The organism is Flexivirga oryzae (assembly GCF_014190805.1).
Taxonomy (GTDB): domain Bacteria; phylum Actinomycetota; class Actinomycetes; order Actinomycetales; family Dermatophilaceae; genus Flexivirga; species Flexivirga oryzae.
In genome coordinates this window covers 1-56080 of the sequence record NZ_JACHVQ010000004.1, presented here as the reverse complement: position 1 = coordinate 56080, position 56080 = coordinate 1, and the positions used below count along the sequence as shown (strand labels likewise).

The window sequence follows — 56080 nt, the reverse complement described above, 5'->3', positions numbered from 1 at the left end:
AACATCCTCACCGCCAACCGCAAGGGCGAATCGCTCGGCGCGGCCAAGGGTTCCAGCGGTCAGGTGCTGGTTCCCCGGGGCGGCACCGCGAAGTTCGCCTACTGTGTCGGCTCGGTCGGCAGCGACACCACGTTGTATGCCGTGCCGTTCTCGTAACCCCGGTCCACGAGAATGACGGTGTGCTGACTGCCGGATTGTTCGTGGTCGCGGTGCTGCTCACGTGGCCGGTCCCGCGTCTGCTACCTCGTGTGACGGCGTTGCAGCACGTCCCGGGCCCGGCTCTGCTGCTGTGGCAGGCGGTTTCGCTGTCCGCGATCTTCGCGGCGGTCTGCCTCGCCCCGCTGGCGATCCTGCAGGCCGTCCGCGACGGGCGGCAGATACCGGCGCCCGCCGCGAACATTCCGCTGCTGGTGCTGGGCCTGCTGATCTCCTGTCTCATCGTGGCGCGGCTGCTGCTGCAGGGGCACCGGGTGGGGCGCAACCTGCGCGCGGTCCGCCGGGAACACACCGAACTGGTCGACCTGCTCGGCGACCGCGCACCCGATCACGAAGGCCCGCACGGCCCCGTCACGGTGCTCGCGCACCCGACGCCGACCGCCTACTGCATTCCGGGCCGCCGACGCCGAGTCGTCTTGACCGACAGCACGATCCGGGCACTGCCGGCCGACGAACTGGCCGCCGTCCTGGCGCACGAGCGGGCCCATCTGCGCTTGCGGCACGACCTGGTGCTGGAGTTCTTCACCGTGTTGCACACGGCCGTGCCACGTATGGTCCGCAGCGATCGCGGCATACAGGAAGTGCGGTTGCTCATCGAGCTGCTCGCCGATCGCGCCGCCTGCCGCGCGGTCGGTGCCGTCCCCGTCGCGCGGGCGCTGCTGCAACTGTCGGGCGGCATACACCCGGACGCCACACTGGGCGCGAGCGGAGCACCCGCCGGGCGGCGGATGGAGTTGCTCGCCGACGACCGGCCGCACCGGCTGTTGTCCACCGTGGTGATCGCCGGCGCCGTTCTGGTGCTGGCCGCCACGGGCGTGATCGCGTGGGGTGCGCTGCTCGGTGTCGGGTGACCCGGCTCAGCCGCGGTGCTTGCGCTCCACCTCGGCAAGACCGGCGCGCAGCACGTCGAGGTCGGCATCGCTCGCGTTGTCGAGGAACTGCAGCAGGGCCGCCTTCCGGTCGTCGGGCGCGAGCGGTGCCAGGCTCGACTGCAGCACCTGGGCCGTCAGCTCGTCACGGCCCGACGCCGCCCGGTAACGCCAGGCACGGCCGACCCGTTCCCTGCTGACCAGGTCCTTCTTGGCGAGGCGGTCGAGCACGGTCATCACGGTCGTGTAGGCCAGGTCGCGGTCGACGAGCCGTTCGAGCACCTCACGCACCGACAGCCAACCGTCCGGCGGGAGCGCCCACAGCTGCTCCATCACCGCACTTTCCAGGTCACCGAGCCCGGATCGACGCTGCCTCACCACGACGACACCGTAACTCTCTCCCCGATCGTCGTCGGCACCTGTATGGCGACCTCGCGGTCCGGCGCCAGCTCGACGACCGCCTGGTGGGACACCGCCACGACCGTTGCGCCCGGCGTGGCGGCGCGCACATCGGCCAGCACCGCCCGCGCGGTCGGACCGTCCAGGTGCGCCACGGGCTCGTCCAGCAGCAGCACCGGGCGACCGGACAGGACCGCGCGGGCCATCGCCAGCCGGGCGCGCTCACCGCCGCTGACGCTGCGGCCGTCGCCGAGCTCGGTGTCCAGGCCGTGCGGGAGCCCGCTCAGCCACCGGCCGAGGCCCGCGTCGATCAGTGCGCGGGCAACAGCGGCATCGTCCGCGTCCGGTCGGGCGAGCAGCAGGTTGGCGCGCACCGATCCGGCGAAGACGTGCGGTTCGTCGTCGACGATCGCGATGCGGGAGCGGACCGCGTGCAGCGACTGGTCGCGCACGCTGCGGCCGGCGAAGCGGTAGGTGCCTGCGGTGGGGTCGAGATGCCGGGCCAGGACGGCCAACAGGGTGGACTTGCCGGCGCCGTTCGGGCCGGTCACGCTGATGCGCTCGCCCGGGTGCAGCTGCAGGTGGTCGACCGTCAGGTCCGTGTGGCTGCCGTCCCAGGAGGCGCGCACCGCGTCCAGGGTCATGTCCGGTTCACCGGTGCGGTCCTGCGCGGACGGTGCGGCGTCATACACGGCGGGTGGGTGGGCGGTCAGTGAGTCCAGGCGGCGCCGGGCCTGCACTCCCCGGGCCGCCGAGCCGACCGCGTCCGGCAGGTCGCCGAGTACGTCGGTCAGGGCCAGCGGACCCAGCACCAGCAGCGCCGCGATCGGCGCACCGACCTGCCCCTGCGCGAGCGCTTGGTGCGCAACCAGCGCTGTGCCGACGACGCCCAGACCGGCGATGAACGTCGTACACGCGGTGCCGACCGACCGACCAAGTGCCTGCCGACCGGCAGCGCGCACCGCTGCCGCGGCAGCGTCGTCCATCCTGCGCAGCAGCCGCTGCCCGAGCGAGATCGCCTGCACTGCAGCGACATTCGTCACGATCAGTTGGGCCTCGCGGTTGACCGCACCGCGGGCATCGAGGGTATGACGCTGCGACGTGCTCTCCAGCCGGAAGTCCCAGCACGCTGCCGCGGCTACCGCGAGCAGCACGCCCGCGAGCACGAGGCCGCTCAGGGGGTGCAGCACGGTCACGACCGCCAGCGCGATCACGGCGGCGACCGCCGCCCCGAGCAGCGGGACCAGGGTGCGCACCTGCACGTCGACCTCGTCGTCCAGGTCGGCGACCGCGCCGGTCAGCACATCGGCGCGGCGCCGCCGGCCCAGCCTGGCGGGGGTGAGCGGAATGAGCCGGGTGTAGAGCGACGCCCGTCGATCGACGAGGTCGGCGAGCGCGGCGTCGTGGGAACGCAGCCGCTCCGCGTAGCGCAGCACCGGGCGGCCGATGCCGAACGCCCGCACACACACGATCGCGACGAGCAGGGTGAGCACCGGCGGGCGGGTCGCCGCCTGCACGATCAGCCAACCGGACGTGGCCGTGAGCGCGACACCGCAGGTCGAGGCCAGGGCGCCGACGGCGGACGCGGGCAGCACGCCGCGCGCCGGCCGCCAGACCGATGTCGGACGGCTGACACGCTGGCCGAGCGAGCCCCCGACCAGCGGTGGCCGAGTAGCGCGCAGCGGTGGCCGAGTAGCGCGAGCCCCAAGGGGCGAGCGCGTATCGAGGTCCCGCGCACCCGAATCCCGCTGGCCGAGCCGGGCGAGGAACGAGCCCGTGTCGAGGTCCCGCGCGGCCGCCTCACCAACCCGGATCACCTTGTCCGCCAACGCGATCAGCGACTCGCTGTGGGAAGCCACGATCACGGTGCGCTCTGCGGCGAGCTCGCGGATCAGCGCCTCGGCCGCACGCCGCATCTGCGGGTCCAGGTGCGCGGTCGGCTCGTCGAGCAGCACAAGTCGCGCACCGGACAGGCGCGCGCGGGTCAGCGCCAGCAGCGCGCGCTGGCCCGCCGACAGGCCGAAACCGTCGTCGCCGACAGGTGTTTCGAGCCCGGCAGGAAGTCGCCGCAACGGCTCGGGCAGCCAGTCGGTGCCGGCCGGCAGTCGAGCGCCGAGGCCCAGGTTGTCCGCGAGCGTGCCCGGGATGAGGAACGGCCGCTGGGTGACGTAGTGGACATCGGGTGGCCGCTCGATGCCGCCCGCGGTCGGCCTGCGCAGACCGGCGAGCAGGTCGAGCACGGTCGTCTTGCCCGCGCCGGACTCCCCCGCCAATACGGTCAGCCCGCGCTCTCCGACGAGCCGGAAGTCCTGCAGCACCATCCGTTCGGTGCCCGGGTAGCGGTAGCTGAGTCGGTCGGCGTGCACGCTCGCCCCCGCCGCGGGTCGGTCGCCGGGCGCGGCCTGTTCACGCAGCTCCGCGATCGCCTGCGCTCCGTCGGCTGCGGCGTGGAACTCCTGGCCGACCCGTCGGATCGGCCAATACGCCTCCGGCGCGAGGAGTATGGCGATGAGGCCACCCTCCAGCGACATCTCGCCGTGCACCAGCCGGAGTCCGACCGCGACGGCGACGATCGCGACCGAGATGGTTGCCAGCAGTTCGAGTGCGACCGAGCTGAGGAAGGCCGTGCGCAGGGTGCGGACTGTCGCCCGTCGCAGCCGATCACCGACGGCTCGCACGACCTGCACCTGATGTTCGGCCCGCTGGTAGTTGGCGAGCGTCGGCAGACCACGCATCACATCGAGGAAGTGCCCGGTGAGCCGGTCGGTCTCGCGCCAGCGGGCTGCCGTTTCGTCGCGGGTGTGCTGACCGATCAGGGCGGCGAAGAGTGGCAGCAGCGGCAGCGTGAGCACGACGATGAGCGCGCTGACCCAGTCGGTCACGGCGAGCGCGATCAGGGCCAGGGTGGGCACGACCGCGGCACTGACCAGGGCCGGGAGGTAGCGGGCGACATACGGCTCGACTGCCTCGGCGCCCTGCGTGGCACGGCTGAGCATCACGGTCTCGCTGGGCCGTGTGTCGATGGTGCGCGTCAGCCAGCCGTGGACGGCACGGCGGCGCAGCACGCTGGCGATATACGAACCGGCCCACGCCGCAACGCGTTCCGCTGCACCGGAGACGACTGCCCGCAGTCCGAAGACCACCAGCACCGCGATCGACGGGCCGAGCAGGGGCCGGGCGTGCACCACCGCGATCACCAGCCCGGCGACGCTGATCGCCTGGGCGATCGCCAGGGCGCCCTGCAGCACGCCGAGGGCGCCGAGTGCGGCGAGCGGCCGCCGCACCGCGGGTTCGGAGCGGATCAGCTCGGGATCGAAGGGACGCATCAGCCGACCTTCACCTCCGCAAGTGGATCCGTTTGCGGCGCAATGTGTTCGGCGTTGACCCGTTTGCGGAAGATCCAGTAGGACCAGGCCGTGTAGAGCAGCATGACCGGGGTGAACACGACCGCGGCGCCGGTCATGATCTGCAACGTCAGATGCGAGCTGGCGGCGTTGTGCACGGTGAGGCTGTACGCGGCGTTCGTGGTGCTCGGCATGACGTCCGGGTAGGCCGCGAGGAAGTAGCAGGCCACGGTTGCGCCGATGGTCGCGAAGGTGCCGGTGAAGGCCAGGCCGTCACGGCCTGCCCGATCGGCCACCAGCGCGCCGATGAAGGCGACGAGACCGAGTCCCGCCACCAGCCAGGACCATACGGTGCCGGTGTGCACATTGACCCAGACCAGCAGTGCGATCGCGAGAAGCGCTGCGACCGGGGCGAATCGGCGCGCCACCGCCCGGGCGTCGTCCCGGACCGGTCCCGAGGTCTTCAGCGCGAGGAAGAAGGCGCCGTGCACGAGCGACACCGCCACGAGGGTGACTCCGCCGAGCAGGCTCATCGGATTGAGCAGGGTGAGGAAGTTGCCGGTGAAGTTCCCGGAACGGTCCACCGGCACACCGTGGATCAGGTTGGTGAGCGCGACACCGACCAGCAGCGGCGGCAACAGCGATCCCCCGATGATCGCGATGTCCCAGCCTGCCCGCCAGCGGTCGCTGTCGCGCTTGTACCGGTAGTCGAGCCCCATGTTCCGCAGGATGAGCGCGACCAGGAGCAGCAGCATCGCCAGGTAGAAGCCACTGAACATCGTGCTGTACCAGGCAGGGAACGCCGCGAACATCGCACCACCGGCGGTGATCAGCCACACCTCGTTGCCGTCCCAGAAGGGGCCGATGGTGGTGAGCATCAGCCGGCGCCGAGCGTTGGTCTCCTCGCTGGTCCGGCCGCGTCCGATGACGGCGAGCAGCATGCCGACGCCGAAATCGAATCCTTCGAGAACGAGGTAGCCCGCCCACAGCAGACCGATCAGGATGAACCAGAAGGTTTCCAGGGACATCGTCAATCTCCTTCAGGCTCAGTAGGAGAAGGCCAGCGGTTTGTCCTCCGCGACCTGCTCCGTCGGGTGATAGGGGTCGGCGCCGCGACGCGTGTAGTCGAGCATCAGCTTGATCTCGACGACGGCGAGGACGGCATACAGGATCGTGTAGACGACCATCGAGGTGATGACGCTGGCAGCGGTGACCGTGGGTGAGACGCCGGAGGAGGTGGTCATCACGCCATACACCAGCCACGGTTGCCGGCCGGTCTCGGTGAAGATCCAGCCGAAACTGTTGCCCAGCACGGGAAGCAGCGGTGCTGCGACGCCTGCAACCACCAGCCAGCGCGGCGCGTCGGCACGGCCCTTGCGGGTCAGCCACAGGACTGCGACTCCGATCGCGGCGGCCAGCATGCCGATGCCGATCATCAGCCGGAACGACCAGTAGGCCAGTGGGATGTTCGGGGTGAAGACCGCATCCGCGGGCTGCACATAGCGGGCCGGCTCGCCCCGTGCTGCCGCTGCCCGCGAGATCTGGCCGGGCAGCTCACGTTTCAACTCGTTGACGCCCTCGACCTTGCCGTCGAAGGAGCCGGTCGCGAGGAAGCTCAGCACGCAGGGAACGGTGATCGCATACTTCTCGTGCTCACCGTTGAGCGACCCGATGGTGAACAGCGAGAACTCCGCACAGCTGTCACGTGTCGTGTAAAGCGCCTCTGCCGCAGCCATTTTCATCGGCTGCACCTCGGTCATGACTTTGCCCTGGGCGTCGCCGCTGATGGAGACGGCGAGGCCGGCGAGGATCGTGACGACGGCACCGACGCGCGCCGCCTTGCGATACATGTGCTTGTCGTGGCGGTGCCTGCGCATCGACCACAGGCCGACGCCCATCACCATCGCGCCACCGCACATGTATGCCGCGGCGACCACGTGCGGGAAGGTCACCAACTGCACCTTGTTGGTGAGCACGGCGACGAAGTCGGTCAGTTCGGCCCGTCCGGTCTGCGGGTTGTACTTGTAGCCGACCGGGTGCTGCATGAAGGAGTTGGCGGCGAGGATGAAGTATGCCGACAGCACGGTCCCGATGTGCACGACCCACATGCAGGCGGCGTGGATCTTCTCCGGCAACCGGCCCCAGCCGAAGATCCACAGCCCGAGGAAGGTCGACTCGAGGAAGAACGCGAGCAGTGCCTCGAACGCCAGCGGTGCGCCGAAGATGTCCCCGACGAACTTGCTGTAGTCCGACCAGTTCATGCCGAACTGGAACTCCTGCACGATCCCGGTGACCAGGCCGAGCGCGAAGTTGATCGTGAAGAGTTTGCCGAAGAACTTCGCCAGCCGGAGCAACTCGGGCGCATGGCGGCGCAGGTACCAGGTGTGGAATCCCGCCACCATCGCCGAGAGCCCGATCGTGATCGGCACGAAGAGGAAGTGGTAGACGGTGGTGATGGCGAACTGCCACCGCGCCAGGTCGAGAGCGTCCACGCCGCCTCCTGAAGATCGACTACTACACTATGTCGTAGCTGACCTTACTACGACCCGTAGTAGTTGTCGCATCGGGCTCCGCGTCCCACACCTCGCCGACAGGCCCAGAAACCACCGACAGGCCCAGCAATTCGGCCGTCTGCGGGCCTGAATTGCTGAGCCTGTCGGTGGTTGGTGAGCCCCTCGGTGAACAAGGGAGAGGGCGCCGGGGGCGATGCGACCCGTGGAAGGGGCGCGCGTCGGCGTGGGCGGCAGCCGTTGCTCAGAGCACGTCGTGGCCGGGGTGTGGCTCGGCGGGGATGGTGCCGAGGCGTCCGGCCTGGAAGTCCTCGAACGCAGTCACCAGTTCCTCGCGGGTGTTCATCACGAACGGCCCGTATGCCGCAACCGGCTCGCGGATCGGCCGGCCGCCCATGATGTAGAGCTCCAGGCTCGGGCTGCGGGACTCCTGGTTGTCGTCCGCAGCAACCTCGATGACGTCACCCGGGCCGAAGACCGCGAGTTGGCCCATCTCGACCGGACGGCGTTCTGCGCCAACGGATCCGCGGCCGGCCAGCACGTAGACCAGCGCGTTGAAGTCCTTGCGCCACGGCAGCTGCACGCGAGCACCGGGGGCGACCGTCGCGTGCACGACCGAGATCGGCGTGTGCGTGATCCCCGGGCCGTCGTGCCCGTCGACCTCGCCGGCGATGACGCGCAGCAGTGCGCCGCCGTCCGGGCTGGACAGCAGTGCGACCTCCTTGCCGCGGATGTCCTGGTAGCGCGGGTCGGTCATTTTCATCGTGCTCGGCAGGTTGACCCACAACTGCAGGCCGTGGAAGAGCCCACCGGACATGACCAGCGACTCCGGCGGCTTCTCGATGTGCAGCAGCCCGGATCCGGCGGTCATCCACTGGGTGTCACCGTCGGTGATGCGACCACCACCGCCGGTGCTGTCCTGGTGCTCGAAGATGCCGTCGATCATGTAGGTGACGGTCTCGAAACCGCGGTGCGGGTGCCACGGGGTGCCCTTCGGTTCGCCCGGCGCATACTCCACCTCACCCATCTGATCCATGTGGATGAACGGATCGAGATCCGCCATCGAGACTCCGGCGAACGCGCGGCGCACCGGGAACCCGTCACCCTCGAACCCCTGCGGGGCGGTGGTGACCGATCTGACCGGCCGCGACTGCGCACCCGGCTCGGGAGTCGACACGCGCGGGAGGGCCAGGATGTTCGACACTGTGACAGCAGGCATGCCATGACCAACTTACTTCAGATTTGAATTATTCCGGGCCGAGCACGGCAGGCTCACGCAGCTTGGTCTTCAGCCGGGTGAACACCGCGTCCAGCACGGCGACCTCGTCGGCGCTCAGGTCGTCGAGGAAGAGCTCGCGGACCGCCATCAGGTGCGCGCGGCCCGACAGGTCATACACGCGCTTGCCCGCCTCAGTCAGACAGGCATGTATGACGCGCGCGTCGCCCGCGTCCCGCTCGCGACATACCCACCCACGACGTTCCAGCACCCCGATCTGGTAGCTGAGGCGGCTGCTGGAGAACACCATGGCCCGCGCCAGGTCGCCCATCCGCAGCCGGTGGTCCGGCGCCTCGTCGAGCAGCAGCAGCAGGTTGTATTCGAAGAGCGTGAGGTCCGACTCCGCACGGAAGTGCTCGTCGAGCGCGGTCTGCAGCAGCACGCTCGACTCGAAGTAGGTCCGCCACATGCCGACTCGGGGCGATTTCATTCACCCCATCCTAACTTCAAATTTGAGAGGTTATCGTGTATGCCGTGACGACCCTCGAACTCCTGGAGCCTCGCGAAGTGCCGCTGGGCGGGCTGCGCGGCATCCGGGTGCGCCGCACCCTCCCGCACCGTGACCGGACGATGATCGGCGCCTGGTGTTTCGTCGACCACTTCGGGCCGACGACGACGCCGATGGATGTGGCACCGCACCCGCACTGCGGGCTGCAGACGGTCACCTGGATCTTCGACGGCGAGGTCGAGCACCGCGACAGCGAGGGCAACGTCCAGCTGATCCACCCCGGTGAGGTCAATCTCATGACGGCGGGGCACGGCATCAGTCACTCCGAGGTGTCCCGGTCCGAGGTCCTGCGCGGGGTGCAGCTGTGGGTGGCGCAACCCGACGCGGACCGCGACGGCGCAGGCGGCTTCGACCACTTCGCCACCCCAGTCACCGAGTTGTCGGTGATGGCGGGCGAGGCGACGGCGCGGGTCTTCGTCGGCGAGCTGGAGGGCGCGTCGTCGCCGGTCCGCACGTTCAGCCCGCTCGTCGCCGCCGAGTTGCACCTCGGGCCCGGGACCGCCGTCGATCTCGCGGTCGACCCGTCGTTCGAGCACGGTGTGCTGCTGGACGACGGCGCGTTGACGATCGCCCCGGGTGACGCCACCGAGGAGGAGGCGCTGGTGCTGCAGCACTCGGAGCTGGGCATCGTCGACGCCGGCCGCGAGCACCTGCGTTTCATGACCGGCGACGAGCCGGCGCGCGCCATACTCATCGGCGGCACGCCGCTGGACGAGGATCTGATGATGTGGTGGAACTTCGTCGCCCGCACCCACGAGGAGATCGTGGCCGCGCGTGACGAATGGCAAGCAGACTCAGGCAGGTTCGGCCACGTCGAGGGGTATGACGGGCCGATCGACCGCATTCCCGCCCCCGACCTGCCGCCGGTCCGCCTCAAGCCCCGCCGCGCCCGAGGTCACGCTCGCGGCTGACGGTCGAAACAGCCATCGACGGCCCAAATGAGGCTGTTGCAGTTTAAGTCGAGGGAGGATCGGTGTCGTTGCTCGTCGGGCTGGTGGGATGAGGGTGGCTGCGGGTTCCCCGCGGGCCGGTCCGTTCAGCTAGCCAAGGCGGCTTGGTGGATCTTGCGGAGGTTGAAAGCCGTTGCGGCCAGGTGGATTTCGGCGGTAGCAAGGTCGAGTCCCCGGCACGAGAACCTGCTGATGATCTTCTTCAGGTTCCCGATACCGGGTTCGACGGTCGCCCCGCGCCGCGTGTACAACTTGTGCCCGTCCGGGGTGCGTAACCGGTGCGCGTTCGCCTCGACCGGTGTCGCACCTTCCGGTGGTGGGCCGCTGGCCGGTGATTGTTTGACCGCACGCGCCTGGTCACGGCCCTTGCCCGGTGCGATGAGCCGGTCCGGTCCGGGCTCGGCCAGGTTCTGTGCGCTGTAGTAGCCGGCGTCCGCCAGGACCGTGCCGACCTGGTGGTTCGGGTCACCGGTGTGCTGGAACAACTCCTGCGCCACCTGGACGGCAGCGCTCATCATCGGCGCGAAACTCCCACCATCGGTCGGGTTCTGCCCGACCGAGACGGCCACGATGAGCTGATCACTGGTGACCGCGACCTGCGTGTTGTACCCCTGCACGAATCCTTTACGGGTCGGCATCAGCCGTGACTGCGGATCCGTAGTGTTCGCCACCAACCTCGGCTCCGGTTGCGTACCAGCGGACTGCTCCCGCCGTGTCGCGTCGGCTTCGGCACGTGCCAAGACCTGCCGGGCGTGCACTACCCCCGGTGCCTGATCGATCGGCCTGGGTCGACGCCCTCGATACCGGGCACCCGCCGTCGCCTCCCACCGATCCAGGCGTTCGGCCGCGAGGCGTTCTTGCAACTGCACCCGTGCACGCGCTTCGGCCAACCCGGCCTGTCCGCGCGGCATCCGCCCCTTGATCACACGTCCTTCCTGGGCAGCCCGCACGCGGCGAGCGACCATCTCCTGCCGCCCCTGGTCAGCCTGTTCCCGCTGGGCCCGTAACGCCTCCAACTCGGCAGCAGCCGCACGGATCCGCTCCCGGCGATGCGACCGGTCCTTCAACCCGACAGGCACCCGATCGGCACCGTCATCACCACCGCCCCGGTCAGCAGCCTGATCCTCGGCCGCATCAACCCGTTCGGCCTCGGCCACGATGGCAGCGCTCTGTTGCCGGGCAAACCATTCCGGGCCACGATTAGCATCAATCGAAGCATTCGCCGCGATCTTGGTCCCATCGATCGCGACCGTCCCACACCGTCCCAACCCGGCCCGACCCGCGACCAGCAACACCTGCGCGAACACGTCCGTGAACGCGTCCTTCGCACCCGTGCGGAACCGGGCGATCGTGCAGTGGTCGGGCACGTCCTGAGCACACAACACCCGAAATGCCACGTCCGTGACGCACAACCGCTCGATCTGTCGCGAGGACCGCACGCCTTGGCAGTACGCGTACACCAGCAACGACAACAACATGCGCGGGTCATACCCAGCCGCGCCCACTCCGCCCCGACGCCGCGTAGCACCCTCCACCGCCGTCAGGTCCAAGGCCTCGACCGCATCAATCACGAACCAGACCAGATGATCATCCGGCAGCCACTCACGCATATCCACCGGCAACAACATCGACTGATCCCGCAGCACCGGACGGAACGATCTCGCCATACCTAATTCTCCCCGCCCACCACTGCCACGCCCCCACAGACACGCCAAACTGCAACAGCCTCAAATATGGGGGTCAACGACTGTTTCAACCGTCAACGGCGGAGAACACCGTCAACCGTCACGCCACCCGGTGCTCCGGCGACCTGGTCAGCGCCGGGTCGCGCTGGGCGACCGCACCGAGGGCGTCGTCGATGCGGGCGAGCACCTCGGCGTCCAGCTTCACTCCGGAGGCCTTGACGTTCTCGCTGACCTGCTCCGGCCGGGAGGCGCCGATGAGTGCACTGGCGACGTTGTCGTTCTGCAGCACCCACGCCACCGCGAGCTGGGCCATGGTCAGTCCGAGGTCGGCGGCGATCGGCGCGAGTCCCTGCACCGCAGTGAGGGTTTCGTCGGTCATGAAGTCGGCGATCATGTCCGCGCCGCCCTTCTCGTCCGTGGCGCGGCTGCCGGCCGGCGGCTGCTGACCGGGCTGGTACTTGCCGGTCAGGATCCCCTGTGCGACCGGCGACCAGACGATCTGGGAGATGCCGAGCTCCCGCGATGTCGGCACCACCTTCTCCTCGATGACCCGCCACAACATGGAGTACTGCGGCTGGTTCGAGATCAGTTGGAAACCAAGGTCTTTCGCGAGAGCGTGCCCGGCACGCAGCTGGTCGGCCGTCCATTCGCTGACGCCGACATACAGCACCTTGCCCTGGCGGACCAGGTCCGCGAAGGCCTGCATGGTCTCCTCCAGCGGTGTCTCGTAGTCGTAGCGGTGCGCCTGGTAGAGGTCGACGTGGTCGGTGCCGAGCCGCTGCAGCGAGCCGTTGATCGACTCGTGGATGTGCTTGCGGGACAAGCCGGTGTCGTTGTGTCCCTTGGGGCCGGTCGGGAAGTAGACCTTGGTGAAGATCTCCAGGCTCTCGCGGCGTTGGCCCTTCAGCGCCTCACCCAGCACGCTCTCCGCGGCGGTGTTGGCGTAGACGTCGGCGGTGTCGAAGGTGGTGATGCCGGCGTCCAGTGCCGCGCGTACGCAGGCGATCGCCGCGTCGTTCTCGACCTGTGACCCGTGGGTCAGCCAGTTTCCGTAGGTGATCTCCGAGATCTTCAGGCCTGAATTGCCGAGGTAGCGAAACTCCATGTCGCCCACCGTACGACTCGTGGTGACGGCGCATTTTCGCGGCGTGGTCTGATGGGTGCATGAGCAACCACGCCTACGTCGTGACCGACATCGAGATCGACGGTTTCGAGCCGGGTGCCAACTCGATGCGGTCCTTCGCGTCGGTCGCCGTCGAGCCCGGTGGCGCGGAGCTGGGCCGGTTCGAGGCGGTGCTGGAGCCATTGCCCGGGTCCGCGCCGAACCCGGACACGCTGGCGTGGTTCCGCACCCAGTCACCGGAGGTATGGCGGGCCGCGACCGAGAACCCGCAGCCCGCCGACACGGTGATGACCGACTTCGCGAGGTGGGTGCAATCCTTAGGAGCACCAGCGCATTTCGTTGCTTCACCGGTCGCCTTCGACGGCGGGTGGATCGACTTCTACCTGCGCCGCTTCACGTCATACGGGCTCGTCATGGGCCCGGACGCACCCAACCCGCTGTTCACCGGGGCGCTCTGCCTGCGCTCCCTGGCGGCGGGCGTGACGGGCGCCGACCCGGCGACCTTCACCGTGCACGATCTGCCGAAGAGCTGGTTCGGCGACGTCCCGCACACCCACCGGGCGATCGACGACGCGCTCGGCTACGCCAATCTGTTGGCGACCCTGCTCAGGAAGCAGCGCTGACGGTCTCCGGCGCGGGCGAACTCGCGGCGGCGAGGCCGACCCGCGCAGGGAGGTTGTCCCATCCGCGCAGGACACGCGTGGGACGACGTTTCGCGCCGGGTAGGAGGTCGACAACGCCGAAACGGTCGTAGAGTGCACGCAATCCGACCTCACCCTCCATCCGGGCCAGTGCCGAACCGAGGCAGTAGTGCCGACCGGCCGAGAACGACAGGTGGTCGCGGGCGTTCTCCCGGCGTATGTCGAACCGGTGCGGGTCGTCGAAGATCTTCGGGTCGCGGTTCGCACCAGCGAGGACGGTGACGATCAATTCGCCCTGTTTGACGGGAGTTCCGACAATTTCGGTGTCGCGACCGGCCTGCCGTCCGGTGAGTAGGACCGGCGGGTCGTAGCGCAGGACCTCATCGATCGCGTTCGGCCAGCGGTCGGGCTCGTCGCGCAACAGCTGCAGCTGGTCCGGGTGCTCGTCGAGCAACCGGATGCCGTTGCCCAGCAGGTTGACGGTCGTCTCGAAGCCGGCGGCGAGCACCAGGCCGGCGGTCGCTTTCAGCTCGCGCTCGTTGAGCTGTGCCTCGTCGTCGCTGACCCGCACCAGTTGACTGAACAGGTCGTCCCCGGGGTGCTCTCGCAGGTGGTTCAGGTGGCCGCCCAGCCAGGCGTCGAACTCGTCCAGCGCGTCCTCGACCTCACGGAAGCGCCGCCAGCGCAGGCCCATGTCCAGGCTGGGCGCGGCCAGGGTGCCGAGCCTGAGCACGAGCCCGCGGTCCTCGGCCGGCACCCCGAGGATCTCGGCGATGACCTCGACGGGCAGCTTCGCGCAGTAGGCCTCCACCAGGTCGACCGGACGATCCGCCGGGATCCGGTCGAGCAGGTCGGCGGCGATCTCCTCGGTGCGTCCACGCAGCTTCTCCACCGCCCGGGCGGTGAACACCCGCGTGACCAGCTTGCGGTAGCGGGTGTGGTCGGGTGGCTCGACCGCGAGCAACGACGGCGCCTCGACCGGGTTCAGCCCGTCACGCTTCGCCCATCGGCCCAGACGACCCAGCACGGTGCCGTCCTCGAAGACGAACCCGGCGTGGACGTCGTTGCTGCTCAACGTCTCCCGCACTGCTTCGTGGTCGACGGTGATGTGGCCCAGTCGCCAGCGCGCGAGTGGCCCCTGGTCGCGGATCTCACCGAGCAGCGGCATCAGTTCCTGGGTGCTCAGGTGCTCCGCGTCCGAGGTGATGCGGCCCTGGAAGTCACCACGCCGCGCGGCCACCCGCATCAGCCGGCCGGGCAGACCGTGGCCCAGCCCCCACCGGACGCCGCGCTTCATCTGGTCGGTGGGCCTCATCGCGCCTCCGTGTTTACGACAGGTGTAGTGGACTACTTCACAGTAGGCCCGTCACGCCCGGATTGCCACCCCCTTCGCCCGCCCTCTTCAGTGGACGGCGCGGCGGCGCGCGTATTCGGCCAAGGCCGCATCCAGGTCCGACTCGGTGAACGCCGGCCACATCTTGTCGCTGAAGACGATCTCGGCGTGCTGGCTCTGCCAGGGGAAGAAGCCGGAGATCCGGCGCTCCCCGCTGGTGCGGATCACCAGGTCGATGTCCTTGATCGGCCCACCGGGCAGGCGCGCGTCGATCGCCTGCACGAGAGCATCCCCCTCGGGCTCCTCACCGTCGGCCAGCAGTGTGCGCACGGCGTCGACCAGGCTCTGTTTCGGGTCGTAGCCGATGGCGAGTGTGAGATGGCTGCGCCGACCCTCGGTCGCCCGGACGGCCTGGGTCAGGGCCGCCGCGCAGGAGGCGGGCAGCAGACCCAGATCACCGGCGATGTGCAGTTGCCACTCGTCGGACCGCCCCAGCCACGCGGGCACCAACTCCTCGACCAGCCGGAACAGGTGGGCGACCTCGTCGGCGTCCCGCTTCCGAATGTTGTCCGCCGAGAGCACATACACGCTCGCATGATGTATTCCTCGAACCGTCAACCACCGCAGCAGATCCGCGAGATGGTCAGCGCCGGCGCGGTGCCCGGCGCTGACCCGCGCCATACCCGCGGCCCTCGCCCAGCGACGGTTGCCGTCCATGATCACCCCGATGTGCGCGGGCAGGGTCCCGCCGGCCGATGCCGTGGTCGTCATACCCCCATCCTCGCAGCGCAGGCTGAGTCCTTCGGAATACCGTGGCTGCCATGTATGACGAGCTGCCGCCGACCGGGCGGGTCCGCGCCCGCAAGCTGGGGCTGGCACCCGGCACTGGTGTACCGGGGCCGACGAACACCATCGTGGACGTCGCCGGAGTCCGGGTCGGCCAGGTCACGCTCCACGAAGGGACCCGGCTGCACACGGGTGTGACGGCGATCGTCCCGGACGCCGTGGACAACGCCGGCGGGCGCCTGCCGGCCGGGCTGTTCGTCGGCAACGGCCACGGGAAGCTCGTCGGTGCAACGCAATTGGTGGAGTTGGGCGAGATCGAGACACCGATCCTGCTGACCGGCACCCTGTCGGCGTTCCGCGCCGCGGACGCGCTCGTGTCGTATGTGCTCGCCAAGCCGGGCAACGAGCACGTCGAATCGGTCAATCCGGTGGTCGGAGAGACGAACGACGGTCACCTGTCCGACATACGCAGCCGGCCGATCACCGAGGCGCACGTGCTGCAGGCGCTCACGTCGGCATCGTCGGACCCTGTCGCGCTGGGTTGTGTGGGCGCCGGCAGCGGCACTGCCGCGCTCGGTTTCAAGGGCGGCATCGGCAGCGCGTCGCGGCGGGTCGATCTGCCGGGGCACGGCACGGTCACCGTGGGCGTCCTTGCACAGACGAACTTCTCCGGCACTCTCACGGTGTCCGGGGTGCCGGTCACCCCCGACGAGGCATTGGGCGACGTAGTGGATGCGACTGCACCCGAAGGGAATTCGTGCATGCTGGTCGTCGCCGCCGACGCCGGGCTCGACTCCCGCCAGCTCACCCGCGTCGCGACCCGGGCCGTCTTCGGTATGGCGCCGGTCGGATCCGACTTCGCACACGGCAGCGGCGACTACGCGATCGCCTTCGACACCGCTCCCGCCGGAAACCTGCCCGATGCCGGACTCAACCCGATCTTCTCCGCCGTCCAGGAGGCGGTGGCCGAAGCGATCCTCGACTCGCTCTTCCTGGCCACGACCACCCACGGCGTGCACGGGCACGTCAAGCATGCGGTGCCGCTGGACTTCGTCGTCGAGAAGTGCCGAGCGGCCGGCGTTTTCGAGCGATGATCTCGATACGCTCCTTCGTCGCTACTCGATCCGCGCGTGGGTCGTAGCGACTCGATCCGCGCGTGGGTCGTAGCTACTCGATCCGCGTGGGTGGTACGCGATCAGCGCGTCACGAAGGTCAGGCGGAGGTCGTCGCCGAGATAGCGGTAGCCGAGTGCGCGGTAGATCTTGTTGGACGTCGGGTTGGCCAGCTGGGTGTAGAGCATGCACAGGTGTCCGGCGTCCTGCTCTCGCCGGCTGGCGGCTGCCACGACCGCACTGGCATAACCGTGTCCGCGTTCCGCCCGTGGCGTGTAGACGCCGGACACCCGGACCACTCCGCCGAACGCGTCACTCGCCCAGCACATCGCGACCGGACGGTCCTCGACGACCCAGAGACTGACCTTGCCGATGCCGATCTGCCGGCGCGCGGTCGCCTCCGGATCGTTGAGCTGGTCGCCGGTCTCGAGCATGAACGCGCTGACCCACGACGCCACCAGCGCCACGTCCGTGCTGCCCGCGATGCGCAGCTCGCCCTCGACGGGCCACGGCAGGTGTGCGCGGACCGGCAGGTCGTAGACACCGATGCCCTCCCGTCCGCGCACCTCCACGCCGGATCCCGGCAGGTAGTGGTCGACGAACTCGTCGACCGCGTCCTTCGGGCCACTGACTCCGGTCACCCGCGTGCGGCCGGCCAGCAGGTGGTCGGCAAGCGCGGCCGCGGCGCCCGGCACGTGTTGCGGCAGGTGGAGCGGGTGCGGCGGCGTCTGCATGGCCACGAGCACGGGCTGCTCGGCTGCGTCCTCGACGACCCACCAGTGCGGGTCGGTGAACCGGGTCGGCTCGCTCACCAGCGACGCCGCAACCGTCGAGAACACCGAGTAGGCAACGGGGTTGGCCTCAACGAGGGCGGCAGCAGCGTCGATCGCGGCCGGCGGGTCGGTCACCGGACGGACGTGCCACTGCGCTCTCGCCATGGAGCCATAGTCACAGATATCCCGCGCGGTTTCGACACGCTCCCCCGCTACTCGACCCGCACGGGTGGTGCAGGCGAGCCGTATCGAAACCCTCGCCGCTCAACTCACGAAGCTGGGAACGACCTCGTCGATGAACAGCTGCAGCGAACGCTTCTTCTGCTCGTGGGTCATGCCGTTGTCGATCCAGTAGCTGAACTCGTCGACACCCATGTCGGCATACCCCTTGATGCGCTCCACGACCTCCGCGGGCGTCCCGATCATCGCCGACTTGTGCAGCGACTCGACGGCGAACTCCGGCTTGTCCGCAACGCTCTCCAGCGGTGACGGTTCCAGGAACCCGTCGGTCGGTGTCGTCTTGTTGCTCGCCCACGCACCGAACGTCCGGTAGTAGCGGCTGACCGCCTCGGCGCCGACACGCCACCCGTCGGGTTCCGACTCCGGATGCACGAAAGTGTGTCGCAACACCATCAATTCGGGCGTTGCGGCTCCCGGGTGCTTGGCGACCGCTGCGTCGCGCTTGTCCACCAGATCCTGCACCTCGCCGTCGTCCTTCATCAGTGGCGTGACCATGACGTTGCAACCCTGCTCGACGGCATACTCGTGCGACTCCGGCGAGCGGGCGGCGACCCAGATCGGCGGGGCGGAGTTGACCGGTTTCGGAACGCTCGTCGAGGTCGGGAACTTCCAGACCTCTCCGTCGTGTGCGTAGTCGCCCTTCCACAGCTCACGGATCGCCGGGATGATCTCCCGCATCGATGCTCCACCTTCGGTGGCTGACATACCGCCTGCGAGCCGGTCGAACTCGAACTGGTAAGCGCCGCGCGCGATTCCGAGCTCCAGCCGGCCGTTGCTGATGACGTCGACAAGTGCCGCCTCACCGGCCGCACGGACCGGGTTCCAGAAGGGGGCGATGATCGTGCCGGCACCGAGGTGGATCTTCTCGGTGCGTGCCGCGAGATAGGACAGTGTCGGCATGGGACTGGGTGAGACGGTGAACTCCATCGCGTGGTGCTCGCCGATCCAGATCGTCGAGAAGCCGCCCGCTTCGGCGAGCAGCGACAGCTCCACGAGGTTCTCGAACAGCTCGCGGTGCGAGACGGACTCGTCCCAACGCTCCATGTGGACGAAGAGTGAAAAGCGCATCAGCGGCCTGCCTTCCTTCGGTTGTGCCGTGTGGTCAATGTGATGGGGGTGGATCGGACAGCACCTCGTATGCCGCGGACCCGACGTGCCGGCGCATCGCGATCTCCGCGCCGATGCCGTCCTTCTGCTGGATGAGCTCCAGGACCGCGCGGTGTTCTGCCACCGACTGCCGGAGCCGGCCCGGGTGCTCGACGGTGCTGCGGACGAACCGGTGGTAGGCGAGCTGATTCATCAGGGTGCGGTAGTGCTGGGTGAGCTTCTGGTTGTCGGCACCGTGGACCAGCGTCTCGTGGAACTCCTTGACCAGTCCCGCGTAGGTCTCGGAGTCGCGGCGCGCCGCTGCATCCTCCGAGGAGGTCACGTTGGCCTCCAGAACGAGCAACTCCTCGGTCCGGCCCCGCTGCGCGAGCAAGCGGGCCGCCATACCCTCGAGCACTTCCTTCAACTCGAACAGCTCGACGATCTCCCGCCGCGAGACCTGCCGCACGAAGGTGCCGACCTTGGGCCGGATCTCGACCAGGCCCTCGACCTGCAGCTGCTTCAACGCCTCGCGGATCGGAGTCCGGCTCACATCGAAGTGCTCGGCGAGGCGCACCTCGGACAACGCCATCCCTGGTTCGTACGAGCCGCCGAGCACGAGTTCGCGCATACGGGTGAGCAGGTCGCCCTCGGCGGCCGTGGCATCGTGGTCAGAAGTGTTTCGCTGCATTTTCCGGACGGTACTCGACGTCGTCATCGGATCAGCCGCGCATCACGAACGGGTCGCCGATCGGACCCTCGTCGGTGTTGATCCAGACGCTCTTGAGCCTGCTGTACTCCTTCATGGTTTCGGCGCCGTGCTCGACACCGACCCCGCTGCTCTTGAAACCCTGCCGAGGCGACATCGGTGACATCGCCCGGTAGGTGTTCACCCAGATCGTGCCGGCGTCCAGCCGGTTCGCCATCCGGTGTGCGCGGGCAAGGTTCGTGGTCCAGACGCCTGCCGCGAGACCGTAATCGGTGTCGTTGGCGAGCGAGACGACCTCGTCCTCGGTCGTGAAGCGCATCACCGCCGCGACCGGCCCGAAGATCTCCTCGCGCACCACCCGCATGTCGTTGGTGACGTCGGTCAGCACCGTCGGCTCGAAGAAGAAGCCACCCAACCCGCCGTCGCTCGAGGTTCCGCCGGTGAGCACCGTGGCGCCCTCACTGCGGCCGAGGTCGACGTATGACGCCACCTTGTCGCGCTGGTCCCGGAAGGCCAGCGGTCCGAGCTCGGTCGTGTCGTCGAGCGGATCGCCCAGTTTGATCGACTTGGCCCGTGCCGCGACGCGCTCGAGCAGCTCGTCATACACCGACGCGTGGGCGAAGACCCGGCTCCCTGCGATGCAGGTCTGCCCGGCAGCGGCGAAAATGCCTGCCACGACGCCCATTGCGGCGTTCTCCACGTTGGCGTCGTCGAAGACGATGTTGGGTGACTTGCCGCCGAGCTCCAGCGTCGAGCCGATGAACCGGCCCGCGGTCGCGGAGGCGATGCGGGACCCGGTCAGCGTGCTCCCCGTGAAGGAGATCTTCGCGATCGAGGGGTGGTCGACCAGGGCCTGACCCGCCTCCGCGCCGAAACCGGTGACGACGTTGAGCGTGCCGTCGGGGAAGCCCGCCTCGGTGACCAGCTCGGCCAGCCGCAGCACGGACGCGGAGGTGTGCTCGGACGGCTTGACGACCATCGTGTTGCCCATGGTCAACGCCGGTGCGAGTTTGCTCGTGGTGAGCGTCAGCGGGGAGTTCCACGGGGTGATCGCGCCGACCACTCCGAGCGGCTCGCGCATCGTGTAGTTGAGGATCGCACGGTTGGACGCCGGGATCACCGATCCCTCGATCTTGTCGGCCAATCCTGCGTAGTAGTAGTAATACTCGGGCAGGTTCGACATCTGACCGCGCATCTCTCGCAACAACTTGCCGTTGTCGAGACTCTCGATACGAGCCAACTCGTCGGCGTGCTCGCCGATGAGGTCACCCAGCCTGCGCAGCAGGTGCCCTCGTCGGGTCTGGCTCAGGTCGCGCCACCGCGGGTCCTCGAAGGCCCGTTGCGCCGACTGCACCGCACGAGCGACGTCATCGGTGTTCCCGCGCGCGGCCTGGTAGATCTCCTGACCGTTCGCCGGGTTGATGCTGGCGAAGTACTCGCCGGAGGCGGGCAGCTCGTATGTGCCTGCGATGTAATGGTTTCGCTGTTCGGTCATCGTGAAGCTCCTTCGATGAATGGGACGAGCGCGTGGATGAGTGCGTCGGGTTGCACGACGGGGAACATGTGCCGTGCGCCGGCCACGACCTCGGCCCGGCAGTCCGGGATGCGCGCCGCGAGACGCTCGGTCATGTCCGGGGTCGAACCGGGGTCGTCAGCACCGGTGATCGCCAGTGCCGGGCTGGTGATGCCGGCCAGTCGGGGGGCCAATTCCTCGTCCGCCGTGGCGAATACGCGGTAACAGGCGAGGTATGACGGCCGGTCGTTCGCGAGCAGCGTCGCGCGGGTGGCCGCAACCACTTCCGGATCGACATCGGTGCCGGTGAACCACCGGTCGATGGACGCCTCGACGGACGCCTCGAAGTCGGAGTCCGCGGTTGCGAGCCGCCCGAGCACCGACGCCCGCTCGGCGTCGGTTCGTGCGCAGACCGAGCTGACGCTCGTCAGTGACGCGACGGTCTGCGGTTGCGTGACGGCGATGTGCTGCGCAACGAGCGCACCCAGTGAGAACCCCACGAGATGTGCCGGCCGGTCGAGGCGTTCGACGACGTCACGCGCCAGGTCCTCGAGCGTGGTGCCCGCCGGTGCGGCAGCGTTGGCGCCGTGACCGAGCAGGTCCGGCGCGACGACACGCAGCTCGTGCGGCAGGCGCGACCGGACCGGGGCCCACATCGTGTGGTCCAGTCCGACGCCGTGCAACAGCACGACCGTCGCAGTCACCATTGCTTACTGCTCGGTCGACAGGGCCGCGAGGCGCTGCTGGGGACGTCCCTGGGCCGCAGCGGCCAGGCCGATCAGGATCTCGTCGGGGTGCGGCGCGTCGGCGACCCGCACCTCGAAGGTCTGGTGGTGCGAGCGGATCGTCGCGTCGGTGAAGTGCTTCAGCGGCACGTCGAAGGTCACGCCGGCGGGCCCGCGCTTCTCCACGGCGGGCAGCAGCGTGCTCGCGGAGGTCGCCTTCCGGTAGTGGTCACCGAACTTCAGCGTGTGGATGAGTGCCGACGCGTGCTCGATCTCGCCGTTCAGGCCGACGATGGCCGCCTTGCCGTACGCCTCCACCGGCGCGCCGAGCAGTTCCACCACCCGGGGGGCGATCAGGGCACCGAGGTCCGACGCGGTCGCATCGATGCCGGGGCCCAGGTCCTCGACGAACCCTTGCCCGGCCCAGGGGTTTTCGATCACAGCGGCGACGAAGGCGACCCGCGCCGCGGGGTTGACCGGCCGACCACCCTCAGCGGTGGTCTCCTCGAGGACCGAGATGATTTTGCGAACGTTCATGACTTCTCCTTGAGGGTTGCAACCGTGACCACCGGGTCGGTGGTGCGGTCTCCGATACGGGGGTGCGGGCGCCCGCCGGTGGACGCGGCCGCGAGGATGACGATCTCCTCGGGATGGGGCATGTCAGGCAGCGACGCAGTGACCGTCTGATAGTGGCTGCGCGTCGCCGCGTGCGTCTTGTGCCACATCGGCACCGGGAAGCTCTCACCGGCACCGCCGCGCGTGTCCGCGAAGCAGATGATCGACTGCCCCTCGAGGAACTCACGCAGCAGGTTACCGAAGTACGGGGTGTGGATCAGCGCGCTACCGTGCTCGATCTCACCGGACGTGCCGACCACCGCCGCCTTCCCGAACGCCTCGATCTGATCGACGCCGCCCAGGGTCTCGATGAGCCGCGCCGAGATCACGTCCGCGAGCAACGGCGCCACCCGCTCGACCTCTGGTGCCAGGTCTCGCTGCGGGGTGGTGCCGACCCACGGGTTGCGCAGCACTGCCGCGACGACGGCGCGCCGGGCGCCGGTCTGCGGTGCCAGCCCGCCTTCCAGGAGGACCTCGTCGGTCTGCACCACGAGCTTGCGCAAGCCCCACTCGTCGCGCAGACGATCGACGTACGTGTCGTCGGTACCGGGCGAGATCCGAGTGTCGGTCACGGTCATGTCACTCTCATCCGTCGAGCCGACTTCCATCGGCGATTGCATACATGGTGTTGCAGGCCACTGACCTGTTGTATGCATACAAGCTAGCCCCGCGCCGGCGAATCCGTCAACCATACAAGTCCTTCGATGTGGTTCAACGACCGTGAAATATCGCCACAATCCCTGCAATTCCGGGGAATCCTCAGAGTATTGAGCCACGACGGGACGATTCTCTGGGCGGGTCGCGAGGAACTTTTTTCGCCATACCCCTTGACTTGTTGCATGGTAGTTGTCAGATTTGTGTCATGCACCACATCACCTCTGAGACCCTGCAGGACCTGTGGATCGCGGTCTGGGACCGCGGCGAGGTCGACGTTCTCGACCGTGTCCTGGCCCCGGACTACGTGCGGATCAACAGCGTCTCGCGGGCGGAGACCACCGCGGAGGCGCTGAAGGCGGAGATCACCGAGATCCGCAAAGGCTTCCCGGACCTGCGCACCACGATCGACTCGATCGTCATGGACGACGAGCACGTCGCGGTGTTCTGGACGTCGGTCGGCACGCACACCGAGACCTTCCTCGGCGTGCCGCCCACGGGGGCGACGGTGCGCACCTCCGGGTCCAACTTCATGACCCTGCGCGACGACCAGCTGGTCTCCGAGCAGGTCACGTGGGACGGCAGCGAACTGCTGGCCTCCCTCGGCGTGCGGTCGCTCCGTGACGCGGCACCGGTCCCCGAAGGTCAGGGAAACGTCGTGGCGCCGTTGCGTGGCGAGCCCGATCCCGAGCTGATGAAGGGCTTCAACCGTCAGTTCGTCACCGGCGTCACGGTGGTCACCACCACCGACGCCACCGATGCGCCGCGAGGCCTGGCGGTCAACGCCTACGCGTCCATCTCCCTCGAGCCACCGCTCGTGATGGTGTGCGTCCAGAAGACGTCCTCCACCTACCCGGCGCTCTTCTCGGCGACCCACCTCGGCATCAACATCCTGGCGGCGAGCCAGACCGACGTCGTCGCGAGCTTCGCCCGCAGCGGGCACGACAAGTTCGCCGGACTGGCGTGGCACTCCGGCCCCGACGGCAGCCCGCTGATCGACGGGTCATCGGCCGCACTCGAGGCGGAGATCCGGGAGCGCTACCAGGCACAGACGCACACGGTCTTCGTATGCCGCGTGCGGCACGCCGAGGTCAGCGGCGACGACCCGATGATCTACCGGGCCGGGAAGTTCTACCACGGCTCACAACTCTCGCCACTCGGCTGACCGCTCCACCCCCACTTCTCCCCCTCCGACCGAATGGACCTCCCATGAAAGGCATTTCGATGGCACCGGACACGGCACGGCCTCCGGCCGCACCTCCCGCTGAGCAGCAGCGGGACTTCGAATACCGCAACCAGGTCGCAGTTGTCGAGCCGTACGGCGTCGACGCGATCCCCGACTCCGAGCGGCACGGCCGGCCGGTGTCGCAGTTCTTCATCTGGTTCGCCGCCGGGATGAACTTCCCGATCATGGTGCTGGGCTTCAGCGCCGTCGGGATGGGCCTGTCGCTGACAGCTGCCGTGACCGCCATCCTCGCGGGCTCGTTCCTGGGCGCGATCGTCATGGGCATCCTGTCCCGGATGGGTGGCCGGCTCGGAGTCGCCCAGCAGATCCAGGCGCGCGGCCCGCTCGGCTTCTTCGGCAACTTCGTACCGGTCGCCTACGTCAACGTCTTCGCCGGCATCGGCTGGGCCGCGGTCACCATCATCCTCGGCGCTCAGGCGCTGCATTCCCTGGTGCCCGCGATCCCGACCTGGCTGTCCGGGCTGGTGCTGGTCCTGGTGCAGTTGACCGTCGCCGTCTACGGCTACAACATGATCCACTTCCTGGAGCGGATCCTCGCGGTCGTGCTGGGTTGTGGCTTCGTGATGATCACCGTCGTCTCGTTGTCCCGGAGCTCCAGCGGCAACTTCAGCGCCAACCACCACGCGAGCGGCTTCATCGGCAGCACCGGTGGCTGGATCACCTTCGCCGGCTACTTCCTGTCCTTCCTGATCGCCTGGTGGCCCTTCGCATCCGACTACTCGCGCTACCTGCCGGACAACAACAAGGTGAGCCGTGGCACCGGCTTCTGGACCTTCCTCGGCAACTTCGTCTCCCTGTCCTGGCTCGGCATCGCCGGCGTCATCCTGGGCAGCTCGGCGGCCGCGGGTGAGTCGCCGATCGACGCATTGCACCGGCTGACCGGGCCGTTCGCAACTCCGGCTCTGCTCACCGTGTTGCTGTCGTCGTTCTCGCAGAACTTCCTGAACGTGTATGGCGGAGCCATCTCCATCCAGACGCTGCGCATCCCGGTCAGCCGCCGCACCGCCGTGATCGCCATCTGCGCCGTCGCCTACGTGATCAGCCTGTGGGCCGACGCCGAGTTCGAGGCGAAGTTCAAGAACTTCCTCTTCCTGGGCGCCTACCTGATCGCACCGTTCGGAGCGATCCTGCTGCTGGACTACGTGCTCAACAAGCGCCACGACCGAGCCCGAACGCAGGAGCTCTACGACTCCCGCAGAGTGCTCGAATGGGGCTTCGTCGCCTGGCTGATCGGTGCCGTGGCATCGTCACCCTTCTGGAACCTGTCGTTCTACACCGGGCCGTTCGCCAAGGCGCACCCCGGCGCGGGTGACCTGAGCTACTTCGTCGGATTCGCCGTGGGCGCAGTCGCATTCGCACTGCTCTACCGGTTGCCCCCGCTCTGGCACCGTGCGACGCCGGTCTTCGCACACGAGAGCGCCGCGGACTCGCCGGCACACATCTCCGCCCCGGGTGACGTGCACTAGTCACCCGGTCCCGAACGACGGCGCCCCACGACTGGTCGTGGGGCGTCGTTCTCAGTCCGCGAGGAGGTCGGCGGAGCCGCGCACGCAGCTGAGCGGACCGAGCGAATCCATGATGTCCAAGGCCTTCTCGTGCAGCTCGGCCGTCGCGCCCGCGCAGGCGTCGCGGACCACCGTCACCGGGTTGCCGGCGTCCGCGGCGCCGAGCACCGTTGACAGAACACAGCATTCGGTTGCGACACCACACACCACCAGCGGTGCGGATCCGACGACCCCCTGCAGCGCCGGGGCCCACTTGGAGAAGGTCGGCTCGTCGACGACCGGCGCATCCTGCGGCACGGTAAGGGTGAGGTCCCACTGGGCATCGTCCGGTGGCAGCCGGAAGTCGCTCCACTGGTCGTAATAGGCGGCCCACCCGCCGGTCTCGGTCGGGTCGCGCACGAAGCGCGTGTAGACGGTCCGCCCGGTGAACCTCCCGGCCAGCCGCTCGATGACGGGCGTGATGGCGTCATACCCCTCGGCATACCAGCCGGAGGTCGGGTCGCCGAAGGCGTGCTGCATGTCGATGACGACGAGCCAAGGCTCCATATGGACTCCCATGTGATTGCTGTAACACTAGCAAGGGATGAAAGGGGATCAGGACGTGTCGATCGCAGACGGTGAACGGCCGATCGAGGAGGGTGTGCGCACCGACTTCCGGTCGCGGATGACCTACAGCGGCTACCTCGATCTGGACAAGCTGCTGGACGCTCAGCATCCGGTGAGCGAGCCGGTCCACCCGGACGAACTGCTCTTCATCATCCAGCACCAGACGACCGAGCTGTGGTTCAAGCTGGTGCTGCACGAGCTGCAGGCGATGCGCAGCTACCTGCAACACGAAGACGTCAGCCGAGCCCGCAAGGGGATCGCACGGGTCAAGCACATCTTCCGCACCCTGGCCGAGCAATGGTCGGTGCTGGCAACACTCACCCCGAGCGAATACTCCGAGTTCCGAGGCTTTCTCGGCTCCGCGTCCGGTTTCCAGTCCTACCAGTACCGGTGCGTCGAGTTCATCCTGGGCAACAAGAACGCCGGCATGCTGCGTGTCTTCGAGTCCGACCCCGCGCACCACGCCGGGCTGCAGGAGTTGCTCGACGCCCCCACCGTGTACGACGCGTTCCTGCACTTCCTCTCCGCGCGCGACCACGACGTACCGGCGCAGATCCTGCACCGCGACGTGCGCAAGGCGTGGGTCGAGCAGCCGGAGCTGATCCCGGTCTTCCAACGCATCTACGAGGATCCGGACGCGCACTGGGCGGAGTACGCGATGTGCGAGGACCTGGTCGACCTCGAGGACGCCTTCCAGCTGTGGCGCTTCCGACACCTGCGGACGGTGCAGCGCACGATCGGTTACAAGCAGGGCACCGGCGGCAGCTCCGGGGTCGGCTTCCTGAAGCGGGCACTGGACCTGACGTTCTTCCCTGAGCTCTACTCGGTGCGCACCGAGATCGGCAAGTGAGATGACCGGGGACATCCTCAGCCGGCTGCCCGATCACCTTGTCGCGGAAGCGAAGGCGCTCGATGAGGGTGATCCGTTGGCGGCCTACCGTGAGGAGTTCGTGCACACCGACGCCGTCGTCGCCTACCTGGACGGCAACTCGCTCGGTCGGCCGCTGGCCACGACCCGTGGGCGGCTCGGTGACTTCGTCGCCGAGGACTGGGGCGAGCGCCTCATCCGTGCCTGGGACGAGCAGTGGATGGAGTTGCCGCTGCACCTCGGGGACCGCATCGGCCGTGTCACGCTGGGCGCCGCACCCGGCCAGACCGTCGTCGCGGACTCGACCACGGTGCTGCTCTACAAGCTCGCGCGCGCGGCGCTGGCCGCCCGGCCCGGTCGCACCCGGATCGTGGCCGACACCGAGAACTTCCCCACCGACCGCTACATCGTCCAGGGGATCGCCGCCGAACTCGGCCTGACGATCCGCTGGATCGAGCCGGACCCGGCGACGGGGGTCACTGCCGAGGAAGTCCGCGCCGCGGTCGCGGACGACACCGCACTGGTCCTGTTGAGCCACGTCGCCTACAAGTCCGCACACATCGCCGACCTGCCGGCCATCACCCGGGTCGCCCACGACGCGGGGGCGCTGGTGCTGTGGGACCTGTGCCACTCGGTGGGGTTGCTGCCGATCGGGTTGGACGCCGCGGGGGTCGACCTGGCGGTCGGGTGCACCTACAAATACCTCAACGGCGGGCCCGGGGCGCCCGCCTTCGGGTATGTCGCAACCGCTTTGCAGGACAACGTGGTCCAGCCGATCCAGGGCTGGATGGGGCACGCCGAGCCCTTCACGATGGGACCGTCATACACCCCGTCGGGCGGGATGCGCCGGTTCATCAGCGGAACACCACCGGTGCTCGGCATGTTGCCGATGCAGGACATGCTGGCGCTCATCGAGCGGGCCGGTGTCGACGCGATCCGCGAGAAGTCGGTGCGGCTCACCGAGTTCGTGATCGACCTCGCCGACGAGGCGCTCGCACCGCTCGGTGTCACCGTGGCCTCACCGCGTGACCCGTTGACCCGCGGAGGTCACGTCACCCTCGAGCACGACGGCATGCAGGACGCCATCGCGCAGCTGTGGCAGCGTGGCGTCATACCCGACTTCCGGCGGCCGCGAGGACTGCGGGCCGGAATGTCCCCGCTGTCAACGAGTTTCGTCGAGGTGGCCACAGCAATGGCACACCTGCATCAGATCCTGAGCGGTCAGGACTGACCTTCGGTCGCCGGACGCACCAGGCGCTCGTCCGGCACCACTGCCACACCCATGATCTCGATCAGCGCGTCAGGCTGCCAGAGTCCGGTCGTGCCGATGCCGGCCATCGCCGGGTAGACGGGCCCGGCGAGCTCGCGCCATACCTTGCCGATCTCGTGTCCGTGCGCCTGGTAGTCGGGGATGTCGGTCAGGAAGATCGTGATGCTCACCAGGTCCTCCGGGACGCCGCCCGATGCACGCAGCGTGGTGAGCACGTTGCCGAACGCCTGCCGGAACTGCTCCACGATGCCACCCGGGACGATCTTCATGTCTGCGTCCAGTGCGGTCTGTCCGCCCAGGTAGAGGGTGTTGCCGCTCAGGGTGCCGTGTGAGTAGCCGCTCGGTGTCGGCAGCTCGGCCGGATTCACCGGCAGCGGGCGTAGGTCGTTGGTCATGGGCACTCCTCGGCTGATCGGCTGCGTCCGGTTCACCGTAGCCGATCTATTGACACTTGCACAACGATCGTGCGCATAATGAAATGTCAGCGCGTTGGAGACCACCTCGGTCTCACCGACTGAAAGGACTGTGGCGTGGACCCGAATTCCGACAACTACGAGGACATCGACATGTCGATGTACCGGAACGAGGCGGGGTTGGTGGTGCCGTTCGTGACCCGCGGTGGGCACGAACCGGACTCTGGCCAGACCGGCCAGTCCGAAGGCGCGACAAGGGTTTCCGGGGTCAGCGTGCAGCACACTCCGGCGACCCGGATCTGGTTCGGGAAGGTGCACAACCTGGCCGGCTACCGGTCGGTGCCGCATCACCACGGTGAGGCCGAGACCGGCGGCTACGTGCTGTCCGGCCGCGCGCGGATCTACTTCGGCGAGAAGTTCGAGGACTACATCGACATGTCGGAGGGCGACTGGGTCTTCGTGCCGCCATACATGCCCCATGTCGAGTGCAACCTGGACCGCAACAACCCGCTGACCTGGATGACCACCCGCACCCCCGAGAACATCGTCGTCAACCTGCCACAGGTCCCGGACGGCGAACTGCGCGATTGGATGAACCGCCCGTGACAAACCAGATCGTCAGCACCGCTACGTCGCGAGTCTTCACCGACGCGGTCACCCTCACCGAGTCGCAGCCGGAGCATTTCGACCGGGCGTTCACCGCGGTCACCGGGCCGTGCCCGTGGCCCAAGGCGTATGGCGGGGACCTGGTCGCCCAGGCCGTGGTCGCGGCGATCCGCACCGTGGACGGCAAGCACCTGCACTCGACACACTCCTACTTCATGCGGCCGGCCGAGGTCGGTGCGCAGGTCCGCTACGAGGTGGAGGTCCTGCGCGACGGTCGCGGTTACGCGACCCGGCAGGTCCGCGGTTTCCAGGGCGGCAAGCCGATCTTCGTATGCCTGGCGAGTTTCGCCGCCGGAGAGCCGGGCGGCGAGCTGCAGTCGGAACTGCCTGCCGGCATTGCCGATCCGGAGAGTCTGCCGAGTTCGGCGGACTACCTGGACGGCCGGTCCGGCGGCACGATGACCGACGGTTCGCGCGACTACTGGGCACACGGTCGCAGCTTCGACATGCGGCACGTGCCCGGGCCGGTCTACCTGAGCGTGGATGGCGCACCGGCCCCGCATCAGGCGATATGGGTCCGGCCGTTCGACGGGCTGCGGCAGGTGCCCGGCCTGGACGACCGGCAGCGCGACACCGCCGCACTGAGTTACGTGTGCGACTACACGATCCTGGAGCCGACGCTGCGCGCGCTCGGCCTCGCCTGGGCCGACGAGGGCCTGGTCACCGCCAGCCTGGACCACTCGATGTGGTTCCACCGGACCGCACCGCTGGACGGCTGGCTGCTGTATGCGCAGGAGGCGGTCTCGGCCGGCGACGGCCGCGGCCTGAACCTCGGGCGCTTCTTCACCCCTGATGGCACCCACCTGGCCACCGTCGTCCAGGAGGGCATGATCCGCACCACCTCCGGAGCCGCACAATGACACAGCTTGCACCGACCGGTTACCAGGACACGTTCGCCCGCGACCACCTTCCGCCGCAGGAGCAGTGGCCGACACTGGAATTCACCACCGACCTACTGCAGTACCCCGCACGCCTGAACGCCGCGGTGGAACTGCTGGACGTGCCCGCGCAGCGGTTCGGCGCCGACCGGCCCGCGCTGCGTACCCCGGACGGTGAGGTCTGGTCGTATGGCGAGCTGCAGGCACGCACCAACCAGATCGCCGGCTACCTGACCGAGGACCTCGGTCTGGTGACGGGTAACCGGGTGTTGCTGCGCTCCCCCAACAACCCCTGGACGGTCGCCGCGTGGCTCGCGGTGCTCAAGGCCGGCGGGATCGTCGTGACGACCATGTCCGCGCTGCGCGCCCGCGAGGTGGCACCGATCGTCGAAAAGACCTCCCCTGCAATCGCATTGGTCGATCATCGAGTCGCCGACGCGATCCATGAGCTGCGTGACACGGTCGCACCGGACCTGAAGGTCGTGCTGCATGGCGGGGACGGCGACGACGACCTCACCCGCGTCATCGCCGACAAGCCCACGGAGTTCGCCGCGGTGGACACGGCGGCCGATGACGTCGCGCTCTTCGGCCCGACCTCGGGCAGCACCGGGGTCCCGAAGATCACCACCCATTTCCACCGCGACATCCTGTCCATCGACAACACCTTCGGGCGGACCACGCTGCGGCTGCAGCCGGACGACCTGGTCGCGTGCACCGCACCGTTCGCGTTCACGTTCGGCCTCGGGATGCTCGTGGTCTTCCCGCTGCGGGCCGGCGCGTGTGCATTCCTCACCGAGAGCGCGACACCCGCCCAGCTCGCGGACATGGTTGAGACACACGGGATCACGGCGTTGGCGACAGCGCCCACGGCATACAAGCAGATCCTGAAGTCCGGCAACGCCGACAAGCTGCGCACCCTGCGCGCGGCGGTCAGCGCCGGCGAACACATCCAGCTCGAGACGTGGCACGAGATGCACGAACAACTCGGGCTGAAGATCATCGACGGCATCGGGGCGACCGAGATGCTGCACATCTTCATCACCGCCGCCGGCGACGACATCCGTGAGGGCGCCACCGGCAAACCGGTGCCCGGCTACCGGGCGGCCATCCTGGACGCGGACGGCAACGAGGTCGGCCCCGGGGAGACCGGGCGCCTGGCCGTCATCGGCCCGGTGGGCTGTCGCTACCTGGCCGACGAGCGGCAGTTGAACTACGTCGTGAACGGCTGGAACCTGACCGGTGACACGTTCAGCCGTGACGAGGACGGGTACTTCTGGTACCAGGCCCGCACCGACAACATGATCGTCTCGTCCGGCTACAACATCGGCGGGCCCGAGGTCGAGGCCGCGATCGAGGAGCACCCCGACGTGGTCGAGTGTGCCGTCGTGGCCAAGCCCGACCACGACCGCGGCTCCATCGTCTGCGCGTTCGTCGTGCTGCGCGAGGGCACAGCCTCGGATGCGGCCAAGGTCAAGGAGATCCAGGACTTCGTGAAGCAACACATCGCGCCGTACAAGTACCCGCGCGAGGTGCGCTTCGTCGACTCCCTGCCACGGAACGCCAGCGGCAAACTGCAGCACTTCCGGTTGCGGGACATCGTCAACGCCGAGACCGGCGTCAAACCATTCGCGGAGGCACAGTCATGAGGATCGCGATCGTCGGTGGCGGCCCGGGCGGGCTCTACCTCGCCACCCTGATGAAGGACCTTGACACCGGGCACGACATCACGGTCTGGGAGCGCAACGCCCCCGATGACACGTTCGGTTTCGGCGTGGTCTTCTCCGACGAGACCCTCGGCAGCATCGAGGGAGCCGACCCGGTCGTGCACGCCACGATGGAGGAGCGGTTCGCACGGTGGACCGATATCGACGTCGACTTCGACGGTCACGAATTCACCGTTGGCGGACAGGGTTTCGCCGCCATGGCCCGCAAGGAGCTGTTGCAGATCCTGCAGCGTCGGGTCGCCGACCTCGGGGTCACCGTGCACTACCGCACCCCGGCACCGGACGTGGACGAGTTGCGTCGTGACTACGATCTGGTCGTGGCGGCCGACGGGCTCAACTCGGCGGTGCGGACCAAGTACGCCGATGTCTTCAAGCCCAACCTGGACCAGCGGCACAACAAGTACATCTGGTTCGGGACGGACCTGGTCTTCGAGGCGTTCCAGTTCTTCGTCAAGCAGACGCAGTGGGGCACCATGCAGATCCACGGTTACCCCTTCTCCGACTCGGGATCGACCTTCATCGTCGAGATGCACGAGGATGTATGGCGCGCCGCCGGCTTCGACCGCACCGAGCACGACGTCTTCCCGCCCGGGGTCTCCGACGACTATGCGGTGGCCCGGATCGGTGAGATCTTCGCCGCCGAGCTGCAGGGCCACCAGATCCTGACGAACAACTCCAAGTGGCTGAATTTCACCACCGTCCGTAACGATTCGTGGCGCGACGGCAATGTGGTGCTCCTCGGCGACGCCGCGCACACGGCCCACTTCTCGATCGGGTCGGGCACCAAGCTCGCCATGGAGGACGCGCTGGCGCTGACCGCGTGCCTGCACGAGCACGCCGACATCGACGAGGCGTTGGCGGCATACCAGGAAGAACGCAAGCCGGTCGTGGAGTCCACCCAGCGCGCGGCGCAGGCGTCGCTGGAGTGGTTCGAGAACATCGGCATGTACGCCGACCAGGAGCCGGCGCAGTTCGTGTTCAACCTGCTGACCCGTTCCCGGCGGATCACCTTCGACAACCTCAAGGAACGCGATCACGACTTCGCCGACCGGATGGAGGCGGAATTCGCGCGGCACCAGGGGTCTTCGGAGGTCGCACCGGCGATGTTCCAGCCGGTCTCGATCGGCGACCTGCGGTTGCGCAACCGGGTGATCGTGTCCTCGATGGACATGTACTCCGCGACCGACGGGCTACCGAACGACTTCCACCTGGTGCACCTGGGGTCCAAGGCGCTCGGCGGCGCCGGCCTGGTCATGACCGAGATGATCTGCACCTCGCCCGAGGGCCGGATCACCCCTGGTTGCACCGGGCTGTGGACAGATGAGCAGCGTGACGCCTGGGCACGGGTCACCGACTTCGTGCACGATCGGTCCACCGCGAAGATCGGCGCCCAGATCGGCCACTCGGGCCGCAAGGGCTCGACGAAGCTGATGTGGGAAGGCATCGACGAACCCCTGGACGACGGCAACTGGGAGGTCGTCGCGCCCTCGGCACTGCCCTACGGGACCGACTGCCACGTCCCGCGCGAGGTCACCCGAGCCGAACTCGACCAGATCCGAGACGATTTCGTCGCCGCCGCAACGCGCGCGGTCGATGCGGGGTTCGACCTGATCGAGGTGCACGCCGCGCACGGGTACCTGCTCAGTTCGTTCCTGTCCCCCATCTCCAACCAGCGCACCGATGAACTCGGCGGCTCGATGGAGAACCGGTTGCGTTACCCGCTGGAGGTATTCGACGCCGTCCGTGCCGCGGTGCCGGCGGGCATCCCGGTGACGGTGCGCATCTCGGCGACGGACTGGCTGCCGGACGGCAACACCGAGGACGACGCGGTCCAGATCGCGGCCGCCTTCGCCCGCCACGGCGCCGCCGCCATCGACGTCTCGTCCGGACAGATCAGCAAGGATGAGAAGCCGGCGTTCGGGCGGTCCTACCAGACACCGTTCGCGGACAAGATCCGTCACCTGGTGACCGGTGGCACCGACACGAAAGTCATTGCGGTCGGTGCGATCTCGAGCTACGACGATGTGAACTCGATCCTGCTCGCCGGGCGCGCCGACCTGTGCGCGATGGCCCGACCGCACCTGTACGACCCGCAGTGGACCCTGCACGCGGCCGCTGAGCAGGAGTACGCCGGACCGGCCGCGCCCTGGCCCGACCAGTTCGCCGCAGGCAAGCGCCGACCGCCCACCTCACGCACCGACAAGATCCCGCCGCGCCTGCAGTTGCTGCGCGAGGGCGAGACCGAGGACGTGCACGTGCGGTGGAAGCCGGAGCCGGTGCGGGTATGACGGCCCGGCGGGCCCGCGGTGTGCACCGGACGCGGATCCAACGGTATGTCGTGGACGGCCTCCACGAGAAGGGCGTGGCACGCGCCATACCGTGGCCCACGGAGTGGCTGCGCGCAGTAGGCGCTGCCACGGGTGCATCCTGCGGACGTGGAGAATGATCACGATGACTGCCGCAGCTGACCCCAACGCGACGCAACGCACCCGTCGCACCCGAACCCTGGTCGTGACCTTCCTCGGGTCGGTGGTGCGGCGGATGGGCGGCTGGATGCCGATCGCCGGAACGGTAGAACTCATGGGTCAGCTCGGCGTGGATGCACCGAGTGTGCGGACCGCAGTCTTCCGCCTCAAGCAGCGCGGCTGGCTCGAGGCGCAGGCCCGGGACGGCGCACGGGGTTACGCCCTGACCGAGCACGCACAGGCCGTGCTCGCCCAGGGTGACGAGGTCATCTGGCACGCTCGCCGGCCCGCAGATCTCGCGGATGGCTGGTGCATCGTGAACTTCAGCGTGCCGGAGTCGGACCGCAGCAGGCGCTACAAGCTGCGAACCCATCTCAGCCACATGGGTTTCGGTAACGTCGGCACCGCGATGTGGCTGGCGCCGGCCCGGATGCAGGGTGCGGCCGAGGAGGCCATCGCGAGCCTCGGACTCGACAAGTACGCAGCGGTCTTCGTCGGCAACTACGTGGGCACCCAGGACCTGACGACCCTGCTCTACGAGAGCTGGGACCTGGCCGGGATCGACCAGAGCTACCGGGACTTCATCGGGCACTACGGGCCGGTCGCGGACGACATGGCATCGCGCACCACGATCGAGCAGCAGGACGCCTTCACCACCTACCTCGGTGTCATCGACGCGTGGCGCCAACTCCCCTTCCGCGATCCCGGTCTGCCACGCGAAGTCCTCGCCGACGACTGGAGCGCCCCCGACGCCGTCGCACTGTTCGAGCGCCTGGTCGAACTGCTCCGAGCCCGCGCGCTGGCACACGCCACCCAGTTCTGGGCCGGCACGGCAAGCTGAGCGCAGCCGCTGCGCGGGTTGAGCGCCGTCCTGTCCGCGAGGTACGAGCGGACGTATCGAAGGGTAGGGCGAGGTGGCCCGCAGAACAATTCGCGCTGGTTGAGCGCCACCCTGTATTTTGTGTCCTGTCAGTGTTTTTCACCGTCGAGGTTCCGTCTGGGGCGTTGAGGTTGTTGACCGGTGGTCTCGATACGGCCTCCGCTAGCGCTCCGGCCTACTCGACCCACAAGTGGGGGGAGCCGGCCGACGACAGCCGGCCCGAGATCGACGACAACACAACCGGGGGTGAAGGTGGGCTCGATACGCCTCCTCCGCTTCGCTCCCCCCGGCTACTCGGCCACCTCGGGGGTGGCGGGACCTCGATACGCCTCCTCCGCTTCGCTCCCCCGGCTACTCGGCCAACGCGGGGGTGGCGGGACCTCGATACGCCTCCTCCGCTTCGCTCCCCCGGCTACTCGGCCAACGCGGGGGTGGCGGGACCTCGATACGCCTCCTCCGCTTCGCTCCCCCGGCTACTCGGCCAACGCGGGGAGCGCGCCAGGCAGGTTTGGACATGAGGGACCAGTCACGACCGGGCCAGGTAACGTTACACACAGGAGCAACGACAGGAGAAGCCATGCAGCAGGTGAAAGCCGTTGTCGCCAAAGCGAAGGGCGAGCCGGTCAGCATTGAGACGATCAACGTGCCTGACCCGGGTCCGGGCGAGGCGCTGGTCAAGGTGCAGGCGTGCGGGGTGTGTCATACCGACCTGCACTACCGCGAGGGCGGCATCAGCGACGACTTCCCCTTCCTGCTGGGTCACGAGGCCTCCGGCATCGTCGAGTCGGTCGGCCCGGATGTCACCGACGTCGCACCCGGTGACTTCGTGATCCTCAACTGGCGCGCGGTGTGTGGTGAGTGTCGGGCGTGTAAGCGGGGTGAGCCGCAGTACTGCTTCGCGACCCACAACGCGACCCAGAAGATGACTCTGGCCGACGGCACGGAACTGAGCCCGGCACTGGGGATCGGTGCGTTCGCGGACAAGACGCTGGTGGCCGCGGGTCAGTGCACCAAGGTGGATCCGTCGGCGCGGCCGGCGGCCGCCGGGCTGCTGGGCTGCGGGGTGATGGCCGGGCTCGGTGCCGCGATCAACACCGGCGGCGCGACCCGTGGCCGGTCGGTCGCGGTCATCGGCTGCGGTGGTGTCGGTGTGGCAGCGGTCGCGGGCGCGGCCCTGGCCGGTGCCTCACCGGTCATCGCGGTCGACATCGACCCGCACAAACTCCGGGCCGCCGAGGCCGCCGGTGCCACGCACACCATCGACTCCTCGCAGACCGACCCGGTCGAGCAGATCAAGGCCATCTGCGCGCAGACCTACCCCGGCGCGGAGGGCGCCGACATCGTCGTCGAGGCGGTCGGTCGCCCCGAGACCTGGAAGCAGGGCTTCTACGCCCGCGACCTCGCGGGGACATTGGTGCTGGTCGGTGTCCCGACACCCGACCTGAAACTGCCGGACCTGCCGTTGATCGACGTCTTCGGCCGTGGCGGCGCACTGAAGTCCAGTTGGTATGGCGACTGCCTGCCCAGCCGCGACTTCCCGATGCTGATCGACCTCTACCAGCGTGGCCGGCTCGACCTGGACGCGTTCGTCACCGAGGAGATCGCGCTCGACCAGGTCGAGCAGGCCTTCGACCGGATGCACGACGGCACCGTGTTGCGGTCCGTCGTCATTCTCTGATCCACACACCGTCGGACGCCGCCGGGCTCGCGCAGCTTCACCAGCGCAGCACCATCGCGAGCCCGGTGGCGCACATCAGCAGCACGGCGAGCACCAGCGCGAGACCGGGCAGGCCGTCGCCGGCGAGGGTGCTGGCCCCCAGCCCGTCGCGATGGCGGTAGCGCCACCTGCTCTGCAAGAGGACGGCACCGGTCAACGGCACGGCCAGCAGGCAGATCAACCCGGCCGCACCGACACGGGTATAGGCGAAGCGGGTCAGTGCGATCGCTCCGGCCGCCAGCGACAGCGCGGTCCGTTGCCAGGCGAGCGCGGTGCGCTCGTTCTGCAGGCCCGCGGGTTGCTGGCGGCTCGTCATACGACAACCAGGACGAGCACGAGCACGACCAGCGCGCAGGCGATCAGGACTCCAGCCAAGAGCGCCGACAGTCGTGAAGACGGCAGCGACGAGTCGCGGCGCATGGCGCGCTCCGCCGCTGCCCAGCGGGCCCACGACGCCGCGGCGCACACGATGCCGAGCACGATGAGAACGCACGCGAGCGCCCGCTGCGCGCCGTCGGGGATCGACAGATTGATCGCGTCGAGCGCCACACCGCCTGCGAGGAGCGCCAGCGAAGTACGGATCCAGGCCAGGAAGGTGCGCTCGTTGGCCAGGCTGAACCGGTAGTCGGGATCCTCACCCTCGTCAAAGACCCACCCGGGCCAGCGCTTCATGGTCGACATGCGTCCATCCTGCTCGGCCGGCGGCGCTCTGCGCTGACAGGGGTGCGGCTTGCCCGTGACAGCGTCGCGATTCATCTCGCCCCCGATTCGCCGACGTTCAGCAAGGTGTCGCAGTATGGCGAGGGTCGACTCGAAGGAGGAAGTATGACGGCCCGATCCGCGACAGCAGTACTCGCCGGCCTCGACGGGGTCCGCGACGACCTGGAGAGCTTCTACCGCGACCTGCACCAGCACCCCGAACTCTCCCACCAGGAGACCAAGACCGCCGCCAAGGTGGCAGATCGCCTGCAAACAGCGGGATTCCACGTCACGACCGGTGTCGGCGGGACAGGCGTTGTCGGCATACTCGCCAACGGCGACGGACCGCGGGTGCTGCTGCGCGCGGACATGGACGCGTTACCGGTGCGCGAGGCGACCGGGCTGGACTACGCGAGCGAGGCGACCTCGACCGACGCTGACGGCAACACCGTCCCGGTGATGCACGCCTGCGGCCACGACGTGCACGTCGCCTGTCTGGCAACGGCGGCAGCGCTGCTCGCCGCCGGCAAGGACCAGTGGTCCGGCACGCTGATCGCCCTCTTCCAGCCGGCCGAGGAGGTCGCCAACGGAGCGCGCGGCATGGTCGAGGGCGGGCTGCAGGATCTTGTCGGCCCCGTCGACGTGGCCCTCGGGCAGCACGTGCTGCCGATGCCGTCCGGATCCGTCGGCACCCGCGTCGGTCCGGTGCTGTCCGCCGCGGACAGTCTGCGCGTGACCGTGCACGGCCGCGGCGCGCACGGCTCGATGCCGCAGGCGGCGATCGACCCGGTCGTGCTCGCCGCGATGATCGTCATCCGCCTCCAGACGATCGTGTCCCGCGAGATCGCACCGACCCAGCCCGCCGTGCTGACCGTCGGCAGCATCCACGCCGGCACCAAGAGCAACGTGATCGGCGACAGTGCCGTGATCGACCTCAACGTCCGCACGTATGACGAGCAGGTCCGCAGCCAGGTGCTCGAGGCGATCGAACGGATCGTGCGCGCCGAGTGCGTGGCATCCGGCTCGCCGAAGGAGCCGGATTTCGAGCGGTACGACGAGTTCCCCGTGACGACGAACGACCAGGCCGTCACCGAGCGCACCGCCGCAGCGTTCACCGACTTCTTCGGCGACGCGGCCGGTGAGCTGCCGTTGCAGACCGCCAGCGAGGACTTCAGCGACATACCCAACGCGTTCGGAGTCCCTTACTCCTACTGGGGAATCGGCGGCATCGACCCCGACACGTATGCCGCCGCCGAACGCGCCGGGCGGGTCTCGTCGGACATTCCGGTCAACCACTCGCCGTACTTCGCACCGGTGATCCAGCCGACGCTGGACGTCGGTACCCAGGCGCTGGTCGTTGCGGCGCTCGCTCAGCTCGGCAGCGGTGCCTGAGCCAGCCGCAGACGCACCGCAACAGGCACCGCCGCGGCACCGACCAGTCCGCACAGGATGGCGAGCGTCGGGTAGTTGAACGCAGCGGACACCACCCCGGAAGCCGCGCCGGCACCGGCACCCGCGAGCGCCACCAGCACGTCGATGCTGCCTTGCACCTGCGGACGCCGGTCCGGCGCGGTGCCGTCGACAACCAATGCGGTGCCGGCGATCAGTCCGAGGTTCCACCCGAAACCCAGCAGCATCAACGCAATCGTGACGAGCACCATCGAGTCACCGGACGACATGGCCGCACAGAGGCCGGCCACCAGCAGCACCGTCACCGACAGCATGGCGGTCGGCAGTCGCCCCCATCGGTCGACCAGCGCACCACTGATCGGCGACAGGAGGTACATCGCGGCGATGTGCGCTGCGATCACCGCACCGGCCGCTCCCAGACCGTGCCCGTGCGACTGCATCGCGACCGGCGTCATGGTCATCACCGCGACCATCGCTACCTGGGTCGCGATCATCGTGGTCGCGCCCAGCGCGACATGGTGCCGGCCCGAGGCCGTGACCGGCGTGCCCGCTCCCATCGCCCCGGGCTCCGGCGTCTGGTCGGGCACCTGCCGGGACAGTAACAGCGGATCGGGCCGCATCAGCAGGAGGAACGTCAGCCCAGCCACCGTGTATGCGACCGCTGCGAGCGCGAACATGCCGGAAAGCCTTGGCAAACCGAGAGATACGGAGACCACGCCGAGCGGGTCGACCAGACTCGGCCCGGCCACCGCGCCCACGGTGGTGGCGACGAGTGCGATGCTCGCCGCATGGCCGCGCTGGTGCGGCCGGGCGAGGTCGGTGCCGGCATACCGCGACTGCAGGTTGGTGGCACTGCCCGCACCGTAGACGAACAACGCGACGAAGAAGAGCGGCACGGCGCGGGTCGCCGTCGCGAACACCACTCCGGCGGCGCCCAGCCCACCGAGCAGGAAGCCTCCGGCGAGCGCCGGCCGCCGGCCCAGGCGTCGCGACGCGCGCCCGACGAGGTATGCCGCGAACGCCGACCCGAGGGTCGACAAAGCGGTCGGCAGCCCCGCGAGCCCTTCGCCGCCGAGGAGGTCCTTGGCGATCAGCGCACCCACCGTTGCGCCGGCGGCCAGGCCGGCACCGCCGAAGACCTGCCCGGTCATCACGATGCGCAACGTGCGCCGCTGTACCCGGGCGATCTCCTCGGTCGTCGGGCGCGACACCTGGCTGGTTCCTGTCATGTGTTGCCTCCTCGCAACTAGGATACAAGTTGTGTGCTAGCTGCGAAAGTCCTTTCGTGAGACAGTGCTCGCAGACGATCCCGACCCGGAGGGTGCGATGGCAACGGCACGGCGCGGTGACGCGAGCACGCGTGCGTACGACCGCATCCGGCACGACATCGTCGCGGGCACCCTGCCTCCCGGCTCGATGCTCAGTGAGAACGCCCTCGCTCAGGAGCTCGGGGTCAGCCGCACGCCCGTGCGCGCGGCCCTCAGCCGGCTGCAGAGCGAGGGGTGGGTGTCGATCTATCCGCAACGCGGAGCCCTGGTCCGCGAGCTGACGTATGACGAGATCCGCGACGCCGCCGAGGTGCGCCACGCGTTGGAGACCGCGGGCGTGCTGCGGGCCGACCCGGACCGCAGCGCCCCGTTGCTCGACGCACTCCAGGACTCGATCGAGGACCAGCGAAAAGACCTGGCAGCCGGGGATTTCGCCGCCTTCAACCAGCGGTCACTGAAGTTCCACCGGACGTTCGTGGAGTTGGCCGGCAACGCGACGATGCTCACCCTGTACGACCGGGTGCAGGACCGTCAGCTGCAGTCGACTGCGCGGAGTGCACCGGTCATCATCGAGGACCCGGAGAGCGTGCTCGAGGAGCACCACGCGATGGTCGAGCATGCGCGGCGCCGTGACTGGGTGCGTTTCGCGCAGTTGCTGGACACCCACCAGACCTCACGGCACGGGACGATCAGCCGGATGCCTGCCCAGCACTGAGCGCGTCCAGGTCACGCACGGCGTAGCGGTGGTGCTCCCAGTGCTCGTCGAGGATGGTGTGCACGCAGTGCAGCACCGTCTCGTCATACTGCGGATCGTGCGGGTTCGGCCGTGGCTCGGCCAGCACCTCGGGGGTGACCGACGCCAGGAACTCCGTGACCATCCCCACCCGGTCGGCGCGTGCCGCGAGCACCTCGTCGTAGGACGGGGCGTTCGCGGAGAACACAGAGGTGTCGGTGTATGCCGCGGTCTCGCCCCCGCCGTCGTCGTTGGGCAGGCCGGCCGGGTGGTAGGGGTTCTCCTTGCGCAGGATCGCTCGGCCCAGCCACACGTCGGTCGCCATCACGAGATGCCGCAGCGTCTGGGCGAAGGACCACTCGCCGGCGACCGACTCCTCGACCGTGCCGGCCGGCATCGCACCGGCGCGCTCGATCGTCGCGGCCCAGGTGCGCTGCACCGCGTCCCACGCCGCCCGCAGCCCCTGGGGCGTGTCCGCGGCACGCAACTCGCGACCGGGGAAACGCCTGTTGAGCTCGGCGTCGACGAAGGCGCGCACGTCGACGCCGTTGATCCGCAGGTAGTGGTCGCCGTCGAACAACCACGGACTGTCGATCTCGACATCCTGCACGTCGACACCGCGCAGCACGGTCTCGGACAGGTCCGCGCTCGTGACGCGTGCGCCGCGGAGACTGACCTCTCGCAAGGTGGCGTCCCGCAGGGTGACGTCGGTGAACTTCGCCTCGCGCAGGTCGACCTCGTGGAAGGTCGCGCCGCGCAGTTCGTCGGAGCTGGTGAAACTGGCCATCCGTCGACGGTAGCGGCGGGTCAGGACACACCCTGGCGTCGTGGAGCGGCCGGTCGCCCGCCGGGGCCGGCGAACAGTACGACGGCGCCCACGAGCAGCAGACCGATGATGCACGCAACGGGTACGTCCCCCAGACCCATCCCACGCCCCATGGACGCCGGCTTGGCCAGCCCGTCGGCGATCGACGCACCCAGTGGCCGGGTCAGCACATACGCGCACCAGAACCACAGCACCTCGTGTCGCCCGGTCGCACGCCACACCAGCGCGGGTATGGCGATCAGAATCGCGAAAAGCACTGCAGACGGCCAGTATCCGAGCCCCAGTGTGGCAGCGGTAAGATCACCGACGGCCGTGCCGAGCGCGAAGGTGCACATGACGGCGGCCCAGTAGAACCGCTCGCGACGCACCGTGAAGATGTCGTGGATCGAGATGGTCCCCTCGCAGCGCCGCCACACCACGAAGACCGAGGCGGTCGCCACGGCATACAACACGCTCGTGACCGGGTAGGGCAGACCGAGCGCCACGTGCAGGCCGTCCGCGAGCATGGTGCCGAAGACCGCCACAGCGGCGACCGCGGACCAGTAACGCCGGGCGACGAACGAGTGCGAGCGCGTCTGCCACCGGAGCGTGATCACGATGCCGGCGACGCCGACCAGGACGGCGAGCGCCGGGCTGATCCCGGCCAGGCCGTCGGATGCTGCTTCGCCGAAGGCGGTCGTGAGGAGTTTGAGGGCCCAGAACGTCACCCCGACCGGAGCGACCCAGGAGACGGCAGTGGCACGATCCGGGCGGGTGGAGGAGATGGTCACGACCGTATGGTGCGGTCCGCCCGCTGAGGAACCACTGAGGGGCCGCTTCGTCCGACCCGTAGGGGGCCGGGCTTTGTTAGCCTGCTCCGCCATGGGGAGACGTGCGTGGTTGGTCGCAGCAGCGGCGGGGGCAGTGGCGTTGAGTGGCTGCGGCGGCGGGGACGGGGCCGACCCCCTGCCACCCACCACCAAGGACGGCAGTCTCGGGACCGCCTTGATCTACCTGCCCGTCGGCTCGACGAGTGTGGAGTTCGGCGACAGCTCCCCGTGGATGATCGCGCACGGCTTCAGCCGCGGGGAGGACGGGGATCTGTCGAAGGACGACCGCTTCCTGAAGGCACTGCAGAACGCGTCCTTCACCGAGAGCGGACTGTGGACCTACTTCCGCGCCATGGACGACTGGGGATGGTCGGCACTGGACATCGACTGGTCGGCCACGGCCACGGACGCCAGGACCGAGAAGATGGTGCACTACGTGCAGTTCCTGTCCGGCGTCAAGATCTCCACGATCGAGACGTCACTGATCGACCACGGGTACACCGCGAAGGGCCACCGGTTCACCGCACCCTCCCTCAAGACCGTGCACGACGACACCGACTACGGCCTCCTCCTCAGCATCGGACGGAACGTGCGCTTCTATCCCGACAAACACCTGATGGTGAGCAGCAACACGGTCACCGACCTCGAGTTGCCGTCCGACGCGAAGTCACTCGCCAACGACCGGGCGGTCCGCCAGGTGGTCGCGCCGATCAAGACCGCCGACTACGTGTCGATCACCACCGGCAGCGGCGCCTGCATCACACCGCGGAACTCCACCCCGGCGCAGCTGAAACAGCTCGGACCGCTCGGCACGGTTTCGGCAACCGCGGCGGCGGTCCTCAACGACAACAAGAGCATCGCAACGGTCTCCTACCCGTCCGAGGACGCCGCCACGAGCGACCTGCCCCACCGCAAGGCACTCCTCGCGCAGAAGTCACTGGTCAACAACGAGCCCTACCAGTCGATCGCGCACTTCGCGCTCACCAGGAAGGGCCCGACCATCCGTTACACCATCGGCGGCCGGCCGCTGCTCGTCCCGCAGATGCTGCACACCGGCGATGCCCCGTGGGCGATGTGCGCCCCGAAAGGCGGCGGGACAGCGAGCGCGACCTCCTGAATCCCCGCCCGCGCGCTGAGAGAACCCTGAGATGCCCCACCCGGCAGCGGTCTTCTGGCGCAGTATGACGTGGTGATCTCGCTGACCGCGCCGCGCGCACGCGGACTGCGACCGTGGCTGGCCGCCGTCACGGCGGTGGTGGTGATCGTCCCACTGCTCGTCGGGGTCTTCGTGCTGGCGAACCTGCTGCAGCGGTCCCTGACCGGCAGCCTGACGTCGCGGGTGTCGCAGCAGGCGGATGCGGTGGTCGCCGCCGTGCACCGGGACGGAGTCACGGAAACGGTGCTGCTCGGCACCGACTCGGCGATGCGGACCGTGGTGATCGACGACGCCGGCCACGTCCGGCTCTCGTCGCCGCACGAGGTGACGGCGCCGCTCAGCGCGGACCGGCCGGCAGCCGACCACCGTGTCGTGCGTGGCGCACGCCACTGGTGGTGGCCCGGCGACATCGACAACCCGATGGTCGTGTCCCGCGGCGTGGAGGCCGGCGGCACGCACTACGTGGTGCAGGTGTCCGCGTCGCAACAGGCCCAGCACGAGGCGATCAGCACCGACGCGAAGATCCTGCTGCTCGGCACCCCCGTGCTGACCGCGCTCGCTGCCGCCCTTGCCTGGTGGGTCGCCGGCCGGGCGCTCGCACCCGTGGACCGCATGCGCTCCGAGGTCGACGCGATCGAGGCGGGCCATCTCGACAGCAGGGTCGAGGTGCCGCCGCAGAAGGACGAGATCGCAGCGCTGGCAGTGACGTTGAACAGGATGCTGGATCGCCTGGAATCCTCGCAGACCCGCCAGCAGCGCTTCGTCGCCGACGCGAGCCACGAGTTGCGGTCGCCCCTCGCGACCCTGCAGGCGGCGGCCGACCTGGCGTCGGCGGACCCGGCCGGCGAATGGCCGGTCGTCGAGCCCACCGTGCATGCCGAGCTGGGCCGGATGAACACGCTGATCGGCGACCTGCTGTTGCTGGCCCGGATCGACGAACGCCGGTCCTCCGCACCGGCCGTCGAGGTGGATCTGGACGACCTCGCACAGGCCGAGGTCGGCCGGTGGCGCGGCGAGGAGCACGTCACCGTGCGGTATGCCGGCAGCCCGAGCCGGGCCTGGGCACCCCGAGCACCCGTCGAGCGGATCCTGCGCAACCTGGTGGACAACGGGATCCGGCACGCCACCGGGGAGGTCGTCGTCACCACGGCCACCGGTCCCGGCGGCGCCGCGCTGGTGACGGTCGACGACGACGGCCCCGGTATCGCGGCCACGGACCGCGAGCGCGTGTTCGACCGGTTCCTCCGCCTCGACGAAGGACGCAGCCGGGACGCCGGCGGCTTCGGACTCGGACTGGCCATCGTCCGCGAGCTGGTGCACAGCGCAGGCGGCGAGGTGCGTGCCGACGCCTCCCCGCTCGGCGGCGCCAGGTTCACCGTGTCGCTGCCCGCACCTCAGGAGTCCTCGAACCGGTAGCCGATCCCGCGGACCGTGCTGATGGTGTCGGTGCCGAACGGCCGGTCGATCTTCCGCCGCAGGTAGCCGACATACACCTCGACCACGTTGTCGTCACCGTCGAACGCCGGATCCCACACGTGCTGCAGGATCTCCGCCTTGCTGACGGTCACACCGGGCCGCCGCATCAGGAACCGCAGCAGGCTGAACTCCTTGGGTGTCAGGTCGATTTCGGTGTCGCCGCGGAACACTCGCGTGGCAGCTGGGTCGAGCCGCAGACCGCCCGCCGCCATGATCACCGGCCGTGCGACCGGGGTGCGGCGGGTCAACGCACGCAACCGGGCCTCAAGGACCGGGAAGCTGAACGGTTTGGTCAGGTAGTCGTCTGCTCCCAGGTCGAGCGCGTCCACCTGGTCGAACTCGCCGTCCTTGGCGGTCAGCATGAGCACCGGCGTCCAGACCTCGTGGTCGCGTAGCCGCCGCAGCACGTCATACCCATGGACGCCGGGGAGCATGATGTCGAGCACGATCGCGTCAAAACCCTGCTCGGTCGCCAGCCACAGTCCGTCGACGCCGTTGTGGGCGATCTCCACGACGAACCCCGCCCTGGTCAGCCCCCGCCGGACGAGGTGCGCGAGCGGCACCTCGTCCTCGACCACCAAAACCCTCATGGGTGAGGAGTATTGCCCTTTCGGTGCGGTATGACGACAGCGTGCAGCCACGGTGGCAGGAACACCGGCCCCACGCCGCCGAATCCGAGCGCGACGGCGATCGCGATCGAACCCCACGCGAGCAGCGGCGCCGCCGTCACGTCCGCGAGGTAGTGCGCGCCGATCAGCAACCGGCTGGCGGCGACGACCACGACGAGGGGCAGGCCGAGCGCGAGGACGTTCCTCCGCAGCGCACGGTGTCCGGCGAGCGCGAGGAAGAGACCGGCGACCAGGGACGCCGTGAATGCCGTGTGCCCGCTGGGGAAACTGTCCGCGCCCCGCTCGATCACCAGGGCATGGACGGCGGAGGTCGGCGGCCGATGACGGTGGAAGATCCACTTGAAGACCTCGATGGAGAACCAGCCGACCAGGGTCAGCAGTGCGGCCCGCAGCGCGACCACCCGCCCGAGGGTGCGCCACAGGAGGACGCAGATCAGCACCAACCACACGGGTCCCACCACCGGGCCGAGGACCACGTTGATCACCCTGCCGAGGTCGGCGAGCACCGTCCCACGGTCGGCGGCGAGGGTCTGGTCGAGGCGCAGTTCGCCGGTATGGCGCGCGCCGACGGACACCGCCCACACCCCGATCGCCAGGCCGAGCAGGTAGAGCACCGCGGCCACGACGAGCGCACGAGGACGTGCCAGGACGGAGGTGGGAGGCAGCCGGACAGTGGCCGACTGCCGAGGATCGCGTTGCAACATCGCGGTCACCATCGCAACCGGGCCCTGAGCTGACGCTGAGAGTGCTCCGCGGAACCCGTGCCCCGGTAGACGACGTGCCCGTCGGCTGCTGCGAGGACACCGTGCCGGCGCAGCCTCGCCGCGAGCAGCCGCTTGTCGTGGTTGCGTCCCAGCACCGCCGCGTCGCCGGAGTCGAGGTAGGTCGTCAGCGCGTCGACCCAGGTGCGGTGCGCTCTCCGCAGCGCCGCCGGCCGGTCCGGACCCATGCGGCGTCCGGTCACGTCGATCGCGTTCGGGCACCCGGCGGCCAGTCCCCTGCTCAGCGCGTCCAGCCGCAGCAGCACCGTCGGGTTGTCCGACATCACGCAGCGCTCGTGTCGGACGGCGCGGGTGAGGGCACCGGCTCCGGCATACGACGGGATCGCGCGCGCCCCGGTGACGGTGACCAGGCAGGTGACCACGAGCACGGCCGCGGTGAGAGCCACGGCGGGTGTGCCGGCCAGTCGCTCCGGGCGGACCGCGACCGCGGCGGCGCCGATGCACACGGCGAGACCGACGGCGAGGTAGTCGCTGTAGTACTCGAACCAGGACGGTGCCGCCAGCACCACGACCAGCTGGGCGAGCGTCAGGACGACCACGAACCGGGCACGTCTGCTGCCCAACCACGCGAAGGCGAACACCGCCGCGCCGAGGACGAGGAACAGCAGTGCAACCAACTGCACCTGTCCGGCGTCGAGGTGCTTGGCGAACTCGGGCACCGTGCTCAGTTGCGCCAGCCGGTCCAGGACAGGGACCTTGCGCCGCCGGCCGAGCTGGCCGGTGACCACTTCCTGCCACATGCCGGAGGGGTCGGCGAGGAAGAACGGCAGGCAGACCACCGTGACGCTCGCGGCCGCACCGAGCGCGGCGTGGACGACGGCGCGAGGGCTGCGCCGACACAGGCCGTGCCAGCCGAGGATCAGCACGACGGGCACGACCCACCAGATCTTCACCGCCATCGGCAGCCCGATGACTGCTCCGGCGAGCAGCGCCGACCAGCGACCGGGACTCCGTTGGTCACGCAGCAGGGCGAGCAGCCCGAGCAACAGCAGGAAGTTGGCCAACGGCTCGAGCTTCACCTGGAATTCGGCGCTGATCGCCCCGAACCAGACCGCGTAGAACAACCCGGCGAGCACCGCCCCTCGCAGCGCGATGCCGAGCCGCCGGCACAGGAGAGCGACGAGCACCGCGTTGACCGCACCGAGCAGGCAGAACGCGAGGGTCGCGACGATGAACGCGTGCCAGTCGGTCGTCACCCGGGTGAGCGCGGCGAACGGCACGAGGGCCAGGGTGATCGCGGGTGGGTGCACCATCGTGAAGTCGCGGTAGGGCAGGCGGCCGTGCAGCAGCGCGTCCGCGCCCGCGAAGTAGACGCCGCAGTCGTAGCCGATGATCCCGTGTATGCCGCCCTTGCGGAGTATGACGCCGAGCCGGAGCACCAGCGCCAGCACGAACACCACCGCGGTGGCGAGCCTCGACGGGTTGCCCGCACGAACCGTCGCCGCCGTGCTGGGTCCCGTGTCCCGCCTGGCCAACACCCCCGGTTGCTGCATGACCACAGCGTCGCCCACGTTCGATGAAGGGACGATGTATGGCGGGATCGCGGGACGGTCACCCGGCGTTCGGGAGACGCTCAGGGTGCTCTCAACCCGGCGGGCGACGGTTGACCCGTGCACGTGTTGGTGGTCGAGGACGAGAAGAACCTCGCGGCGCTGCTGGACCGCGGGCTGACGGCCGCCGGTTACGCGATCACCGTGGCACACAACGGGATCGACGGGCTGTGGCACGCCCAGGAGACCGCCTTCGACGCCGTCGTGCTCGACATCATGCTGCCGGGGATGAGCGGCCTCGACGTCTGCCGGCGGATGCGCGAGGAGTCGATCTGGAGTCCGGTGCTGCTGCTCACCGCGCGCGGCAGCGTCGAGGACCGCGTCGAAGGGTTGGATGCCGGCGCCGACGACTACCTGCTGAAGCCGTTCAGCTTCGACGAGCTCACCGCGCGGCTGCGGGCGCTGTTGCGCCGCGGCGCCATACAACGCCCGTCGGCGCTCAGCGTCGGCAACCTCGTCGTCGACCCCGCATCCCGTGAGGCGGCAACGCCTTTCGGGCGAGCCGAGTTCACCGCGCGGGAGTTCGACCTGGTCGAGCTGTTCGCGCGGCGTGCCGGTGAGGTGCTGCGCCGCGACCAGATGTTCGACCACGTGTGGGACTTCGCGAGCCAGCCCGCGAGCAACGTCATCGACCAGCACGTCGCGAGCGTGCGGCGCAAGCTCGGCGCCGTACGCTCGACCGCCGAGATCGTGACCGTGCGCGGCGTGGGATACCGCATGATCGCTGCGGATTGAGCCGACTCGCGGTTAGCCCTTGCTGTGGACCCCGGTCATCAACGCGGCCAGGTCCTCGGGGTTGAGGAACGACGGCGGGGGCGGCGGCCCCCAGTTGAACAGGCCCTTGGCACCCTCCAACACCTCCGGCTCCCAGATCTCCTCCTCGGGGATGACGTCCATGTCGGCGAAGTACTCGGAGAAGTTGCCGGCCGGATCCTTCAGGTACCAGAAGAAGTTCGAGCCCGCGTGGTGCCGGCCGAGGCCCCACACATGGCGTTCCGGACGGCCCTCCAGCATCGCGAAGGCGCCCCGGCCGACGTCGTCGATGTCGTCGACCTGCCAACTGGTGTGGTGCAGGTAGTTGATCGGTGCCTGCATCGCGAGGAAGTTGTGGTGGTCGGTCGAGCAGCGCATGAATGCGCCCTTGTCGCCGATGTAGTCCGAGACCTTGAAACCCAGCCCGTCGAGGAAGAAGCGCATCGTCGCCTGCAGGTCGACGGTGCCGACCACCGCGTGGCCGAGCCGGCGCGGCCGGACCGGCGCCTGGCGCACGATGCCGGGCGCCCGGCCACTGCGGTCGACCCGGCCGGGACCGTTGTACGGCGTGGGCTCGAGGCTGTCCTGCTGCAACCGGGGCAGCACCCGGATGCGGACCTGGAACTCCGCGGCCGGCTCGGTGGCGACCAGTGCATCGTCCTGCAGGTCCGGGCTGATGCCGAGACCCCGCAGGTTCGCCGCGATCCGCGCCAGGTCGTCGCCGTCGTCGGCGGCCAGGCCGAGCTCGACCAGCCGGCGGCGCGGTGACTCGACCACGTTGAGCTGCCGACCGGCGTCGCGGGTGCTGAAGACCCCGTCGTCACCGCGGGCGAGACCGAAATCCTCGTAGTAGGACTGGGTTTCGACGACATTGGGGACGCCCATCACGATGTGGCTGAGGCGGTGGAGGCTCATGACTACTCCTTGCTCGCGTCGGCCGCTGCCACAAAGTGCTGCCGCAGCTCACCGATGCCCTCGATGGTGCTCACCAGCGTCTCACCGGCCTGGATGAAGCGCTGCGGTTTCCGGCCCAGCCCGACTCCCTCGGGGGTGCCGGTGAAGAGCAGGTCCCCGGGATAGAGCGTGACGACCTTGGTCAGCTCGGATATCAGGCGCGCGACCGGGACGATGAGGTTGCCGGTGCGGCCGTCCTGCACGGTGTCACCGTCCAGGACGGCGGTCAACCGGAGGTCGTCCTTGTCCGGCAGCTCGTCCGGGGTGACCAGCCACGGGCCCGTCGGGGCGAACCCCGGATACGACTTGCCGAGGCCGAACTGCGGTGCAGGACCGGACAACTGGATGACCCGCTCGGAGATGTCCTGCCCGACGGTGACGCCGGCCAGGTAGCTCCACGCGTCGTCCTCGCTCACCTGTGTCGCCTCGCGACCGATGACCGCGACCAGCTCGACCTCCCAGTCGGTGTTGCCGCCCTCGGGGAGGACGACCTCGGTGACCGGCCCGGAGAGGCTGGACAGGAACTTCGGGAAGACCGGTGGCAGGGCGCTCGGCGCGTCGAAGCCCGACTCGGCCGCGTGCTCTCGGTAGTTGAGCCCGATCGCGAGGATCTGCCGGGGCGTCGGTGAGGGCGCGCCGAGCTGGGTGGCGTCGAAGCTGATGGTCTCGTCGGTGGGAGTCTGCTGCGCCCAGTCGGCGAACGCCGACCAGTCGTCGTACAGGGAGGCCACGTCGGGGCCGAAGCGACCGTCGCTCGCCTTGTGGACGTCGACCGCGGTCGTATCGGTGACGACCAGTGCGGCGCGGCCGTCGATGTTTGCGAGTTTCATGCTGTCTCCTTCGAATCGGTCCTGGCGAGCAGCGTGCTCAGCACGCTCCGCAGGGTTTGCTGTGGGTCGTCCGCCATCCGTTCGCTGCGCCACGCGACGTGGTGGTCGGGGCGCACGAGCAGGGCGCCGTTGTCGGCGATCTCGCGTCGGGCGCGCCAGTCGCCGAGCACGTCCAGGTGCTCGTGCCCGGGTCCGACGAGGTATGCCGACACCGGCAGGTCCAGCTCCGCCGCGAGCTTCTCCGCGGCCTCGGCCCAGGCGTCACCGCCGACTCCGGTCAGCAGGGTGAAGCCGTCGTGTCCGGCCAGATCGAGTGTCGAGACGAGCTGGTCACCACGTGCCAGCCAGGCGTGCGGCAGGCGGGCACCCGGGTGGGTCGTCGGATGGTGGTAGAGCTCCGGATCACGTTGCGGTGTGGGCCATTCCGTGCCGTCATCGGCGATCGCCCCGGAGGTGTAGCGCTGGTCCAGCTCCACGCCGTGCGCATTGAACTGGTAGTTCTGCAGTTCGACGGCGTCGGCCAGTTGCTGCCGGCGTTCCGCACCCAGCGGGGAGTCTGCCTTCAGCTCGGCGAGGGCGGCCAGCCCCTCGTCCCGCGTCTGCCCCGGCGCGAAGCCCAGGGCGTTCGAGATCGGGAGCATGTCGGCGACGCTCTGCATCGCCCGGTCGACGACCTGCACACCGACCGGCTGCCGCTCCTCGTGATAGCTGTCGAGGAGTTGGTCGCCGGCCTTGCCCTGCAGCACGTGCGCGAGCTTCCAGGCCAGGTTGAACGAGTCCTGGATGGAGGTGTTGGTGCCCAGCCCGTTGGCCGGCGGGTGCCGGTGTGCGGCGTCGCCGACCAGGAAGGCACGGCCACGGCGGTAGTCGTTGGCGACGAGGTGGTTGATCTGCCACAGGCTGGTCGCCTTGATGGTGATGTCGACGTCCGGGTCACCGATCGTCTGGTGCGCCCGGGCGATCACTGCTTCGTCGGACAGGTCGGGCTCGCCCTGCGCCGGGTCGTACATGAACAGCAGCACCCACTCGGTCCAGGGCTTGACGCAGATCCAGGTGCCGGAGCCGACCCAGTAGTCGTTGCCCGGCTGGCACATCCAGTAGAGCGTGCCGGGCCGGTGGGCTGTGTATGCCGTCAGGTCCGCCTCCAGCCAGATGTTGGCGGCCGCGCCGAGTCCGGCTTCGCCGCGGAAGGTGAAGCCGAGTTGGTCTGCGACGACTGATCTTCCACCGTCGGCGCCGACGACATATTTTGCGCGGATCGTCTGTTCGACGCCGTCCTCGCGGCCGCGGACGGTCGCGGTGACGCCGCCGTCCTGCTCGATCGCGACGAGTTCGGTGTTGAAGCGGATGTCCGCACCCTGGTCGAGCGCGCCCTGCAGCAGCACCGGCTCCAGGATGTGCTGCGGGATGTTGCACATCTGGCTCGGGCTGGCCGACTCGTAGTCGCCGTGGCGTTCCGGCCCGCTGCCCCAGGTGAGCAACCGGGCGATCTCCTCGTCGGCGAAGCTGGTCGCCCAGACGTTGTTGCCCATCAGCTCGTTCGGGACGGCGGCGGCCCGGACGGCATCCTCGATGCCGAGGTCCCGGAAGACCTCGACGGTGCGCTGGTTGGTGATGTGGGCACGTGGCGAGTGTGCGGTGCCGGGGTACTTGTTGATGGTGATGGCGTTGACGCCGTGCCGGGCGAGCAGCGCGGCCATGGTGAGCCCGGCGGGGCCTGCCCCGACGACCAGGACGTCCGTCTCGATCGTGCTCATGACAGCCACCCGTACCGCTGGGTGTCCGCACCCGCGTAGTCCGGGTCGAGGTAGACGAACAGCCGGTGGATCTTGCCGCCGCGGATCTCGAAGACGTCACACCAGCGCCCGGCGTGCGTGACGCCGGCGCGGAACTCGGTGCCGTCGGCCGCCTGTCCGGAGGAGGTCCCCTCGATGACGACGGTGTCGCCGGAGACCACGTAGTTGAAGTAGGCGTAGTCGTGCTTGATGCCCTTGAGCAGCGAGCCGATTTTGGCGAACGCGTCACGCAACGCCTCGATCCCGTCGGTCAGGCCGACCTTCGGGAAGTAGAACTGCACGTGCTCGTCGAAGAGCTCGAAGAAGTCGTCGCCCCGGTCCAGGCGCTTCAGGTACTCGAGCGCGACCGCCTTGCGCTGCTCGGTGCTGTCGGTGCCGGTGGGCGCCGGGTCGATGGTGGTCATCGCGCCATCCCTTTCACTCGTCGTGCATTGAGCCGTTCCACAGTTGTACCTCGCCGAGTACGAACAAACAAGAGATATTCGAATATTTCTTTAAACGCGAATACTGCTACTGTGTGTGACATGCCAGCGACGAAGCAACGAGCCAGCACCGAGGAGGTGTATGCCGCACTGCGCAGCGACGTGCTCGGCGGCGCCTTCCGCCCTGCCGAGAAGCTGAAGTTCTCGCCACTGTGCGAGCGCTACGGCGCGAGCGTGAGCGTCATTCGCGAGGCCTTGACGCGGCTCGCCGAGCAGGGGCTGGTCGAAGCGGAGCCGCGGATCGGTTTCCGGGTCCGGTCACTGTCGCTCGCGGATCTGCAGGATCTGACCGCGACACGGATCGACTTGGAAACCTTGGCTTTTCGGTATTCGATCGAGCGCGGCGACGTCGAGTGGGAGTCCGCCCTGGTGGCGGCCCATCACCGGCTGGAGCGCACGCCGATGCACGAGGAGGGGTCGACGACCCTCACCGACGAGTGGGAGTCGGCGCACGCCGCGTTCCACATTGCACTGCTGGCGGGGTGCGCGTCTCCGTGGTTGCTGGGTATGACGCACACGCTGCGCGACGCAGCCGAGTTCTACCGGCGCTGGTCCTACACGCAGCAACCCGGGCGCGATGTCGCCGGGGAGCACCGCGACATCCTCACTGCAGCGCTGGACAGGGATGCCGACCGAGCGAGCGACCTACTGGCGCAGCACTACCGGCACACCGCGCAGATCGTCGAGGAGTCGCTGCACACGGAGTCTTCGCAGCCGTCCTGACGTCTCGTCCGCATTGTCGGTGGTCGGCGGCAGACTCTCACCATGAGCCTCCCGACAGCAGACATGATCACTGGCATATCCGACCTGTGCCTCGCCCACAAGATCGAGCAGCTGATCACGACCAGCAGGCCCGACCTCGCGGAGTTGACCGAGGTCGACGACGCTCATGCCTGGGTGCGCATGCGGCTGACCGGAGGGCGCAGCATCATCTGTGGCCGCTTGCGCGACAACGCACTCACCGCGTGGACGGTCATGACGCCCGACCTGACCGACGCCCCGACCTTCGGGCGCGCCGATGAGTCGGCGGAGTCGTTGGCTCGGCGCGTGATCCGCGAACACGACCGGCTGACAGCTGCGCCCGAGCGGTAGACGATACGTCCGGAGGTAACCGCCGACGTGCTCAGCGCTTGTCGCCCGAGCCGCTCAGCACACCACGCTGCTGCCGGTCGGCGAGCTTGGCGACGTTGCGCCGGGCGACGTCGTCGAAGGAGAGGTCGAGGAAGTTCGCGAGGACCGCGGCATACCAGAGCACGTCGCCGAGCTCGGCGGCCATGTCGTCGCGGTCCAGCTGTGCCAGATCGCTGTTCTTGTCGCGGACCAGCTTCTTGACCTTCTCCGCGATCTCGCCGGCCTCGCCGACCAGCCCGAGCACGAGATGCATGAACTCGTCGGGTGCGTCCTTGGCACGCGCGGTCCGCAGCGCTGCCTGCTGGTAGTCGTCCATCTCCATCAGGCCACCGTAACGAGCACGCCCGTCACGGCGTACAGCTCGTCCCGACGCCGGGCTCAGCTCATCACCTGGATGACGCTCTCCCCGGCTCCGGCTGCCGCGTCGTAGAACGCACGTAGCAGATCCACTTTCGGGAGCAGGTATTCGTCAAGGACATCGTCCTCGTCCCAGATCGACGGGTAGATCCCTGCCTCCTCCATGGCCGCGGGGTCGAAACGATCACGCAGCGTGTCGTTCCCGACCTGTCGCAACGCGTGCGCCGTGGCGGCGGTCCCACCGGCGTCGAGCAGCGACGCCGGGCCGTAGCCGCGGTCGTCCCCGAACGGTTCACCGCCCATGATCGCCTCCGACAGGGCACCGCCCGTCGGACCGACGTCCCCCGTCAGCAACCAGTGGACACCGCCCCAGGCCTTGTCGAGGTCGAGCACCCGACCGTCGTCCAGCCAGAGCAAATCATCCAGTCGCCCCGGATCTGCGAGAACCCCCGCAGCAGTCGCCGAGTCGACACGTCTCCCCATCCATACCATCCCCATGGTCCGAGCCTAGAGGGTGCGGGCGATGAGTTCCTTCATGATCTCGTTCGTGCCGCCGTAGATCTTCTGCACTCGGGCCGCGGCGTACGCGCGGGCGATCGGGTATTCGAGCATGTATCCGTAGCCGCCGAAGATCTGCAGGCACCGGTCGATGACCTCGCACTGTTTGTCGGTGGCGTACCACTTGGCCATCGAGGCCGTCGCCGCATCGAGCCCACCCGCCAGGTGCTGCTGGATGCAGTGGTCGACCAGGGTGCGCACGGCCCGTGCCTCCGTCGCACACTCCGCGAGCACGAACCGGGTGTTCTGGAATTTCAGCAGCTCACGACCGAACGCCTTGCGTTCCTTGGCGTATTCGACGGTCTGCTGCACGGCGACCTCCGTGCCCTTCGCGGCCGCGACGGCGATGATCAGCCGCTCCTGCGGCAGTTGTTCCATCAGCTGCACGAAGGCCTGCCCCTCCTCACCGCCGAGCAGGTTCGCACGGGGGACGCGCATGTCGGTGAAGAACAGCTCGCGGGTGTCCTGCCCGGGCATCCCGATCTTCTCCAGCACCCGCCCGCGTTCGAAGCCGGCGAGCCCGTCGGTCTCGGCGACGAGCAGGGACAGGCCCTTTCCGCCCTCCTCGCCGGTACG

Annotated in this window: 56 protein-coding genes (1 of these 56 cut by a window edge); 22 read left to right on the top strand and 34 right to left on the bottom strand. The window is 68.7% G+C overall.

Annotated elements, in window-relative coordinates:
* On the top strand, positions 1 to 156 hold the final stretch of the coding sequence (locus FHU39_RS19460; RefSeq protein ID WP_183322397.1) for a hypothetical protein. 1887 nt of this gene lie to the left of the window's left edge; 156 of the gene's 2043 nt are visible here — the last part of the coding sequence; its start codon lies off the left edge, out of view; it ends in the stop codon at positions 154 to 156.
* Positions 157 to 179: 23 nt separating this feature from the next.
* On the top strand, positions 180 to 1067 hold the full coding sequence (locus FHU39_RS19455; RefSeq protein WP_183322396.1) for a M48 family metalloprotease: 888 nt from the start codon (positions 180 to 182) through the stop codon (positions 1065 to 1067).
* Between the two features lie 6 nt (positions 1068 to 1073).
* On the opposite strand, the gene FHU39_RS19450 is transcribed toward FHU39_RS19455, so the two are convergent.
* From FHU39_RS19450 to FHU39_RS19425, 6 genes are all read right to left on the bottom strand, one after another.
* Positions 1074 to 1466, bottom strand: coding sequence for a BlaI/MecI/CopY family transcriptional regulator (locus FHU39_RS19450; protein WP_343066024.1), 393 nt, complete (start codon positions 1464 to 1466; stop codon positions 1074 to 1076).
* Positions 1460 to 4810, bottom strand: a complete 3351-nt coding sequence (gene cydC / locus FHU39_RS19445; protein ID WP_183322395.1) for a thiol reductant ABC exporter subunit CydC — start codon at positions 4808 to 4810, stop codon at positions 1460 to 1462. Before cydC ends, FHU39_RS19450 begins: the two co-directional genes overlap by 7 nt.
* Positions 4810 to 5856: a cytochrome d ubiquinol oxidase subunit II gene (gene cydB / locus FHU39_RS19440; RefSeq protein ID WP_183322394.1), complete on the bottom strand. Its 1047-nt coding sequence runs from the start codon at positions 5854 to 5856 to the stop codon at positions 4810 to 4812. The genes cydC and cydB overlap by 1 nt, the downstream gene beginning before the upstream one ends.
* Before the next feature lie 18 nt (positions 5857 to 5874).
* Positions 5875 to 7320 carry a cytochrome ubiquinol oxidase subunit I gene (locus tag FHU39_RS19435; protein WP_183322393.1) on the bottom strand — a complete coding sequence of 482 codons (1446 nt, stop codon included), beginning with the start codon at positions 7318 to 7320 and terminating at the stop codon, positions 5875 to 5877.
* Positions 7321 to 7582: 262 nt separating this feature from the next.
* On the bottom strand, positions 7583 to 8557 hold the full coding sequence (locus FHU39_RS19430) for a pirin family protein (protein WP_183322392.1): 975 nt from the start codon (positions 8555 to 8557) through the stop codon (positions 7583 to 7585).
* Between the two features lie 28 nt (positions 8558 to 8585).
* Positions 8586 to 9044 carry a MarR family winged helix-turn-helix transcriptional regulator gene (locus tag FHU39_RS19425; protein ID WP_221185737.1) on the bottom strand — a complete coding sequence of 153 codons (459 nt, stop codon included), beginning with the start codon at positions 9042 to 9044 and terminating at the stop codon, positions 8586 to 8588.
* A gap of 44 nt (positions 9045 to 9088) precedes the next feature.
* On the opposite strand from FHU39_RS19425, the gene FHU39_RS19420 reads away from it, so the two are divergent.
* Positions 9089 to 10033, top strand: coding sequence for a pirin family protein (locus tag FHU39_RS19420; protein ID WP_343066022.1), 945 nt, complete (start codon positions 9089 to 9091; stop codon positions 10031 to 10033).
* Positions 10034 to 10158: 125 nt separating this feature from the next.
* Here the strand turns inward: FHU39_RS19420 and FHU39_RS19415 are convergent, their stop codons facing one another.
* Positions 10159 to 11739, bottom strand: a complete 1581-nt coding sequence (locus FHU39_RS19415) for a transposase (RefSeq protein ID WP_221185736.1) — start codon at positions 11737 to 11739, stop codon at positions 10159 to 10161.
* A 118-nt stretch (positions 11740 to 11857) separates the two neighbouring features.
* Positions 11858 to 12862 (bottom strand): aldo/keto reductase family protein, encoded by a 1005-nt coding sequence (locus FHU39_RS19410; RefSeq protein ID WP_183322391.1) that lies wholly within the window; start codon positions 12860 to 12862, stop codon positions 11858 to 11860.
* 59 nt (positions 12863 to 12921) lie between these two features.
* Between FHU39_RS19410 and FHU39_RS19405 the strand changes: the two genes are divergently transcribed.
* Positions 12922 to 13503: a 3'-5' exoribonuclease domain-containing protein gene (locus tag FHU39_RS19405; RefSeq protein ID WP_183322390.1), complete on the top strand. Its 582-nt coding sequence runs from the start codon at positions 12922 to 12924 to the stop codon at positions 13501 to 13503.
* Here FHU39_RS19405 and FHU39_RS19400 read toward each other — a convergent pair.
* Both FHU39_RS19400 and uppS read right to left on the bottom strand, forming a co-directional pair.
* Positions 13487 to 14836, bottom strand: coding sequence for a cytochrome P450 (locus FHU39_RS19400; protein WP_183322389.1), 1350 nt, complete (start codon positions 14834 to 14836; stop codon positions 13487 to 13489). The two genes, FHU39_RS19405 and FHU39_RS19400, sit on opposite strands and share 17 nt — an antisense overlap.
* An 87-nt stretch (positions 14837 to 14923) precedes the next feature.
* Positions 14924 to 15625 carry a polyprenyl diphosphate synthase gene (gene uppS / locus FHU39_RS19395; protein WP_183322388.1) on the bottom strand — a complete coding sequence of 234 codons (702 nt, stop codon included), beginning with the start codon at positions 15623 to 15625 and terminating at the stop codon, positions 14924 to 14926.
* Positions 15626 to 15675: 50 nt separating this feature from the next.
* Between uppS and FHU39_RS19390 the strand changes: the two genes are divergently transcribed.
* Entirely contained in the window at positions 15676 to 16734 is a 1059-nt protein-coding gene (locus FHU39_RS19390) for a P1 family peptidase (protein WP_183322387.1), read from the top strand.
* Between the two features lie 101 nt (positions 16735 to 16835).
* Here the strand turns inward: FHU39_RS19390 and FHU39_RS19385 are convergent, their stop codons facing one another.
* From FHU39_RS19385 to FHU39_RS19355, 7 genes are all read right to left on the bottom strand, one after another.
* Entirely contained in the window at positions 16836 to 17690 is an 855-nt protein-coding gene (locus FHU39_RS19385) for a GNAT family N-acetyltransferase (protein WP_183322386.1), read from the bottom strand.
* 99 nt (positions 17691 to 17789) lie between these two features.
* Positions 17790 to 18833 carry an LLM class flavin-dependent oxidoreductase gene (locus FHU39_RS19380; protein ID WP_183322385.1) on the bottom strand — a complete coding sequence of 348 codons (1044 nt, stop codon included), beginning with the start codon at positions 18831 to 18833 and terminating at the stop codon, positions 17790 to 17792.
* Between the two features lie 34 nt (positions 18834 to 18867).
* Positions 18868 to 19542, bottom strand: a complete 675-nt coding sequence (locus tag FHU39_RS24810) for a GntR family transcriptional regulator (protein ID WP_281379811.1) — start codon at positions 19540 to 19542, stop codon at positions 18868 to 18870.
* Between the two features lie 31 nt (positions 19543 to 19573).
* Complete coding sequence (locus FHU39_RS19370) at positions 19574 to 21055, bottom strand: aldehyde dehydrogenase (protein WP_183322384.1); 1482 nt, start codon at positions 21053 to 21055, stop codon at positions 19574 to 19576.
* Positions 21052 to 21780, bottom strand: coding sequence for an alpha/beta fold hydrolase (locus tag FHU39_RS19365; protein WP_183322383.1), 729 nt, complete (start codon positions 21778 to 21780; stop codon positions 21052 to 21054). The genes FHU39_RS19370 and FHU39_RS19365 overlap by 4 nt, the downstream gene beginning before the upstream one ends.
* Before the next feature lie 3 nt (positions 21781 to 21783).
* Positions 21784 to 22335, bottom strand: a complete 552-nt coding sequence (locus FHU39_RS19360; protein WP_183322382.1) for an amino acid synthesis family protein — start codon at positions 22333 to 22335, stop codon at positions 21784 to 21786.
* Positions 22332 to 22991 carry an amino acid synthesis family protein gene (locus FHU39_RS19355; protein WP_183322381.1) on the bottom strand — a complete coding sequence of 220 codons (660 nt, stop codon included), beginning with the start codon at positions 22989 to 22991 and terminating at the stop codon, positions 22332 to 22334. Before FHU39_RS19355 ends, FHU39_RS19360 begins: the two co-directional genes overlap by 4 nt.
* Positions 22992 to 23275: 284 nt before the next feature.
* On the opposite strand from FHU39_RS19355, the gene FHU39_RS19350 reads away from it, so the two are divergent.
* Positions 23276 to 24232 (top strand): flavin reductase, encoded by a 957-nt coding sequence (locus tag FHU39_RS19350; protein ID WP_183322380.1) that lies wholly within the window; start codon positions 23276 to 23278, stop codon positions 24230 to 24232.
* A gap of 44 nt (positions 24233 to 24276) precedes the next feature.
* Positions 24277 to 25779, top strand: coding sequence for a purine-cytosine permease family protein (locus FHU39_RS19345; RefSeq protein WP_246336769.1), 1503 nt, complete (start codon positions 24277 to 24279; stop codon positions 25777 to 25779).
* 51 nt (positions 25780 to 25830) lie between these two features.
* Here the strand turns inward: FHU39_RS19345 and FHU39_RS19340 are convergent, their stop codons facing one another.
* Positions 25831 to 26364 (bottom strand): cysteine hydrolase family protein, encoded by a 534-nt coding sequence (locus FHU39_RS19340; protein WP_221185735.1) that lies wholly within the window; start codon positions 26362 to 26364, stop codon positions 25831 to 25833.
* A gap of 37 nt (positions 26365 to 26401) precedes the next feature.
* Here FHU39_RS19340 and FHU39_RS19335 point away from each other — a divergent pair, with 37 nt between their 5' ends.
* Positions 26402 to 27274: a tryptophan 2,3-dioxygenase gene (locus tag FHU39_RS19335; protein WP_183322378.1), complete on the top strand. Its 873-nt coding sequence runs from the start codon at positions 26402 to 26404 to the stop codon at positions 27272 to 27274.
* 1 nt (position 27275) lies between these two features.
* Positions 27276 to 28523: a kynureninase gene (locus FHU39_RS19330; RefSeq protein WP_183322377.1), complete on the top strand. Its 1248-nt coding sequence runs from the start codon at positions 27276 to 27278 to the stop codon at positions 28521 to 28523.
* Here the strand turns inward: FHU39_RS19330 and FHU39_RS19325 are convergent.
* A complete protein-coding gene (locus FHU39_RS19325; protein ID WP_183322376.1) occupies positions 28514 to 28957 on the bottom strand; it encodes a RidA family protein in 444 nt (147 codons plus the stop codon). The genes FHU39_RS19330 and FHU39_RS19325 overlap by 10 nt on opposite strands.
* A gap of 135 nt (positions 28958 to 29092) precedes the next feature.
* On the opposite strand from FHU39_RS19325, the gene FHU39_RS19320 reads away from it, so the two are divergent.
* From FHU39_RS19320 to FHU39_RS19295, 6 genes are all read left to right on the top strand, one after another.
* Positions 29093 to 29581, top strand: a complete 489-nt coding sequence (locus FHU39_RS19320) for a cupin domain-containing protein (protein ID WP_183322375.1) — start codon at positions 29093 to 29095, stop codon at positions 29579 to 29581.
* On the top strand, positions 29578 to 30501 hold the full coding sequence (locus FHU39_RS19315) for an acyl-CoA thioesterase (RefSeq protein WP_343066020.1): 924 nt from the start codon (positions 29578 to 29580) through the stop codon (positions 30499 to 30501). Before FHU39_RS19320 ends, FHU39_RS19315 begins: the two co-directional genes overlap by 4 nt.
* Complete coding sequence (locus FHU39_RS19310; protein ID WP_183322374.1) at positions 30498 to 32165, top strand: AMP-binding protein; 1668 nt, start codon at positions 30498 to 30500, stop codon at positions 32163 to 32165. The genes FHU39_RS19315 and FHU39_RS19310 overlap by 4 nt, the downstream gene beginning before the upstream one ends.
* On the top strand, positions 32162 to 34531 hold the full coding sequence (locus tag FHU39_RS19305) for a bifunctional salicylyl-CoA 5-hydroxylase/oxidoreductase (protein ID WP_183322373.1): 2370 nt from the start codon (positions 32162 to 32164) through the stop codon (positions 34529 to 34531). The genes FHU39_RS19310 and FHU39_RS19305 overlap by 4 nt, the downstream gene beginning before the upstream one ends.
* A gap of 163 nt (positions 34532 to 34694) precedes the next feature.
* A complete protein-coding gene (locus FHU39_RS19300; protein ID WP_183322372.1) occupies positions 34695 to 35549 on the top strand; it encodes a PaaX family transcriptional regulator in 855 nt (284 codons plus the stop codon).
* A 616-nt stretch (positions 35550 to 36165) separates the two neighbouring features.
* Positions 36166 to 37266 carry an S-(hydroxymethyl)mycothiol dehydrogenase gene (locus tag FHU39_RS19295; RefSeq protein WP_183322371.1) on the top strand — a complete coding sequence of 367 codons (1101 nt, stop codon included), beginning with the start codon at positions 36166 to 36168 and terminating at the stop codon, positions 37264 to 37266.
* 37 nt (positions 37267 to 37303) lie between these two features.
* On the opposite strand, the gene FHU39_RS19290 is transcribed toward FHU39_RS19295, so the two are convergent.
* Together FHU39_RS19290 and FHU39_RS19285 are read right to left on the bottom strand one after the other, a co-directional pair.
* Positions 37304 to 37621, bottom strand: coding sequence for a DUF202 domain-containing protein (locus FHU39_RS19290; protein WP_183322370.1), 318 nt, complete (start codon positions 37619 to 37621; stop codon positions 37304 to 37306).
* Positions 37618 to 37986 carry a YidH family protein gene (locus tag FHU39_RS19285; RefSeq protein ID WP_183322369.1) on the bottom strand — a complete coding sequence of 123 codons (369 nt, stop codon included), beginning with the start codon at positions 37984 to 37986 and terminating at the stop codon, positions 37618 to 37620. The genes FHU39_RS19290 and FHU39_RS19285 overlap by 4 nt, the downstream gene beginning before the upstream one ends.
* Before the next feature lie 144 nt (positions 37987 to 38130).
* Here FHU39_RS19285 and FHU39_RS19280 point away from each other — a divergent pair, with 144 nt between their 5' ends.
* Complete coding sequence (locus FHU39_RS19280; protein ID WP_183322368.1) at positions 38131 to 39396, top strand: amidohydrolase; 1266 nt, start codon at positions 38131 to 38133, stop codon at positions 39394 to 39396.
* Here FHU39_RS19280 and FHU39_RS19275 read toward each other — a convergent pair.
* Positions 39375 to 40643 carry an MFS transporter gene (locus tag FHU39_RS19275; RefSeq protein WP_183322367.1) on the bottom strand — a complete coding sequence of 423 codons (1269 nt, stop codon included), beginning with the start codon at positions 40641 to 40643 and terminating at the stop codon, positions 39375 to 39377. The two genes, FHU39_RS19280 and FHU39_RS19275, sit on opposite strands and share 22 nt — an antisense overlap.
* Before the next feature lie 64 nt (positions 40644 to 40707).
* Between FHU39_RS19275 and FHU39_RS19270 the strand changes: the two genes are divergently transcribed.
* Positions 40708 to 41397: a GntR family transcriptional regulator gene (locus FHU39_RS19270; protein ID WP_221185733.1), complete on the top strand. Its 690-nt coding sequence runs from the start codon at positions 40708 to 40710 to the stop codon at positions 41395 to 41397.
* Here FHU39_RS19270 and FHU39_RS19265 read toward each other — a convergent pair.
* The gene (locus FHU39_RS19265; protein WP_183322366.1) at positions 41372 to 42202 is read right to left on the bottom strand and encodes a DinB family protein; all 831 of its coding nucleotides are present in this window, start codon (positions 42200 to 42202) and stop codon (positions 41372 to 41374) included. The two genes, FHU39_RS19270 and FHU39_RS19265, sit on opposite strands and share 26 nt — an antisense overlap.
* 20 nt (positions 42203 to 42222) lie before the next feature.
* Positions 42223 to 43011 carry a COG4705 family protein gene (locus FHU39_RS24805; protein WP_183322365.1) on the bottom strand — a complete coding sequence of 263 codons (789 nt, stop codon included), beginning with the start codon at positions 43009 to 43011 and terminating at the stop codon, positions 42223 to 42225.
* A gap of 91 nt (positions 43012 to 43102) precedes the next feature.
* Here FHU39_RS24805 and FHU39_RS19255 point away from each other — a divergent pair, with 91 nt between their 5' ends.
* Together FHU39_RS19255 and FHU39_RS19250 are read left to right on the top strand one after the other, a co-directional pair.
* Entirely contained in the window at positions 43103 to 44167 is a 1065-nt protein-coding gene (locus FHU39_RS19255; protein ID WP_183322364.1) for a hypothetical protein, read from the top strand.
* 72 nt (positions 44168 to 44239) lie between these two features.
* A complete protein-coding gene (locus tag FHU39_RS19250) occupies positions 44240 to 45622 on the top strand; it encodes an ATP-binding protein (protein WP_183322363.1) in 1383 nt (460 codons plus the stop codon).
* On the opposite strand, the gene FHU39_RS19245 is transcribed toward FHU39_RS19250, so the two are convergent.
* From FHU39_RS19245 to FHU39_RS19235, 3 genes are read right to left on the bottom strand one after another with little or no spacing between them, the layout of a single operon-like run.
* On the bottom strand, positions 45601 to 46272 hold the full coding sequence (locus FHU39_RS19245; RefSeq protein ID WP_183322362.1) for a response regulator transcription factor: 672 nt from the start codon (positions 46270 to 46272) through the stop codon (positions 45601 to 45603). The genes FHU39_RS19250 and FHU39_RS19245 overlap by 22 nt on opposite strands.
* Complete coding sequence (locus FHU39_RS19240) at positions 46269 to 47015, bottom strand: phosphatase PAP2 family protein (RefSeq protein WP_183322361.1); 747 nt, start codon at positions 47013 to 47015, stop codon at positions 46269 to 46271. Before FHU39_RS19240 ends, FHU39_RS19245 begins: the two co-directional genes overlap by 4 nt.
* 5 nt (positions 47016 to 47020) lie before the next feature.
* Positions 47021 to 48586 carry a glycosyltransferase 87 family protein gene (locus FHU39_RS19235; RefSeq protein ID WP_183322360.1) on the bottom strand — a complete coding sequence of 522 codons (1566 nt, stop codon included), beginning with the start codon at positions 48584 to 48586 and terminating at the stop codon, positions 47021 to 47023.
* A 117-nt stretch (positions 48587 to 48703) separates the two neighbouring features.
* Between FHU39_RS19235 and FHU39_RS19230 the strand changes: the two genes are divergently transcribed.
* Positions 48704 to 49378, top strand: a complete 675-nt coding sequence (locus tag FHU39_RS19230) for a response regulator (RefSeq protein WP_183322359.1) — start codon at positions 48704 to 48706, stop codon at positions 49376 to 49378.
* Between the two features lie 12 nt (positions 49379 to 49390).
* Here FHU39_RS19230 and FHU39_RS19225 read toward each other — a convergent pair whose 3' ends face one another.
* Genes FHU39_RS19225 through FHU39_RS19210 form a run of 4 tightly spaced genes read right to left on the bottom strand, consistent with a single transcriptional unit; the run spans position 49391 to position 53380 of the window.
* Positions 49391 to 50311, bottom strand: coding sequence for a VOC family protein (locus FHU39_RS19225; protein WP_183322358.1), 921 nt, complete (start codon positions 50309 to 50311; stop codon positions 49391 to 49393).
* 2 nt (positions 50312 to 50313) lie between these two features.
* Complete coding sequence (locus tag FHU39_RS19220; protein ID WP_183322357.1) at positions 50314 to 51180, bottom strand: fumarylacetoacetate hydrolase family protein; 867 nt, start codon at positions 51178 to 51180, stop codon at positions 50314 to 50316.
* Positions 51177 to 52937, bottom strand: coding sequence for an FAD-dependent monooxygenase (locus tag FHU39_RS19215; protein ID WP_183322356.1), 1761 nt, complete (start codon positions 52935 to 52937; stop codon positions 51177 to 51179). The genes FHU39_RS19220 and FHU39_RS19215 overlap by 4 nt, the downstream gene beginning before the upstream one ends.
* Positions 52934 to 53380 carry a nuclear transport factor 2 family protein gene (locus FHU39_RS19210; RefSeq protein ID WP_183322355.1) on the bottom strand — a complete coding sequence of 149 codons (447 nt, stop codon included), beginning with the start codon at positions 53378 to 53380 and terminating at the stop codon, positions 52934 to 52936. Before FHU39_RS19210 ends, FHU39_RS19215 begins: the two co-directional genes overlap by 4 nt.
* 120 nt (positions 53381 to 53500) lie before the next feature.
* Here FHU39_RS19210 and FHU39_RS19205 point away from each other — a divergent pair, with 120 nt between their 5' ends.
* Entirely contained in the window at positions 53501 to 54181 is a 681-nt protein-coding gene (locus FHU39_RS19205; RefSeq protein ID WP_183322354.1) for a GntR family transcriptional regulator, read from the top strand.
* 42 nt (positions 54182 to 54223) lie between these two features.
* Positions 54224 to 54550, top strand: coding sequence for a hypothetical protein (locus FHU39_RS19200; RefSeq protein WP_183322353.1), 327 nt, complete (start codon positions 54224 to 54226; stop codon positions 54548 to 54550).
* 31 nt (positions 54551 to 54581) lie between these two features.
* Here FHU39_RS19200 and FHU39_RS19195 read toward each other — a convergent pair whose 3' ends face one another.
* The 3 genes from FHU39_RS19195 to FHU39_RS19185 form a co-directional block, all read right to left on the bottom strand.
* Positions 54582 to 54911 (bottom strand): nucleoside triphosphate pyrophosphohydrolase family protein, encoded by a 330-nt coding sequence (locus FHU39_RS19195; RefSeq protein WP_183322352.1) that lies wholly within the window; start codon positions 54909 to 54911, stop codon positions 54582 to 54584.
* Positions 54912 to 54967: 56 nt separating this feature from the next.
* The gene (locus FHU39_RS19190; RefSeq protein ID WP_281379815.1) at positions 54968 to 55438 is read right to left on the bottom strand and encodes a YfbM family protein; all 471 of its coding nucleotides are present in this window, start codon (positions 55436 to 55438) and stop codon (positions 54968 to 54970) included.
* Between the two features lie 15 nt (positions 55439 to 55453).
* On the bottom strand, positions 55454 to 56080 hold a 627-nt coding region (locus FHU39_RS19185; protein ID WP_281379808.1), incomplete at its 5' end, for an acyl-CoA dehydrogenase family protein.

Bases quoted from the DNA above. Each gene is read 5' to 3' on its own strand.
- FHU39_RS24810 (WP_281379811.1), bottom strand. From the start codon at position 19,542: ATGCAGCGAAACACTTCTGACCACGATGCCACGGCCGCCGAGGGCGAC.
- FHU39_RS19210 (WP_183322355.1), bottom strand. From the start codon at position 53,380: ATGACCACCATCGACCCGGCGCCCACCGGCACCGACAGCACCGAGCAG.
- FHU39_RS19295 (WP_183322371.1), top strand. From the start codon at position 36,166: ATGCAGCAGGTGAAAGCCGTTGTCGCCAAAGCGAAGGGCGAGCCGGTC.
- FHU39_RS19190 (WP_281379815.1), bottom strand. From the start codon at position 55,438: ATGGTATGGATGGGGAGACGTGTCGACTCGGCGACTGCTGCGGGGGTT.
- FHU39_RS19195 (WP_183322352.1), bottom strand. From the start codon at position 54,911: ATGGAGATGGACGACTACCAGCAGGCAGCGCTGCGGACCGCGCGTGCC.
- FHU39_RS19240 (WP_183322361.1), bottom strand. From the start codon at position 47,015: ATGTTGCAACGCGATCCTCGGCAGTCGGCCACTGTCCGGCTGCCTCCC.
- FHU39_RS19410 (WP_183322391.1), bottom strand. From the start codon at position 12,862: ATGGAGTTTCGCTACCTCGGCAATTCAGGCCTGAAGATCTCGGAGATC.
- FHU39_RS19280 (WP_183322368.1), top strand. From the start codon at position 38,131: ATGACGGCCCGATCCGCGACAGCAGTACTCGCCGGCCTCGACGGGGTC.
- FHU39_RS19385 (WP_183322386.1), bottom strand. From the start codon at position 17,690: ATGGCGAGAGCGCAGTGGCACGTCCGTCCGGTGACCGACCCGCCGGCC.
- FHU39_RS19265 (WP_183322366.1), bottom strand. From the start codon at position 42,202: ATGGCCAGTTTCACCAGCTCCGACGAACTGCGCGGCGCGACCTTCCAC.
- cydC (WP_183322395.1), bottom strand. From the start codon at position 4,810: ATGCGTCCCTTCGATCCCGAGCTGATCCGCTCCGAACCCGCGGTGCGG.
- FHU39_RS19225 (WP_183322358.1), bottom strand. From the start codon at position 50,311: ATGAGCCTCCACCGCCTCAGCCACATCGTGATGGGCGTCCCCAATGTC.
- FHU39_RS19355 (WP_183322381.1), bottom strand. From the start codon at position 22,991: ATGACCGTGACCGACACTCGGATCTCGCCCGGTACCGACGACACGTAC.
- FHU39_RS19360 (WP_183322382.1), bottom strand. From the start codon at position 22,335: ATGAACGTTCGCAAAATCATCTCGGTCCTCGAGGAGACCACCGCTGAG.
- FHU39_RS19365 (WP_183322383.1), bottom strand. From the start codon at position 21,780: ATGGTGACTGCGACGGTCGTGCTGTTGCACGGCGTCGGACTGGACCAC.
- FHU39_RS19370 (WP_183322384.1), bottom strand. From the start codon at position 21,055: ATGACCGAACAGCGAAACCATTACATCGCAGGCACATACGAGCTGCCC.
- FHU39_RS19305 (WP_183322373.1), top strand. From the start codon at position 32,162: ATGAGGATCGCGATCGTCGGTGGCGGCCCGGGCGGGCTCTACCTCGCC.
- FHU39_RS19285 (WP_183322369.1), bottom strand. From the start codon at position 37,986: ATGTCGACCATGAAGCGCTGGCCCGGGTGGGTCTTTGACGAGGGTGAG.
- FHU39_RS19425 (WP_221185737.1), bottom strand. From the start codon at position 9,044: ATGAAATCGCCCCGAGTCGGCATGTGGCGGACCTACTTCGAGTCGAGC.
- FHU39_RS19400 (WP_183322389.1), bottom strand. From the start codon at position 14,836: ATGAGGCCCACCGACCAGATGAAGCGCGGCGTCCGGTGGGGGCTGGGC.
- FHU39_RS19340 (WP_221185735.1), bottom strand. From the start codon at position 26,364: ATGGAGCCTTGGCTCGTCGTCATCGACATGCAGCACGCCTTCGGCGAC.
- FHU39_RS19330 (WP_183322377.1), top strand. From the start codon at position 27,276: ATGACCGGGGACATCCTCAGCCGGCTGCCCGATCACCTTGTCGCGGAA.
- FHU39_RS19430 (WP_183322392.1), bottom strand. From the start codon at position 8,557: ATGCCTGCTGTCACAGTGTCGAACATCCTGGCCCTCCCGCGCGTGTCG.
- FHU39_RS19205 (WP_183322354.1), top strand. From the start codon at position 53,501: ATGCCAGCGACGAAGCAACGAGCCAGCACCGAGGAGGTGTATGCCGCA.
- FHU39_RS19245 (WP_183322362.1), bottom strand. From the start codon at position 46,272: ATGAGGGTTTTGGTGGTCGAGGACGAGGTGCCGCTCGCGCACCTCGTC.
- FHU39_RS19255 (WP_183322364.1), top strand. From the start codon at position 43,103: ATGGGGAGACGTGCGTGGTTGGTCGCAGCAGCGGCGGGGGCAGTGGCG.
- FHU39_RS19405 (WP_183322390.1), top strand. From the start codon at position 12,922: ATGAGCAACCACGCCTACGTCGTGACCGACATCGAGATCGACGGTTTC.
- FHU39_RS19220 (WP_183322357.1), bottom strand. From the start codon at position 51,180: ATGAAACTCGCAAACATCGACGGCCGCGCCGCACTGGTCGTCACCGAT.
- FHU39_RS19235 (WP_183322360.1), bottom strand. From the start codon at position 48,586: ATGCAGCAACCGGGGGTGTTGGCCAGGCGGGACACGGGACCCAGCACG.
- FHU39_RS19390 (WP_183322387.1), top strand. From the start codon at position 15,676: ATGTATGACGAGCTGCCGCCGACCGGGCGGGTCCGCGCCCGCAAGCTG.
- FHU39_RS19345 (WP_246336769.1), top strand. From the start codon at position 24,277: ATGAAAGGCATTTCGATGGCACCGGACACGGCACGGCCTCCGGCCGCA.
- FHU39_RS19335 (WP_183322378.1), top strand. From the start codon at position 26,402: ATGAAAGGGGATCAGGACGTGTCGATCGCAGACGGTGAACGGCCGATC.
- FHU39_RS19215 (WP_183322356.1), bottom strand. From the start codon at position 52,937: ATGAGCACGATCGAGACGGACGTCCTGGTCGTCGGGGCAGGCCCCGCC.
- FHU39_RS19380 (WP_183322385.1), bottom strand. From the start codon at position 18,833: ATGCGCTTTTCACTCTTCGTCCACATGGAGCGTTGGGACGAGTCCGTC.
- FHU39_RS19325 (WP_183322376.1), bottom strand. From the start codon at position 28,957: ATGACCAACGACCTACGCCCGCTGCCGGTGAATCCGGCCGAGCTGCCG.
- cydB (WP_183322394.1), bottom strand. From the start codon at position 5,856: ATGTCCCTGGAAACCTTCTGGTTCATCCTGATCGGTCTGCTGTGGGCG.
- FHU39_RS19275 (WP_183322367.1), bottom strand. From the start codon at position 40,643: ATGACAGGAACCAGCCAGGTGTCGCGCCCGACGACCGAGGAGATCGCC.
- FHU39_RS19200 (WP_183322353.1), top strand. From the start codon at position 54,224: ATGAGCCTCCCGACAGCAGACATGATCACTGGCATATCCGACCTGTGC.
- FHU39_RS19415 (WP_221185736.1), bottom strand. From the start codon at position 11,739: ATGGCGAGATCGTTCCGTCCGGTGCTGCGGGATCAGTCGATGTTGTTG.
- uppS (WP_183322388.1), bottom strand. From the start codon at position 15,625: ATGACGACCACGGCATCGGCCGGCGGGACCCTGCCCGCGCACATCGGG.
- FHU39_RS19310 (WP_183322374.1), top strand. From the start codon at position 30,498: ATGACACAGCTTGCACCGACCGGTTACCAGGACACGTTCGCCCGCGAC.
- FHU39_RS19290 (WP_183322370.1), bottom strand. From the start codon at position 37,621: ATGACGAGCCGCCAGCAACCCGCGGGCCTGCAGAACGAGCGCACCGCG.
- FHU39_RS19350 (WP_183322380.1), top strand. From the start codon at position 23,276: ATGCACCACATCACCTCTGAGACCCTGCAGGACCTGTGGATCGCGGTC.
- FHU39_RS19300 (WP_183322372.1), top strand. From the start codon at position 34,695: ATGACTGCCGCAGCTGACCCCAACGCGACGCAACGCACCCGTCGCACC.